At 68.0% G+C, this 56,791-nt stretch carries 52 protein-coding genes, 1 tRNA gene and 1 riboswitch (2 of these 54 cut by a window edge); of the genes, 22 read left to right on the forward strand and 31 right to left on the reverse strand.

Features of this window, described 5'->3' with window-relative positions; all coding sequences use genetic code 11:
- Positions 1–491, forward strand: partial view of an inorganic diphosphatase gene (locus OO71_RS27890; protein WP_033292895.1) — the 3' portion only. Its footprint begins 28 nt before the window's first position; the window shows 491 of its 519 coding nt (coding positions 29–519); the start codon falls outside the window, past its left edge; its stop codon occupies positions 489–491.
- A 56-nt stretch (positions 492–547) separates the two neighbouring features.
- On the opposite strand, the gene OO71_RS27895 is transcribed toward OO71_RS27890, so the two are convergent.
- Complete coding sequence (locus tag OO71_RS27895; RefSeq protein WP_033292896.1) at positions 548–2,191, reverse strand: MDR family MFS transporter; 1,644 nt, start codon at positions 2,189–2,191, stop codon at positions 548–550.
- A gap of 205 nt (positions 2,192–2,396) precedes the next feature.
- Between OO71_RS27895 and OO71_RS27900 the strand changes: the two genes are divergently transcribed.
- Positions 2,397–2,804: a YciI family protein gene (locus tag OO71_RS27900; RefSeq protein ID WP_033292897.1), complete on the forward strand. Its 408-nt coding sequence runs from the start codon at positions 2,397–2,399 to the stop codon at positions 2,802–2,804.
- Positions 2,801–3,979: an RNA polymerase sigma factor gene (locus OO71_RS27905; RefSeq protein ID WP_033292898.1), complete on the forward strand. Its 1,179-nt coding sequence runs from the start codon at positions 2,801–2,803 to the stop codon at positions 3,977–3,979. The genes OO71_RS27900 and OO71_RS27905 overlap by 4 nt, the downstream gene beginning before the upstream one ends.
- Here OO71_RS27905 and OO71_RS27910 read toward each other — a convergent pair.
- The 3 genes from OO71_RS27910 to OO71_RS27920 all read right to left on the reverse strand — a co-directional run bounded on the left by OO71_RS27910 (position 3,933) and on the right by OO71_RS27920 (position 6,477).
- A complete protein-coding gene (locus tag OO71_RS27910; RefSeq protein WP_033292899.1) occupies positions 3,933–5,201 on the reverse strand; it encodes a serine hydroxymethyltransferase in 1,269 nt (422 codons plus the stop codon). The two genes, OO71_RS27905 and OO71_RS27910, sit on opposite strands and share 47 nt — an antisense overlap.
- 22 nt (positions 5,202–5,223) lie before the next feature.
- Positions 5,224–5,311, reverse strand: a riboswitch (ZMP/ZTP riboswitch).
- Between the two features lie 37 nt (positions 5,312–5,348).
- On the reverse strand, positions 5,349–5,867 hold the full coding sequence (locus tag OO71_RS27915; RefSeq protein WP_033292900.1) for a gamma carbonic anhydrase family protein: 519 nt from the start codon (positions 5,865–5,867) through the stop codon (positions 5,349–5,351).
- A 19-nt stretch (positions 5,868–5,886) separates the two neighbouring features.
- On the reverse strand, positions 5,887–6,477 hold the full coding sequence (locus OO71_RS27920) for a TetR/AcrR family transcriptional regulator (RefSeq protein ID WP_033292901.1): 591 nt from the start codon (positions 6,475–6,477) through the stop codon (positions 5,887–5,889).
- 124 nt (positions 6,478–6,601) lie between these two features.
- On the opposite strand from OO71_RS27920, the gene OO71_RS27925 reads away from it, so the two are divergent.
- Positions 6,602–7,060 carry a GreA/GreB family elongation factor gene (locus OO71_RS27925; protein WP_033292902.1) on the forward strand — a complete coding sequence of 153 codons (459 nt, stop codon included), beginning with the start codon at positions 6,602–6,604 and terminating at the stop codon, positions 7,058–7,060.
- 55 nt (positions 7,061–7,115) lie between these two features.
- Here the strand turns inward: OO71_RS27925 and OO71_RS27930 are convergent, their stop codons facing one another.
- On the reverse strand, positions 7,116–7,550 hold the full coding sequence (locus OO71_RS27930; RefSeq protein ID WP_033292903.1) for a hypothetical protein: 435 nt from the start codon (positions 7,548–7,550) through the stop codon (positions 7,116–7,118).
- 193 nt (positions 7,551–7,743) lie between these two features.
- Between OO71_RS27930 and OO71_RS27935 the strand changes: the two genes are divergently transcribed.
- Positions 7,744–7,953: a hypothetical protein gene (locus OO71_RS27935; protein ID WP_033292904.1), complete on the forward strand. Its 210-nt coding sequence runs from the start codon at positions 7,744–7,746 to the stop codon at positions 7,951–7,953.
- Positions 7,954–7,977: 24 nt separating this feature from the next.
- Here the strand turns inward: OO71_RS27935 and OO71_RS27940 are convergent, their stop codons facing one another.
- Both OO71_RS27940 and OO71_RS27945 read right to left on the reverse strand, forming a co-directional pair.
- Positions 7,978–8,325, reverse strand: coding sequence for an ArsR/SmtB family transcription factor (locus tag OO71_RS27940; protein ID WP_033292905.1), 348 nt, complete (start codon positions 8,323–8,325; stop codon positions 7,978–7,980).
- Positions 8,315–8,746 (reverse strand): SRPBCC domain-containing protein, encoded by a 432-nt coding sequence (locus tag OO71_RS27945; protein ID WP_033292906.1) that lies wholly within the window; start codon positions 8,744–8,746, stop codon positions 8,315–8,317. Before OO71_RS27945 ends, OO71_RS27940 begins: the two co-directional genes overlap by 11 nt.
- A 100-nt stretch (positions 8,747–8,846) precedes the next feature.
- Between OO71_RS27945 and OO71_RS27950 the strand changes: the two genes are divergently transcribed.
- Complete coding sequence (locus tag OO71_RS27950) at positions 8,847–9,284, forward strand: SRPBCC family protein (RefSeq protein ID WP_033292907.1); 438 nt, start codon at positions 8,847–8,849, stop codon at positions 9,282–9,284.
- A gap of 65 nt (positions 9,285–9,349) precedes the next feature.
- On the opposite strand, the gene OO71_RS27955 is transcribed toward OO71_RS27950, so the two are convergent.
- Complete coding sequence (locus OO71_RS27955) at positions 9,350–9,694, reverse strand: hypothetical protein (RefSeq protein WP_156096567.1); 345 nt, start codon at positions 9,692–9,694, stop codon at positions 9,350–9,352.
- A 917-nt stretch (positions 9,695–10,611) separates the two neighbouring features.
- On the opposite strand from OO71_RS27955, the gene OO71_RS49235 reads away from it, so the two are divergent.
- The 3 genes from OO71_RS49235 (at position 10,612) to OO71_RS27975 (ending at position 12,627) form a co-directional block, all read left to right on the forward strand.
- Positions 10,612–11,499, forward strand: coding sequence for a PIN domain-containing protein (locus tag OO71_RS49235; RefSeq protein ID WP_084145344.1), 888 nt, complete (start codon positions 10,612–10,614; stop codon positions 11,497–11,499).
- A 30-nt stretch (positions 11,500–11,529) separates the two neighbouring features.
- Positions 11,530–12,051 carry a hypothetical protein gene (locus OO71_RS27970; RefSeq protein ID WP_033292910.1) on the forward strand — a complete coding sequence of 174 codons (522 nt, stop codon included), beginning with the start codon at positions 11,530–11,532 and terminating at the stop codon, positions 12,049–12,051.
- Between the two features lie 66 nt (positions 12,052–12,117).
- Positions 12,118–12,627: a nucleoside-diphosphate kinase gene (locus tag OO71_RS27975; protein WP_033292911.1), complete on the forward strand. Its 510-nt coding sequence runs from the start codon at positions 12,118–12,120 to the stop codon at positions 12,625–12,627.
- Between the two features lie 353 nt (positions 12,628–12,980).
- On the opposite strand, the gene OO71_RS27980 is transcribed toward OO71_RS27975, so the two are convergent.
- From OO71_RS27980 to OO71_RS27990, 3 genes are all read right to left on the reverse strand, one after another.
- Positions 12,981–13,397, reverse strand: coding sequence for an NUDIX hydrolase (locus OO71_RS27980; protein ID WP_033292912.1), 417 nt, complete (start codon positions 13,395–13,397; stop codon positions 12,981–12,983).
- The gene (locus OO71_RS27985; protein WP_211260620.1) at positions 13,394–14,002 is read right to left on the reverse strand and encodes an NUDIX hydrolase; all 609 of its coding nucleotides are present in this window, start codon (positions 14,000–14,002) and stop codon (positions 13,394–13,396) included. The genes OO71_RS27980 and OO71_RS27985 overlap by 4 nt, the downstream gene beginning before the upstream one ends.
- 194 nt (positions 14,003–14,196) lie before the next feature.
- Positions 14,197–14,625, reverse strand: coding sequence for a hypothetical protein (locus OO71_RS27990; protein WP_033292914.1), 429 nt, complete (start codon positions 14,623–14,625; stop codon positions 14,197–14,199).
- Positions 14,626–14,789: 164 nt separating this feature from the next.
- On the opposite strand from OO71_RS27990, the gene OO71_RS27995 reads away from it, so the two are divergent.
- The 5 genes from OO71_RS27995 to OO71_RS28015 are packed head-to-tail and all read left to right on the forward strand — an operon-like array spanning position 14,790 to position 18,808.
- Positions 14,790–15,065, forward strand: coding sequence for a helix-turn-helix domain-containing protein (locus OO71_RS27995; RefSeq protein ID WP_033292915.1), 276 nt, complete (start codon positions 14,790–14,792; stop codon positions 15,063–15,065).
- Positions 15,059–15,406, forward strand: coding sequence for a WhiB family transcriptional regulator (locus OO71_RS28000; protein ID WP_033292916.1), 348 nt, complete (start codon positions 15,059–15,061; stop codon positions 15,404–15,406). Before OO71_RS27995 ends, OO71_RS28000 begins: the two co-directional genes overlap by 7 nt.
- Positions 15,403–15,735 carry a hypothetical protein gene (locus OO71_RS28005; RefSeq protein WP_033292917.1) on the forward strand — a complete coding sequence of 111 codons (333 nt, stop codon included), beginning with the start codon at positions 15,403–15,405 and terminating at the stop codon, positions 15,733–15,735. Before OO71_RS28000 ends, OO71_RS28005 begins: the two co-directional genes overlap by 4 nt.
- Positions 15,732–16,637, forward strand: a complete 906-nt coding sequence (locus tag OO71_RS28010) for a hypothetical protein (RefSeq protein WP_051792395.1) — start codon at positions 15,732–15,734, stop codon at positions 16,635–16,637. Before OO71_RS28005 ends, OO71_RS28010 begins: the two co-directional genes overlap by 4 nt.
- A complete protein-coding gene (locus OO71_RS28015; protein ID WP_033292918.1) occupies positions 16,634–18,808 on the forward strand; it encodes an FtsK/SpoIIIE domain-containing protein in 2,175 nt (724 codons plus the stop codon). The genes OO71_RS28010 and OO71_RS28015 overlap by 4 nt, the downstream gene beginning before the upstream one ends.
- 107 nt (positions 18,809–18,915) lie before the next feature.
- Here OO71_RS28015 and OO71_RS49245 read toward each other — a convergent pair whose 3' ends face one another.
- The gene (locus OO71_RS49245) at positions 18,916–19,749 is read right to left on the reverse strand and encodes a helix-turn-helix domain-containing protein (RefSeq protein WP_084145346.1); all 834 of its coding nucleotides are present in this window, start codon (positions 19,747–19,749) and stop codon (positions 18,916–18,918) included.
- 485 nt (positions 19,750–20,234) lie between these two features.
- On the opposite strand from OO71_RS49245, the gene OO71_RS49250 reads away from it, so the two are divergent.
- Positions 20,235–20,927: an NUDIX domain-containing protein gene (locus OO71_RS49250; RefSeq protein WP_084145347.1), complete on the forward strand. Its 693-nt coding sequence runs from the start codon at positions 20,235–20,237 to the stop codon at positions 20,925–20,927.
- A gap of 1 nt (position 20,928) precedes the next feature.
- Here the strand turns inward: OO71_RS49250 and OO71_RS28030 are convergent, their stop codons facing one another.
- A complete protein-coding gene (locus tag OO71_RS28030; RefSeq protein ID WP_245633795.1) occupies positions 20,929–22,500 on the reverse strand; it encodes a tyrosine-type recombinase/integrase in 1,572 nt (523 codons plus the stop codon).
- Between the two features lie 92 nt (positions 22,501–22,592).
- Positions 22,593–22,669, reverse strand: a tRNA-Thr gene (locus OO71_RS28035).
- A gap of 126 nt (positions 22,670–22,795) precedes the next feature.
- Between OO71_RS28035 and OO71_RS28040 the strand changes: the two genes are divergently transcribed.
- The gene (locus tag OO71_RS28040; RefSeq protein ID WP_084145348.1) at positions 22,796–24,466 is read left to right on the forward strand and encodes a hypothetical protein; all 1,671 of its coding nucleotides are present in this window, start codon (positions 22,796–22,798) and stop codon (positions 24,464–24,466) included.
- A 57-nt stretch (positions 24,467–24,523) separates the two neighbouring features.
- On the opposite strand, the gene OO71_RS28045 is transcribed toward OO71_RS28040, so the two are convergent.
- The 6 genes from OO71_RS28045 to topA all read right to left on the reverse strand — a co-directional run bounded on the left by OO71_RS28045 (position 24,524) and on the right by topA (position 34,629).
- Positions 24,524–25,723 carry a DNA polymerase III subunit delta' gene (locus tag OO71_RS28045; RefSeq protein WP_033292920.1) on the reverse strand — a complete coding sequence of 400 codons (1,200 nt, stop codon included), beginning with the start codon at positions 25,721–25,723 and terminating at the stop codon, positions 24,524–24,526.
- Between the two features lie 175 nt (positions 25,724–25,898).
- Positions 25,899–28,019, reverse strand: coding sequence for a bifunctional MFS transporter/dTMP kinase (locus OO71_RS28050; protein ID WP_051792399.1), 2,121 nt, complete (start codon positions 28,017–28,019; stop codon positions 25,899–25,901).
- A gap of 147 nt (positions 28,020–28,166) precedes the next feature.
- Complete coding sequence (locus tag OO71_RS28055; protein WP_245633796.1) at positions 28,167–28,733, reverse strand: hypothetical protein; 567 nt, start codon at positions 28,731–28,733, stop codon at positions 28,167–28,169.
- Between the two features lie 959 nt (positions 28,734–29,692).
- A complete protein-coding gene (locus OO71_RS28060; RefSeq protein WP_033292922.1) occupies positions 29,693–30,529 on the reverse strand; it encodes a hypothetical protein in 837 nt (278 codons plus the stop codon).
- 62 nt (positions 30,530–30,591) lie between these two features.
- Positions 30,592–31,740 carry an MFS transporter gene (locus OO71_RS28065; protein WP_033292923.1) on the reverse strand — a complete coding sequence of 383 codons (1,149 nt, stop codon included), beginning with the start codon at positions 31,738–31,740 and terminating at the stop codon, positions 30,592–30,594.
- Positions 31,741–31,803: 63 nt separating this feature from the next.
- The gene (gene topA, locus OO71_RS28070; protein WP_211260621.1) at positions 31,804–34,629 is read right to left on the reverse strand and encodes a type I DNA topoisomerase; all 2,826 of its coding nucleotides are present in this window, start codon (positions 34,627–34,629) and stop codon (positions 31,804–31,806) included.
- A gap of 303 nt (positions 34,630–34,932) precedes the next feature.
- Between topA and OO71_RS28075 the strand changes: the two genes are divergently transcribed.
- Positions 34,933–35,748 (forward strand): S1 family peptidase, encoded by an 816-nt coding sequence (locus tag OO71_RS28075; RefSeq protein WP_033292925.1) that lies wholly within the window; start codon positions 34,933–34,935, stop codon positions 35,746–35,748.
- A 651-nt stretch (positions 35,749–36,399) separates the two neighbouring features.
- Here the strand turns inward: OO71_RS28075 and OO71_RS28080 are convergent.
- The 3 genes from OO71_RS28080 to OO71_RS28090 all read right to left on the reverse strand — a co-directional run bounded on the left by OO71_RS28080 (position 36,400) and on the right by OO71_RS28090 (position 40,179).
- Entirely contained in the window at positions 36,400–37,110 is a 711-nt protein-coding gene (locus OO71_RS28080) for a hypothetical protein (protein ID WP_033292926.1), read from the reverse strand.
- A 65-nt stretch (positions 37,111–37,175) separates the two neighbouring features.
- A complete protein-coding gene (locus OO71_RS28085) occupies positions 37,176–37,763 on the reverse strand; it encodes a hypothetical protein (RefSeq protein ID WP_245633797.1) in 588 nt (195 codons plus the stop codon).
- Between the two features lie 130 nt (positions 37,764–37,893).
- Positions 37,894–40,179 (reverse strand): sodium-translocating pyrophosphatase, encoded by a 2,286-nt coding sequence (locus OO71_RS28090; protein ID WP_033292927.1) that lies wholly within the window; start codon positions 40,177–40,179, stop codon positions 37,894–37,896.
- A gap of 277 nt (positions 40,180–40,456) precedes the next feature.
- Here OO71_RS28090 and OO71_RS28095 point away from each other — a divergent pair, with 277 nt between their 5' ends.
- Positions 40,457–43,444: a DEAD/DEAH box helicase gene (locus OO71_RS28095; RefSeq protein ID WP_033293061.1), complete on the forward strand. Its 2,988-nt coding sequence runs from the start codon at positions 40,457–40,459 to the stop codon at positions 43,442–43,444.
- 46 nt (positions 43,445–43,490) lie between these two features.
- Here the strand turns inward: OO71_RS28095 and OO71_RS28100 are convergent, their stop codons facing one another.
- The 8 genes from OO71_RS28100 to ssd form a co-directional block, all read right to left on the reverse strand.
- Positions 43,491–44,111 (reverse strand): bifunctional DNA primase/polymerase, encoded by a 621-nt coding sequence (locus OO71_RS28100; RefSeq protein ID WP_033292928.1) that lies wholly within the window; start codon positions 44,109–44,111, stop codon positions 43,491–43,493.
- Between the two features lie 904 nt (positions 44,112–45,015).
- Positions 45,016–45,381, reverse strand: a complete 366-nt coding sequence (locus OO71_RS28105; protein ID WP_033292929.1) for an Rv3654c family TadE-like protein — start codon at positions 45,379–45,381, stop codon at positions 45,016–45,018.
- Positions 45,378–45,707, reverse strand: coding sequence for a TadE family type IV pilus minor pilin (locus OO71_RS28110; RefSeq protein ID WP_033292930.1), 330 nt, complete (start codon positions 45,705–45,707; stop codon positions 45,378–45,380). Before OO71_RS28110 ends, OO71_RS28105 begins: the two co-directional genes overlap by 4 nt.
- A complete protein-coding gene (locus OO71_RS49255; RefSeq protein ID WP_084145350.1) occupies positions 45,707–45,871 on the reverse strand; it encodes a DUF4244 domain-containing protein in 165 nt (54 codons plus the stop codon). The genes OO71_RS28110 and OO71_RS49255 overlap by 1 nt, the downstream gene beginning before the upstream one ends.
- Positions 45,872–45,901: 30 nt before the next feature.
- Entirely contained in the window at positions 45,902–46,591 is a 690-nt protein-coding gene (locus OO71_RS28115) for a type II secretion system F family protein (RefSeq protein WP_033292931.1), read from the reverse strand.
- Positions 46,588–47,337: a type II secretion system F family protein gene (locus OO71_RS28120; RefSeq protein WP_033292932.1), complete on the reverse strand. Its 750-nt coding sequence runs from the start codon at positions 47,335–47,337 to the stop codon at positions 46,588–46,590. The genes OO71_RS28115 and OO71_RS28120 overlap by 4 nt, the downstream gene beginning before the upstream one ends.
- Positions 47,338–47,557: 220 nt before the next feature.
- Complete coding sequence (locus OO71_RS28125) at positions 47,558–48,706, reverse strand: TadA family conjugal transfer-associated ATPase (protein ID WP_033292933.1); 1,149 nt, start codon at positions 48,704–48,706, stop codon at positions 47,558–47,560.
- A 412-nt stretch (positions 48,707–49,118) separates the two neighbouring features.
- Positions 49,119–50,177 carry a septum site-determining protein Ssd gene (gene ssd, locus OO71_RS28130; RefSeq protein ID WP_033292934.1) on the reverse strand — a complete coding sequence of 353 codons (1,059 nt, stop codon included), beginning with the start codon at positions 50,175–50,177 and terminating at the stop codon, positions 49,119–49,121.
- Between the two features lie 660 nt (positions 50,178–50,837).
- On the opposite strand from ssd, the gene OO71_RS28135 reads away from it, so the two are divergent.
- From OO71_RS28135 to OO71_RS28150, 4 genes are all read left to right on the forward strand, one after another.
- The gene (locus OO71_RS28135) at positions 50,838–51,656 is read left to right on the forward strand and encodes an HAD family hydrolase (protein ID WP_033292935.1); all 819 of its coding nucleotides are present in this window, start codon (positions 50,838–50,840) and stop codon (positions 51,654–51,656) included.
- Between the two features lie 586 nt (positions 51,657–52,242).
- Positions 52,243–54,039, forward strand: coding sequence for a glycoside hydrolase family 3 protein (locus OO71_RS28140; protein ID WP_051792402.1), 1,797 nt, complete (start codon positions 52,243–52,245; stop codon positions 54,037–54,039).
- On the forward strand, positions 54,036–55,268 hold the full coding sequence (locus tag OO71_RS28145) for an exo-beta-N-acetylmuramidase NamZ family protein (RefSeq protein WP_033292936.1): 1,233 nt from the start codon (positions 54,036–54,038) through the stop codon (positions 55,266–55,268). Before OO71_RS28140 ends, OO71_RS28145 begins: the two co-directional genes overlap by 4 nt.
- An 11-nt stretch (positions 55,269–55,279) precedes the next feature.
- Positions 55,280–56,791 carry the 5' portion of a serine hydrolase domain-containing protein gene (locus OO71_RS28150; RefSeq protein ID WP_033292937.1) on the forward strand. 234 nt of this gene lie beyond the right edge of the window, so 1,512 of the gene's 1,746 nt are visible here — the first part of the coding sequence; the start codon lies at positions 55,280–55,282; its stop codon lies beyond the right edge, outside the window.

Genomic DNA, 56,791 nt, shown 5'->3' on the forward strand with positions numbered 1-56,791 from the left:
CCAAGGGGGAGCGCAACAAGTACGAGGTCGACCACAAGACCGGTCGGATCAAGCTCGACCGGACCCTGTTCACCGCGACCCAGTACCCGGCCGACTACGGCTTCATCGACGACACGCTCGGCCAGGACGGCGACCCGCTCGACGTGCTCGTCCTCGTCCAGGAGCCGACGTTCCCGGGCTGTCTCATCCGCTGCCGCGCGATCGGCATGTTCCGGATGACCGACGAGAAGGGCCCGGACGACAAGGTTCTCGCCCTCCCGACCAACGACCCGCGCCAGGAGCACCTGCGGGACATCCACCACCTGAACGAGTTCCACAAGCTCGAGATCCAGCACTTCTTCGAGGTCTACAAGGACCTCGAGCCGGGCAAGAGCGTCGAGGGTTCCAGCTGGGTGGGCCGCACCGAGGCCGAGGCCGAGATCACCCGCTCATTCGAGCGCGAGAAGGACCGCCTCGCCAAGGAAGAGATCGACGGCGAAGCCCACCACTAAGGGCATGCAAAAAGGGGCCGCCCACCGCGAAGGTGGACGGCCCCTTTTCGCTGTACTCAGCCGGCGAGGGCGAGGTCAGCTTCCTGCTCGGCGCGCTGCTCCATCGCCGACTTGTCCGACAGCGGCTTCTCCCGCAGCAGCCAGACCAGTGCGAACCCGATGGTCAGCACCACGCCGCCGATCACGAACACCGTGCTCATCGAGCTCGAGAACCCTTCGAGGATCGGCCGGGCGAGCACCGGGTCGAGCGAGCTCAGGAACGACGTGTCGTTCACGTCCAGCCCGCCCGACATCCGCTGCGCGAACTCCGGGTGCTGCGCCAGCGCCGCGACGTAGGCAGGCGAGGCCATTGCCGAGCGCACCGCCGCCGCGATCCGGTCGCCGACCGTGCTGAACAGGATCGACAGGAACACCGCGGTCCCCGCCGTGCCGCCGATCTGCCGGAAGAACGTCACCGACGAGGTCGCGACCCCGATGTCGGTGGGCGACACGTCGTTGGTGGCGGCCAGGGTCAGCGTCTGCATGGTCGACCCGAGACCCAGCCCGAGCACGAACGCGATGGCCATCACCACGCCGAGCGAGGTGTCGACGCCGATCGCCGAGAACCCGAACACCGCGGCAGCCATGAGCCCGAGCCCGGCGACCGCGAAGGCCTTGTACCGGCCGGTCCGCGCGATGATCCGGCCGCTGCCGAGGCTCGCGATCATGATCCCGAGGGTGAGCGGCAGCATCTGCAGCCCGGCCTGCGTCGGCGTCGCGCCCTTGACGATCTGCAGGTACAGCGGCAGCGACATCATCGCGCCGAACATCCCGATCCCCTGGATCACGGTGACCATCGTCGACACGCGGAACACCGAGCTGCGGAACAGCCGCAGCGGCAGCAGTGCCGCGTCGCCCATCCGGCGTTCCTGCAGGATGAACAGGACCACGCCGACGGCGCCGACCAGGTACATCGCGAGCGACGCGGGCGAGCCCCAGCCCCATTCCCGGCCCTGCTCGGCGACGAGCAGCAGCGGCACGAGACCCAGCGTCAGCGCACCGGCGCCGAGGAAGTCGACCTTCTGGTTCACCTTGGTGTGCGGGAGGTTCAGCACCTTGCTCACCACGACCAGCGCGGCGAGCGCGATCGGGACGTTCACCATGAACACCCAGCGCCAGCCGGTGAGCCCGGCGAACGAGTCGAGACCGGCGAAGAACCCGCCGACGACCGGCCCGGCCACGCTCGAAACCCCGAACACGGCCATGAAGTAACCCTGGTACTTGCTGCGTTCCCGCGGCGACGTGATGTCGGTGATGATCGCCAGCGCGAGCGACATCAGACCGCCTGCGCCAAGGCCCTGGAACGCGCGGAACGCGGCCAGTTCGTACATCGAACTCGCCATCCCGCTGGCCAGTGAACCGGCGAGGAACAGCGAGATCGCCGTCAGGTACATCGGTTTGCGGCCGAACAAATCGGACAGTTTGCCGTACAGCGGCGTCGACAGCGTCGCGGTGATCAGGTAGGCGGTGGTGGCCCAGGCCTGCAGGCTCTGCCCGTGCAGCTCGTCGGCGATGGTCTTCATCGCCGACGACACGATGGTCTGGTCGAGGGCCGCCAGGAACATGCCGAGCATCAGTCCGGACAGAACGGTGAGGATCTGCCGGTGTGAAAGCCGTCCGTTCGTGGTGGCGCCCCCTTCCGCAGTGGTGGTGTCGCTCATGGTGTCTCCCTCAGTGCCTCAGTTACTTGCTTGCAGGTATCAACTACTTGCCTTGCACAACTGTTCCCGAAAAGCTTGCATTCATCAAGCAAATAGTCTGTGACCCTCGTCGCAGGCCAGGCGATGTCGAGAATCCGAAACCGGCTCCGTCCCTGGCTCGAATGCGGCGACAATGGGTCGCCACCAGCAACGAGGGAGCATCACGATGGCCAAGTACCTGCTGCTCAAGCACTACCGCGGCGCGCCGGCTTCGGTGAACGACGTCCCGATGGACCAGTGGACCCCCGACGAGGTCACGGCCCACCTGCAGTACATGCGGGACTTCGCGACCCGGCTCGAGGAGACCGGCGAGTACGTCAGCGGGCAGGCGTTGTCACCCGAGGGGACGTTCGTCCGTTACGACGGCGAGGGCCGCCCGCCGGTCACCGACGGTCCGTTCGCGGAGACCAAGGACCTCATCGCGGGCTGGATGATCATCGACGTCGACACCTACGAGCGCGCGATCGAGCTGGCCGGCGAGCTGTCCGCCGCCCCCGGCGCGGGTGGGAAGCCGATCCACGAATGGCTCGAACTGCGTCCCTTCTACGGGGTGACGCCAACGGTGACCGAGTGAACGAGGAACTGCTGCGGGAGCTCGTCCCCGCGGTGATCGGCATCCTCGTCCGGCGCGGCGCGGACTTCGCGTCGGCCGAGGATGCCGTCCAGGAAGCGCTGATCCGCGCGCTCGACGCGTGGCGGGACGATCCGCCGCGCGACCCGAAGGCGTGGCTCATCGCGGCCGCGTGGCGCCGGTTCCTCGACGCCACGCGGTCCGAATCCTCCCGCCGCGGCCGGGAGCTGGCGGTGGAAATCGAGCCGCCGCCCGGTCCGGCGACCTCGGCGGACGACTCGCTCCAGCTGTATTTCCTCTGCGCACACCCATCGTTGACACCGTCGTCGGCCGTCGCGCTCACCCTGCGCGCGGTCGGCGGGCTGACCACGAAGCAGATCGCGCAGGCGTACCTGGTCCCGGAAGCCACGATGGCGCAACGCATCAGCCGCGCGAAGCGCACAGTGTCCGACGTGCGCTTCGACGCCCCCGGCCACGTCGCGACGGTGTTACGCGTGCTGTACCTGGTGTTCAACGAGGGCTACTCCGGAGACGTCGACCTCGCCGCCGAAGCCATCCGGTTGACCCGGCAGCTCGCGGCCGGCTTCGACCATCCGGAGGTCGCCGGGCTCCTCGCGCTGATGCTGCTGCACCACGCCCGCCGCTCCGCGCGGACCAAGCCGGACGGCAGCCTGGTACCGCTCGCCGACCAGGATCGGAGCGCATGGGATACCCGGCTGATCGCCGAGGGCGTCGACATCCTGCAGGCGGCATTGGTCCGCGACCAGCTCGGCGAGTACCAGGCCCAAGCCGCCATCGCCGCCCTGCACGCGGACGCCCAGACCGCCGGGGAAACCGACTGGGTGCAGATCGTCGAGTGGTACGACGAACTCGCCGAACTCACCGACAGCCCGGTCGTCCGGCTCAACCGCGCGGTTGCGGTCGGCGAGGCGGACGGACCGCGCGCCGGGCTCAAGGCCCTTGCCGCAGTGGACGAATCCCTGCCACGGCACCGCGCGGTCGCCGCCTACCTGCACGAACGCGACGGCGACCTGACCGCCGCGGCCCGGCTGTATGCCGAAGCCGCGGCGGCTGCGTCGAACGTCGCCGAGCGCGACCACCTGACCAGGCAGGCCGCGCGGCTCAACCACCTCAGGCGCGGTAACCCGGAATCGGGAACGGCTGCAGGAACTCCGTGATTTCCGCGGCGATCCCGGCCAGCGCGTCCTCCTGCTGGGCGGCCGCGGCGGTGATCGTGCGGTCGATCCAGCCGGCGACCTGTACCTGGTGCTCCGGCTTGAGCCCGCGCGTGGTGATCGCCGAGGTGCCCAGCCGGATGCCCGACGGGTCGAACGGCTTGCGCGGGTCGAACGGCACGGTGTTGTAGTTCAGCTCGATCCCGGCGCGGTCCAGCGCCTGCGCGGCGGGCTTGCCGGGTACGGCCTTGTTGGTGAGATCGATCAGCAGCAGGTGGTTGTCGGTGCCGCCGGACACGAGGTCGTAACCCCGCTCGATGAGCGCCTCGGCCAGCGCTTTCGCGTTCGCGACGATCATGTGCGCGTACTCGGAGAACGACGGCTGCAGCGCCTCCCCTAGCGCGACCGCGATCCCCGCCGTCGTGTGGTTGTGCGGACCGCCCTGCAGACCAGGGAACACCGCCTTGTCGACGGCCTTGGCGTGCTCGGCGTCGGACAGGATCATCGCGCCGCGCGGGCCGCGCAGGGTTTTGTGCGTGGTCGTGGTGATCACCTGCGCGTGGCCGACCGGCGACGGATGCGCGCCGCCCGCGATCAGCCCGGCGATGTGCGCGATGTCGGCGACCAGCACGGCGTCGACCTCGCGGGCGATCTCCGCGAACGCCGGGAAGTCGATGGTGCGCGGAATCGCCGTGCCACCGGCAAAGATCAGCTTCGGCCGGTGCTGGCGGGCGAGGTCGCGGACCTGGTCGAGGTCGACGCGGCCGGTCTCCTTGCGCACGCCGTAGCGGACCGGGGTGAACCACTTGCCGGTGGCGGACACGCTCCAGCCGTGCGTGAGATGCCCGCCGTCGGGCAGCGCCATGCCGAGCACGGTGTCGCCCGGCTGCGCGAACGCCAGGTACGCCGCGAGGTTGGCGGGCGAGCCGGAGTACGGCTGGACGTTCGCGTGGTCCGCGCCGAACACCGCCTTCGCGCGTTCGATGGCCAGCAGCTCGACCTGGTCGATGTATTGCTGGCCCTCGTAGTCACGCTTGCCGGCGTAACCCTCGGAGTATTTGTTGGTGAGTACCGTGCCGGTCGCTTCGAGCACGGCTTGCGAAACGTAGTTCTCGGACGCGATCAGGCGGATCTTGTCGTGCTGGCGCTTGGCCTCGTCCTCGACGAGACCGGCGATCTGCGGATCCGCCGCGGAGAGTGCGGACAGGGCGGGCTGGTGGGTCATGGCGTACTCCGGCTCCTGCAGTGGCCCTCACCCAGGCGCGCGGTGCCGGCCTCGTCGTCGCTCCCTGGTGGTGCTCCACCTGTAGATCAGCGCCAGTCGCGGCTACGGAGCGAAGTTTAGTGCACGCCCCGAGCCGCGGGACGCCGGTCAGACCGGCTCGCTGCCTGCCCGGTGCCGGCGCGCGAGGTCCTGGTAGATCGCCGCGTTGTGGTCCACCCACATCCGCGCGGAATCGGTGAGCGGTACGAACTTCTTCGCCGGGCTGCCCATGGCGATGGTCTCCGGCGGGACCTCGGTGCCGGGCGTGACGGTCGAACCGGCGGCCACCAGCGCGCGGGCGCCGATCACCGCGCGGTCCAGCACCGTCGACCCGTTGCCGATCAGCGCCTGCTCGCCGACCGTGCAGTCGTGCACGAGGCATTGGTGGCCCACGGTCACGTTGCGGCCCACCTCGCACAGCTCGGCGTTGGAGTGGATCACCGAGTTGTCCTGGATGTTCGCGCCCTCGCGGATGATGATCGGGCCGAAGTCGCCGCGGATCACCGCGCCGTACCAGATCGAGGCGTCCTTTTCGACGGTCACGTTGCCGATCAGGGTGGCGGTGGGGGCGATCCAGGCGTCCGGGTGGACCTGCGGGCTGACGCCCTCGAAGGAGAACAGTGGCATGTCCGGAGCCTAAGCGGCGTCAGCGGTATCCGGCGAAACAGAGGGCTTCGACGTCCACGCGAAGGCTGTCGGACGGCCGTGGCCGTACCCGTTGCTGCACCACCGCGCCGAGGAGGTAGTTCAGCAGTGCACGGGCGCGGGCGCGCGGGTCGTCGACGTCGAGCGGGGCGAGCAGTTCGCCGAACAGCTCCGTGATGGACGTGAGCATGGCGTCGATCGCCTGCGGATGCTGTGCGCGACCGGCCGCGATCCAGTACTCGAACCACAGGAACGCGCCGCCGGGGTGGTCGGCGAACTCGGCGAGGTACGCCTCAGCCACCGCGAAGAGCCGTTCGCGCGGATCGTCGTACTTGTCGGCTACGGTACGCAGCTGCGCGGCGAAGGTGTTGATGTGCGCGGCCATCGCGCGGTCGATGAGGACATCGATGTCGGCGAAGTAGTAGTGGATCGCGCTCTTCGTGAGTGGCCCGGCGTCCGCGATGGCGCGTACCGTGCAGCCGGCGAGCCCGTCGCGGGCCAGCACCGCACGGGCTGCCTCCACGATCTGTTCCTGCTTCTGCAGCTGGTTCGGCGACAGCTGGGTGCTGCGGCCGGGTACGGCGACGCTCACGGTGATCCTCGTTACGTTGTCCAGGACGGCAGCCCTGAATCCTAGGCCAGCCGTCCCAGGCCGGGCAGGCGCGGGTGAAAAACCGGATTGGCCACCCCGGTCCGCGCAGCGGACAATGCCCCGCATGGTGATCTCAGGGGACAAGGGGCTCAGCGAGGCGGCGCGCCGTCAGCTGGAGAAGGAAATCGCGGACCTGCGCGCGCAACGAGCGGCGCTGGCGCCGCAACCAGGTGAGCAGGAACGCACCGGGGACGCCGCCGACCAGGCGGACGTGATCGATCGCGCGGAGGCGGCGGCGCGGCTCGACCGGCAGATCGCCGACGTCACCGCGAAGCTGGAACACGGCGCGTACGACAGCTCGCTGCTTCCCGACGGCACGCGCGTCTCGCTGCGCTTCGCCGACGGGGACGAGGAAGCGTTCACCGTGGTGACGTTGCCGGGCGAAGACGCCGACGCGATCACGTCGGACAGCCCGCTCGGCCTCGCGCTGGCGGGGGCGAAGGCCGGCGACGAGATCACGTACCGCACTCCGCGCGGGGAAGCCAGCGCGACGGTACTGAAACTGACCCCGCCCACCGACTGACCACAAAGGACAGACGAGGAGGAGTCCTCGTCTGTCCTTTGCTGGGTACTGGGTCTTATTGGGTGCTGGTCAATGACTCGGCCCGATACGCGTACACCGCGTCGGATTCGACGGCGACGTGCCAGCCGTCGCACACCTTGTCCGTACGCCGATGCTCGCCGGACGGCCACCATTCCGCACTGAGCGTCGGCGGTTTTGCTTCTGCCACACCGGATTTGCAGGTTTCCGGCAGACCGGTCGCGCCCGGCTGGTACCGCAGGATCCGCTCCGACCCGGTGGTGCGGATGAGTTCCTTGACCGCCTGTGCGTCGTCGGGCACCCAGGGCGGGAGCCGCGCGTCGGTGTCGGCCTTGCCCTTGCGGCCGGTGTCGTAGGCCACCGCCTTGACGTGTCCGTTCGAGCTTTCCTTGAGCCCTTGCCCGAGACCGCAAGCCGAGACCGAGCCGACGGCCAGCACCGCGACGATCACCTTGTTCCACCCGCTGTTCATGCCGTCCAGTCAAGCCAGCCGGGTACGCGTTGCCATCGTTCTTCCGGTCCGTGCACCTCGGCCACTCGGCCGACCCACACCGGGTGGACATTCGGGCATACCTCTCAGCCGACGTGCTCAACCGCCTTCGCCAATCGATAACCTTCTTTCGTCCTATTTCGTCCTTATGTAACCTCCGCGAAGGGGTCGCACGATGCGCAAGGCTTTCCTCGGTGCTTCCTTGGCCGTCCTGATGATTTCCCTGGCCGGCCCGGCAATGGCCGCCGACTGGCGTTACCAGACGTCGAGCAACGACCGCCATTACCTGGAAGCCGAGTGCCACAGCGGAACAGCGTTCGGCGCGTGGAACGAATGCGACATCCGGTCGCGCAATGACGGTGGCTACGACCTGTTTGTGCGGTAACCGGGGCGAAGACAGCCCTGCCCCTCACTCGGACGGGTGAAATCCCTGTTCGAGATGAGTCTTCAACGCGGCGAGCGGACCGTCCCAGTCGCGGGCCAGCGCGGCGAGGAACTGCTGCGCGACCCGCATCGGCGCGGAGTCCAGCCGGTAGCGGACCCGGCGGCGTTCGCCCGGCTCCGCAATGACCAGCCCGGCGTCGGACAGCAGGCCGAGGTGCTTGGCGATGGCCTGCCGCGAGATCGGCAGCCGGGCGGCCAGGTCGGTGGCAGTGGCCGGACCGCGCGCGGCGAGGTCGGCGAGGATCGCGCGCCGCGTCGGGTCGGCCAGCGAGGCGAAGACCTGCTCGGCGACCGCTTCGGGGTCAGCCGGCATCGAGCCAGGCCGCCAGCTCGCCCAGCTCACGGGGCCAGCCTTCGAGGTGGGACTGGAACGTGGCGTCGTACTGCTCGTCCGGCAGCTGCGCGAAGCCGGATTCGACCACGGTGAGCCGGGTCCCGCCGCCGTGCGGCTGCAGGGTGAACTCGACGTAGGTGCGCCGCGGATCGTCCTCGGGAACCCCGTCGACCTGCCAGGTGAACCCGAAAACCGCCGGCTCCTCGACACGCTCGACCCGCAGCTCGGCACTGCGATCCCCGGTCCACGCCACCCGAGCCGCCCCGCCCGGCCGCAGGTCGATGACGGCCTCGTCGCCGAACCAGCCCCGCAGCCCGTCGGCTGTGGTCAACGCCGTCCAGACGGTGGCAGGCGGATGCGCCAGCTCGACCGTGCGCTCGATGCGGTCCGGAAATCCCATGTCTGTTCCTCCCGGGGGCTGAGCCTACCGCATTGACGCAACCGTTCAGTTGCCATATAGTCGCAACCAGATGGTTGCTATAACTACCCGAGAGGAAATCATGAACTCCTTCACCACCGAGATCACCGTCGACCGCACGCCCGAGGAGGTCTTCACCGCGATCACCGACGTCCGCGCCTGGTTCAGCAAGACGATCACCGGCAACGCCACCAAGCCCGGCGACGAGTTCTCCTTTGTGGACAAGGGCATCCCGTCAAGCCGCATCCAGGTCACCGCCGCCGTGCCAGGCCGCCGGATCGACTGGCACGTCGAAGAGGCGTACCTGGCCTTCGTCGACGAACACGACGAATGGACCGGCACCTCGATGACGTTCGACCTGACCCCGACCGAGGGCGGGACCAGGCTGCGGTTCACCCACCATGGACTTACGCCGGATCAGTCCTGTTATGGGGAATGCTCACAGTGCTGGACGGGCTGCGTGAACACGAGCTTGTACGAATTGCTCACCACCGGGGTCGGGCAGCCGATTCCCGTCTGAGATGATTCTCGATATGCGCAAAACAGCCAGGTTGTGCTTTGTTGCCGCGCAACCTGGCCGTTTGCTCAGGAATAGAACGTAATCATGGAGCCACCCGGGATGTCCCGACACGTGAAACGAACGCCCGGCTTGACGCGGACGTAGTTCATCGCTTCCGAACAGGGATAATGGGTGTAGATCGCGTCGTAACCACGGCCTTGCACCGACGGCGAAGCCTGTGCCGTGGCCATTCCACCGACGGAAGCAACGGCACTGAACGCGACGACCCCAAGCAGCTGAAAAACGCGACGCTTCATCTGGTAATACCCCCTAATACTAGTTACATTCTCTTCTTCGAGACAAATATTCTCGGAGAAGACAAAGATCCACAAGATGACCGATGGGAACTTGCCCGAATTGTCAGCCGCCATGCCTCGGCAGCGGGAACTCACCCGTTCGGGCGCTACTGGGTGCCGTCGCCGCGGTGGAGCCGCCTGAGGGAATTCGCCGAGAAGTTCGCTCGGCGCCGTTCGCCCTGCCACGGCCCGTCTCTTCGGAGCACATTTTCGTACTGAGCACCGATGAGCTGCTTGCGCCGATGGTGCCTGCAACTTCACCCTGGACAGCTCCGGACCTCGGGTTCCATGCTTTCAACCCAGCGCGTTCCGCACACTGCTCCGGCGGCCCAAGCGCCGCAGACGCGCAGCGAGGTCTGGCGGGATCTCGACCGGGGAATGCTCGTGTGGCTCGCGTTCATCACGGGTGCACGCCGAGGTGAGCTGTGCGCCCTCGCCTGGGATTGGCCGAATGTGATTCCGGACCAGAGATTCATAGCCCGTACGGGTGGTTTGGTTGATCTTCGTCAGCTCGAAGTACCGGCCGGTCAGCTGCGCGACGGTCACACGGGTTCGCGAGCTGCTACCCGGATGGCTACCCAAAACGCAGCCAGGGACCCTCCGGATTCCGGAAAGTCCCTGGTCATTGGTGGAGCCGCCTGGGGGAATCGAACCCCCGACCTATTCATTACGAGTGTTCGTGACCTTCATCACAAGGACTTCTAGCTGGGGCTACGTGTTCTCGATGGGTAGCTACACGGGCCACAGAGACCCCAGTCGACCCCAGTTCGCAACACGCATGGCTACATGCCAAAGCTTCCCTGCGCAGTAGGCACAGCTCCATCGACTTCACTCCGACTGTTCACCGACCGTGATCAGGCGTCGTGGAGGAACAGTCCAGAGCATGCACACGATAGGACTGTTGCCAGTCGACATCGGGCTGGCAACGACGTAGCCGAAGTCCGCGCCCGGTCGCCGGTTAGCAGCGGATGCTTTGAGAGAGGACGAGTCTCATGCTGGTGACCTGCCTACCAGGCACAGACCGGACAAACCTCGGTTCAGCGCTCCGCGACATACATACGAAGGCGCTCAACCTGCGAAGCGGCGTCCATGCGGACGCGTTCGCTCTCCTGCTCTCCTATCTCAACTGGGCCAGCGATGCAGCGCGAGCGCTTAGCCATCTGATCAGCAACGCTGACGTGGACCACCTGATCCTGACTCAACGGTACCGACTCTTGATGTCATCGGTTGGCAGCCTTGCAGGCTCCGCCACTACAGGGGTTGTATACAACCTAGTGTCCTTAGAAATCGAACAGCGCACAGTCGCTCTGGAAGGCGCACTGACCGAACTAAATCAAGCAATTGAGCGCTGGTCGCGGCTGGGCATGTTCGTCATCCCTGACACGAACGTCTTCATCAATTCCGACAAGCTGGAGATTCTGGATGTCGCAGCCCTTTTAGGCTTACGCGCCGAGCCGATCCATCTCCTCGTGCCGATCGCGATCGTGGACGAATTGGATCGACTGAAGGAGAGCAGGGACAAGCACGTGCGGTGGCGTGCTGGACACACCCTTGGCGTCATCGATGCCGTGCTTAGTGATCCGACGCAACCCGCGCCCCTGCGCGCCGCCGACCACTCTGGTTTGAAGTCAAGCAACATCTCGCGTGGAGACGTCACCATCGAGCTTCTGCTCGATCCTCCTGGCCACGTCCGCCTCCCAATCGTCGACGACGAGGTAGTAGACCGAGCGGTGGCGCTCAAGCCCCTTGCCGCACGCGACATCACGCTGTTGACCTACGACACTGGCCAGTGCACCCGCGCGCGAGCTGCGGGGCTGCACGTGAGAAAGCTATCCAAGGCTCTCGGCAACGAACCACAACGGTCTAGCAACGAGCAGTAACACCGAACCGCGATCTCCGACTCCGACGGCATGCAGGTCGCAACTCTCGTTATCGCCATCCTCAGCTCAGTCGTAGCCGCGGCATCGCTTACCTGGAATATCGTGTCCTGGCAGCTAGCGGCTGGGCGCGGCACCGCTCATCTTGAGGTCGGCGTGGTTATGTCAGACGGGGTGTTCATGACGTTCGACGTCAGCCCAGACTGGCGCGCACATGCTCGCAAGACGATGGAGGACAACGATTTATCGGGCTCTCTGGTGTTCTTCGTCAGGGTCCGCAATATGGGCCGCGCTCCAATTACTGTGCAAAACTGCGGATTCGTTACCTCCACTGGCGAACGAGTAGGAACCATCGGTAGGCCACACTGGGGACCCAAGTTCTCGGCGCGCATCGAGGCACATGGTCAGGAGATTTTCGGGTACGACGCGGACGCGATCACCGAAATGATCAATAACTTCAAATCTTTACAGAAAGCGGCGCAAGTCTGCATCAACGCCCGTGTTGACTTAGGCACCGGTAAACATGTGGACAGCAAGACCGCGTTGAGACTGTAAGACTGGGCACCCACAGCTACCTGCAGTCGGTACGATCCGCACCGACCACGACGGAAGGAGCGCCCCATGGCTGACTCGTCGGACCTCGGCGTTGAGCGGTCCCTTGTCCTGCTCAAGCCTGACGCCCTCGTCCGCGGACTGGCGGGCCGCATCCTCACTCGCTTCGAGGAAGCTGCGCTCAAGATCGTCGGCGTCAAGATGAAGCACATGGACGCCGACTTCACGCGGAAGCACTACTTCGACCTCGAAGAGCGCGCCGGTTCAGCTGTTTACAACACCACGGCGGAGTTCATGCAGTCCGGCCCGGTCATCGCGCTCGCGCTCGAAGGTGTCGACGCAGTCGCGAAAATCCGGAAGATCATCGGTGGCACGTTCCCCAGCGACGCCGCGCCGGGCACGGTGCGCGGCGATTATGCACACCAGACCAAGGCATCGTCCGAGGTGAGTGGCAAAGCTGTGATGAACCTGGTGCATGCGTCCGGCAACTCGGAAGAGGCCAAGTACGAAATCGGAATTTGGTTCGACGCAACCGAACAGTTCGATTACGAGACATTGGCCGAAAAGCTCGCCTACTGACGGACGGGGCGCACCAATGGCGCGCGAGGGAGAGAGTCGACCTACACTGGCAGAACTGGCAGCAGCGTTCGACGCCGAGCGTGCCACTAACAAACGTGCAGCGGCTGAGACTGCTTATGCGCTCGCATTTCGGTATCGGAACGAGGACGTAGACGGGACTCGCCACTTCGACACCGCTGGCGAGTGGGCAAGGCAGGCTATCGATTTGCTGGACAGCCTGCCGTCTGGCTCCCCTTCGGACGTCGCGAGCACCCGGGAGAGCGTTGGTGGTGTTCCGATCCCCGGTCTGCTGCACTCCGGCGTGGTTCGTGACCGTCTCGGCGACGTCCTGTACTAGCCCGAGCGTCGTGCTGCTATTTGGACAACGATTTGTCCAAGTACTCCTGAACCGGACCGTAGAACGGGTACGGAACATAGTCGGTCAACTCCGCGCGACTTGACCACGCGACCTCGGCGAGTTCCTCATCATCGACAACGCTGGCCTCGCCGCCGACCGACTCGCACGCCACGTAGACCATTGTCCGGCCGGTGTTCGGGTGGACGCGCTCGCCGAGAACCGACGACGCAGTGACTTCCAAGCCGGTTTCCTCGCGCGTTTCTCGCACTGCCGCGGCACTGGCGCTTTCGCCGTCTTCGACCTCACCAGCGGGGAACTGCCACGACAAGCTGCCTTCTTTGACGCGTCGCCGGACGAGAAGCACACGGCCGTCGCGGACAATAATGGCCGCCGAGATCGACTTCTTCTCAGCTGCGGCCGAATCCTCGGTCATTCCGATACCTCCAAAGCTTCCAAAATCGGCGGAAAAATTCTGTCCGCTGGAATAAAACGCGTCAGTTCAGCCTTCTCAGCCCACGCCACGTTAACATTCTCCAGAACATCCATGTTCCGCGCCTCCCCGGTCAAGTACTCGCACAGCAGGTACTCAGCCTGAACACGCGTTATCGGATGCAGGCGGCTGCCCAGCTTACGCACGATCGCGCAGTGGATCCCGGTTTCGGCAAGGGTTTCCCTGATCGCAACCGCTTCCGCCGCAATGCCAGGCTTGACCATGCCCGCCGGAAACTGCCACGAGATGCCACCGCCGTCCTCACCGCGTCGGCAGACCATGAGCACTTGAGAACCGTTCACGACAACGGCTATCGCGACGCGAAGCGCTTGTGCGTGCTCGCCGCTTGCATCCAACGAGGCTGCATCATCACTTTGAGGCTCGACCAGCTGCCTGAACCGAGCCTTCGCCGAGCGGGACGCGCGGTCAAACGCCGTGTCTAGAAGGTCCTGCATCTCTTGCCGCGGCTTTACGCCCGGCTTCGCATGCCAAGAGGCAACGGTTCTGACTGCGACACCAAGATGCGCCGCAAACGCTTCATTGCTCATGCGCAAGGCCCCCTGCAGCGCGCACGCCGTTCGCCCTGTCCAAGCGCTCACGAAATCCACAGCTGGAGCCCTTCAAATTCGAGAAGTGCACTGCCGATGCACTGGAATTGCATCGGACCTGCACTGGTCATGCATCGTTTGCGTAAAGGATTCGGCGTTGACTGTGAGGCATGAACGAAAGCCACCCGAACCCCCTAACGACGACGCTGCTCGCGAACAGTCGAAACCTGGTCGAGCACCGTCGAAACGTTTTCCTGAATTTCGTCCAGCCGCTCGGTTACGCCGTTCATTTCGCGAAGCCGGTCGGTTATCTCCCGCAACTGGTGCTCGATGACGGCAAGTCGGCCCGGAATATCGTTGTCCCCTCGCGGCGCAGGCTCGCCCAACTCCGGCGGACGCCGTCCGGCCAGCACCGCCGCCAGGTGTCCCGCATGCAGCTCAAGGGCAAGCGACAGCGCCTCAAGCGTGCGCTCGCTGCGGCGTCGCTGCGCTCGGTTGTGCTGGATTTCTCGGACCGTCGCTTTGGAGACCTGCGACCTCGCGATGAGTTCGCGCTGACTGAGGCCAAGGTCAGCCATGCGCTGATTGATAGCTCTCGCGACTGCCGCCCAGTCTTCCGCCACGTATTCCTCCGCGCTCCGCCTCGAAGACGAGAGTAACGCGGACAGCGATTCCGCGGCTGACACTCCGCGCCTACTCGGGCGCATTCAGGCACCTTTTTGCCTACAAGGGATTAAATCATCCCAAAATTGAGACTTAAATAGTTCTTCTATCAAAGGACCTACCGATGGATACCAACGAGAACGCCGCTCTGACGTTCTATACCGTCGGGGAAGCGGCACGTGTGCTCCGCGTCAATCCGGTGACGCTCTATCGCGCCATCCGAGACGGCGCCTTCCCCGCGGTACGCATCCGCACTCGCTACGTCGTTCCCGCCGTTGCTCTCGCCGAACTGGTCGCTGAGGTCACCGCGTCCGGGGGCTGCGTCGATATCGCCGAACTGGTCGCCAAACGCCGAACGGCACAGGAGGCCAACCGGGCGAGCGGGGGTGCGTCGTGGTGAACCGAGATGGTTACGAGGAGATTGCCGCCCGGCTCGACCGATACGCCGACGTCCCGGCCGATGTGTTGGCCGAGGTCGTCACCCGGGACGGGCTGTGTTTCTGGGCGTTCGACCGATCCGAGTTCCCGGACCTGTCCGGGGAGGACACGCCAGACCGGGAGTTGGCAGCCCGGCTGTGCGCTGGATGCCCGGTGATTGACGAATGCCTTGAGCTCGAACTGCGGACGTCCGGTGCCGACACGATTGGAGTTTGGGGCGCGCTCGCCGACACCGACCGGCGCGAAGTGCACCGGGCATGGCTCACGCGTCGCAGCGGAGCCGAAGGCGGTGAGCAGGGATGACGCTCGACCTGACACCAACGCAGATCCTCGTAGGGATCAGTGCGCTATTTGCCTTGTTCATGGTTTGGCGCCTCGGGGCCCGCAAGGTGCGTCGCGCCGCCGACGCGGCCCGCGCGTCGGCCCGCGTGGTCTCGCTCGTCGGACGGGTTCTGCTTATGGGCGCAGCGTTCGTCGGCGTTCAGTGGCTGGTGATCACGCACCCGGGTAACCCGACATTGCTCGTCGTCGTCCTCGCGGTACCGGACATGATCGCGGCACACGTACTGACGCGGGCGCTCACTGTCACGTCGCTGGACACAACCAGCCACCGGGGCGGTGGTCGGCGATGAACGGGCCGATTCAACAGAACGGAGTGGAAGGGGTGGCCGCCGTCGGGCGGCCACCCGCCACCCCGCAGGACTCGGGACAGGTGCGGCCAAGCCAGGCGGAACGCCTCGCACGGGATGCCTCCGATGCAGCGGCGGTCCGACGCTGGCAAGACCACCCGGACGTCGTCGCCTTGCGAATCGAGCGGGTTCGGGCGCAAGTCGACCGGTTGTGCTGGGCGGGGATCGTGCTCGGGCTCGCGTTCACGATGACCAACGTTCAATGGTTCGCTGCGGCCGGATCGGTTCCATGGTCGCTGCCGTGGCTCGGCGCGTGGCTGCTCGACCCGACAGTGTCCCTGGTACTGCTCGCCATTCTGCGTGCTGAGCAAGTAACAGCGCGGTACCAAGTTCACACAGGCCGTTGGGTGCGGGCTGCGAAGTGGCTGACGCTCGGCGCCGCGTATGTGATGAACACGTGGGCCTCGTTCGCTGCCGGTTCACTGTCTGGGGTGGTGCTGCATTCCGTGCCGCCGTTGGTCGTGTTCGCGGCTGCCGAGGCAGTCACCGACCTACGCGACAAGCTCACCGAGGCCGTGGCAGTGGCGTTCACGAACGCGTCCAGAGGGAAGGAACCGTCAACACCGCCACGCGCGTTGAGCGGCGTTCACGAACCCACTTCGGTACGTACGGCTCGCAAAGCGCCGGCGGCTCCTCGGCGAGAGCCGGCGCGGCGGACGCTGTTCGGCGAATACCTCGATGAGGCAAGGCAAGCGTGGACGCCCGGCGTGGAGGTCAGTCCTGCGTGGGTTCGCAAGATGACCGGCTGCTCACGTGGGCTGTCGTCCCGGCTCGCCGCGACGCTCACGAACGAGCTTGCCGACAACCAGCGCACGACCCCTGCGGGCAAGGGGGCCGGGTCATGAACGGCAACGACAGCTCCGTGAACGCCGAGGTGTTGCCCGTGCGGGCAGGTTCACGAGACGTCGAGCCTGCGGGGCCGGTGCTGGATGCCGAGTTGGTCGATGACACCTTGCCCCGGCCGCGTCACCGGACTGCCCAGCATCGGTTTGCACGGTGGTGGCGGCAATCGCCCCGGGTACCGCTGTGGCTCAAGAGCAAGCCGCAAGCCATCCAGGCCGCCAAGGACGCCCTGGTGGCCGCGCTGAAATCACCGTGGCGGTACGTGGGTGCCGTCGTCCGCGGGCTCATCGTCGGCATCCGTTGGTGGCGTGGCTGGGTAACCGTGCTGGACTACCGCAAGGCGGCCGAGGAATCCGAGAAACTTGCCGACAAGTTCACGGAGATCCGCGAACTGACCTTGTTCCGTTGGAAGGTGACGGGCGCGCTCGTCGCGGCCCTGGCCCTCGTCGGCACAATCGTCGAGCTGGTTTACGGGTCCGATCCGTTGTGGATGGCGGGCGCCGCCGCGTCGGTCGCACTGGCGATCCTCGGACGCCGGAAGGACGGCAGTCCGGGCCGGAAACCCGCGCTTGCCGGCCCTCGGACTCTGACGTGGACGATGGACCCACAAGTCCTGGTCGACGCGTTCCGGGACGCCAAGCTCATCGGCAAGGATGAGTCCTTGCGGCTGGTCGAACGGGCCACGCGGGTCGGGGACGGCTGGGCTGTCACGGTCGATCTGCCTGCGACCCGCAAGGCGGCAGATGTCGTGAAGAATCGAGAAGCCCTCGCATCTGCGCTCGCTGTCGATGAGGTGCAGCTGATCGTGGAGCGTGTGCGCGGCAACGGAGGTCACGCAGGCCGCGTATCCATGTGGGTTGCCGACGAGGACCCGTACAGCTCACCTCCACTTCGGACGCCTCTGCTCGGAGTGTCCCAATGGGATGCGTGGCGGCCGGTCCCGTTCGGCCGGGACGCTCGCGACCGCCGGATCGACCTGCCGTTGGCGTGGACGTCGCTGCTCGTCGGGGCAATCCCCCGGCAAGGCAAGACATTCGCCGCGCGGCTCGCCGCGGCCGGGCTCATCTTGGACGCGTGGGTCCGGCTGTACGTCGCGGACTTCAAGGCAGGAAAGGACTGGGACGCCGCCGGTCAGGTCGCGCACCGGTTCATGTCCGGCGACGAACCCGAACACGTCCTGATCCTGGTCGACTGGCTGGCCGAACTCGTGGCCGAGGTCCAAGGCCGCTATCGGCGGATGCGTGATCTCGACGACTTGACCTGCCCGGAGTCGAAGATCACGCCGGAGATGTCCCGCGACGCCCCATTGGACATGCCGATTACCGCGATCTTCGTCGATGAAGTCCAAGTTCCGCTGGAGGACCGCACACCTGTTGTGGTGCAAGGAAAGAAGCTCACTGCAGGCGAGTACATCGGCGAGTTGCTGACTTGGCTGGCGAAGAAGGGGCCAGCCGCTGGGATCGTGCTTGTACTGGCGACACAACGGCCCGACTCGAAAACGATCCCGTCCGGGCTGCGGGCCGTACTCGGGTCCCGGTTCGCATTGCGGGTCATGGACTGGCGAGACAGCAACATCGTGCTGGGAGAGCAGATGAATACCCGGGGCTACGACTCCAGTCGTCTGTTGCCTTCGCACAAGGGCGTGGGCATCCTGCGGCCGGACGGCGAGACCCAAGCAGGCGCGGACGTGCTCGCGGTGACCGTGCGCACCTACTACATGCCCAATGAGGACTGGCAGGCGATTTGCGCGCAAGGTCGCGCACTTCGCGAAGCTACCGGCACGCTGACCGGGCACGCGGCTGGAGAAAACACGGCGCCGGTGCTCGATCACGCTTCGGTCGCTCGGGTCATCGGCACACAGGCGGAACCGGTCGCGGCTGTAGAACTGCCGGAACCGCTTGCGTCGGTGGTGGGCTACCTCGGCGACGACCTGGGCGAGGGTGGACGCGAGTTCGTCCCCACGGCCGAACTTGTCGAAGCGCTGGAAGTCGAGCCGACGACGTTCGGTCGGCAGATGGGCGAGTTCGGGTGCCGTCCAGAGCGGGTCCGCGTGCCGGGTGCGGATGGCAAGACTCGACAGGTTCGCGGCTACCTCACGACCGACATTCGGGCAGCCGCCGACGCGATAACGAGCGGCAGACGAATTGGGGGTGAGAGCAAGGACGATCCGTAGAGCCTGTCACGGGTGTCTCAACACATGTGACGGGTCCATATGCCCTCGACCAGGCAATAAGCAAGTTGTGACGGGTGAGACAGCTTCGGATGAAGCCGTCTCACTCGTCACAAAGTCCCGTTCCGAAGACGATCGGCCTCGGCACTGAGGCAGCCGGTTGTCTCGCCCGGCGACATCGCGTGTTCCTTCAGTTTGGCAATGACCGCCTCATAATGTGCCGCGTGCGCACCAACGAGGAAGGCGCCCATGCAGTGGTGCGGACAGTAGACAACCGGCGACGAGTCCTCCATTCGGTACCTGGTGAAGGCCCACGGGAGCATCACACAGCGCCTCGGCAGGAGGCGAACGGTGATCGTTCGAGAGCAGACCTCCAGGTCCACAATGGACTGCAGTTGCTGCGACATCACGTCGGCGCGGAGGTGGTTATAGATCGCGTCCTCTCCGATGAAGAAGTCCGCGGGGACTGCCGCGGCACCGAACAGCACGTCCCTGCGCCGCATCTGCGCTTCCAGGGTCGCAACGTCGAGAGGTCCAGCACCGCACGCCAAGCGCGCGTAGCCGTCGGTCTGCAAAAGATCCGGGAGCACGATCGGTGCCCAGACCGTCATGGAAAGCGCAGCGCGCTCATGCGCTTTCAACGTGGCGGAGTGCGTTGGGCTTGCCTGCGAGCCTGGAGTGAACCAATCAGGACCAACTACGCCACGCGCAAGGCGGGTGATCCATTCTTTCTCCTCGCCTGTCACGCCCAGGGCGCCAAGCACTCCGGCGACCTGTTCAACACCAGGTACCCGTTGCCCCAGCTCCCAACACGACAGCAGCGCAGGGTTGACGCCGATGCGTCGTGCCAGTTCCCGCACCCCGAAGCGAGCGGCAAGCCGGACGTCTCGCAAGGCAACGCCTAGAGCGCGTGCGCGTGGCGTCAGCATGTCCGTGCCGCGCATGGGTCACTTCCGGCAGAATCGTCGCGCACAGCTGCGACGCACGGCCTGGAGGATTCGCCCAAGTCCACGTTGCGCTTCAATCTGCGGCGGAGTCCGAACAGCGGACAGCATTCGCGCACAGCGTGAGCAGGCCGGACCCGGTTCCGAGCACATTGCCGCCGCCGGGAACCGGTCGCCGCACAGACCGACGAACCAACCTTCGGAGGAGAGTCCGTGTGTCATTTCAGCTTCAGACACCAGGTGATCCACCGCTTGCCCAGCGGAGGTCACCGAGGTCAGGTGTTGCCCAGCCATCACGACTCCGCTCCCGCCCAGGTCGATCACATTCCGGCCTGCCACCTCTCCCCGACTAGCTCAAAGAGCTAAATCAAGCCATGTGACAGAATGAAATGAGTCTCACGCGATAGCAGGGGCCTAACCACGACCTGAAGACGACTCGTGCACGACCTAGGGATGGCCCAGAACGGGCGGGGTAGGAGGAAGCAGTGCGATCCGCAGATCAGGACGTCAGCCCACCACCGCGCACCGTTCTCGAAGGGCGCATTCGTGAGCGGCGCGAAACACTCGAAGAGTTCGTGCGTTTCACCGAAGACTTCGCGCGGAAACACGATGAGCCGGGCACGCTGAGCGTGCGACATCTGCAGCGCCTGATTGCGGGCGCACGGCCGGATGGCAAACCTCTCGGTCCGGTTCGCCCAGCCACCGCGAGGCTTCTTGAACATATCTTCGGCGCGAGTATCCGCGACCTATTGGCACCGCCGGAGAAATCAAGCGGTGCATTGCAGCCCCTTCGGGTTGCGATTGCGGTAGTCGTCCGCGACACGGAGGTTTTACTCGTCTGTCGTCGGGACGACGCGAACACGTGGCAGTTCCCGGCTGGCATCGTCAAACCGGGCACCGATCCAGCGGTCGCGGCCGTCCGGGAAACCCTCGCCGAAACGGACGTACGCTGCGTCTTCGTCCGAATGCTCGGCACCCGGCCGCACCCGATGACAGGCGTCTTATGCGAATACGTGCTGTGCGATTACGTGACCGGGGAAGCGCGGAACGCCGACGTCGCAGAGAACTCCGACGTGATCTGGGTCCGCGCAGCAGATCTGACCCGGTTCATCCCGGCCGGGCGAATCTACGGCCCGGTGCTGCAGGCTCTCGACCTGGAAATACCCGCTACGTCCTGAATCACTTCGAGCGACGCGAGTGCAGGCCGACCACCTTCGCGGGCTCAGCGTTGGCGGCGGCGGCCGGATCGACGACCACGGCGCGCTTGCCCCGGCTTACGCTGACCAGCCCAGCTGCCCTGAGCTGGGCTATGGCGCGCTGAGCCGTCCCGAATGACACCTTGTACCGCTTCGCCAGATCGGCGACCGCAGGAAGCTGCTGACCGGGCGCGAGCACTCCGGACACGATCGCTCCCTGAAGGTCCTTCGCGATCCGCTTGTACGGGCTCTCGTCGTCGGCCGAGACAACTGGCGCGACCGGCGCGAGTTTGCCTTCCTCGCTGAGCGCGACGGGCAAATCGGGCAGCCGCCCGGCAAGGGCGCCGGAGGCGCGGTCGTCCGCCTCCGCAACCCATGCGCTGTAGACGCGCAGCGTCGTCGAACCGCCCCCGCCGTGGCCGAGGCGCCCGGCTACCGTCCGAATGTCCGTACCCGCTGCGATCAACTCGGTTGCCGAGTAGTGCCTGAGCTGGTGAATGTTCATGTCCCAGCCGAGACGAGCGCACATGCGCGCGTACCGCTGACTCACCGAGTCGGGCTTGAGCCACGTGCTGCCATCCGGCACCAGCGAGAAGATTCGCGCATCCGCCTTCAACGTCTTCAAACCGGCACGCTCTGCGCAATGGTCGCGGTACGACCGCAGCAGCGCCACAGTCCGGTCGTCGAGAGTGATTCGGCGCTGCTGGTGCGTCTTTGTGGGCTTCTCCCACGTCTTGCGGCCCGATTGGGCAATGCTGCTCCGGATGGTCAAGACCCGCGTACGGAAGTTCAGCCGATCCCACGCGAGAGCACACAACTCGCCTCGACGTGCGCCCGTGATGAACGCGAGCCACACGAGCATTCCCCAGTCGAGATCTCGCCACGCCTCCGTCGCGATACGGGCTGCCTGCTCGACTGTCGGCGGCTTCGGGTCCGGCTGAGGCACCGGAAGCGGTTCGGCGAGATCGAACGGGTTGACACCAATCCACCCCCAGCGGACAGCCCGTTTCCCAGCGCCGGACAGAATTGCCTGAATCTTACGAATCGAGCTGTCCGCGAGCGGCTTGCACTTGTGCCGACCGCACCGACCATCACACTTGTGCGGCCGTTCCGTACGGTGCTCGACGAAGACACGCCCCCGGCAGTGAGCACGGCACGTCCTTAGCTGTTTGTAGAACGAGTCAAGGATTTCGCCGTCGAGATGACCGAGCGCGGACTTTCCGAGCAGCGGGCGGATGTGGATTCGGACCAGAGATTCGTAGCCCGTTCGGGTGGTTTCTTCGATCTTGACCAGTTCGAAGTACCGGTCAAGCAACTGGTTCACCGTCGCCCGGGTCCGAGAGCTGCGCTTTTCGTCGACCTGGTTGAGAAACTTCGTCCGCAGCTTCTCCGCCTCGGCCGCCGCTCCTGGGCCAGCGGAAATGACCTCATCCAGGTAGTAGCGCTTCTTGGTCACCGGGTCGATGCCCGCGTAGACCTTCACCCTGAGTGACCCACTCGGGAGCTTCACGATCTCGCCGCGAGTGCGCTTCCGAGGGCCGTTTGCGCTGGTCATATAGCCAGCGTAACCCCGGGTTGGCTACACAGATAGCTACACAGAAAGCAATCAGGGACCCTCCGGATTCCGGAAAGTCCCTGGTCAGCTGGTGGAGCCGCCTGGGGGAATCGAACCCCCGACCTATTCATTACGAGTGAATCGCTCTGGCCGACTGAGCTAAGGCGGCATGTCGCTCGGCGACGGGGTCAAGTGTAGCGGAGGCCGGTGCGTCACCTTGCGGGGGCCGCGTCGTTAGGCTCCTATGACTTCGGTCTCAGTCCCCGGCCCGGCGACCACCTGGAGGACCCGGCACATGCAGCGAAGACTGCCCCGTGCACTGGCGGTGCCCGCCACTGCTGCGTTGTTGCTGCTCATGGCCGGTCCGGCCGGTGCGCAGGAGATTCCGACCACGCCGATCCCGCAGCCGAACGACCCGAACCAGCCGCCGGCGTCGGCTCCCGTCGGGCCGCAGCCGCTCGGGCATGCGGTCGGCGACGCGGGTACGGCGCTCGGGGTGCTGCGGCTGCTGCCGAACGCGGTCAGCACCAGCACGATCATTCCGGGCTTCGGGCAGACGCTGCCGAAGCAGTCGGCGCTCGAGGCGGGCATGGGCCTGTCGAGTGCGTCGGCGAACTCCGAGGCGTACCTGAGCTATGAGAAGGCGATCGCGCAGTCGGCGCCGTTCGGGCTGGCGGTCGGGGGCCAGGCGCCGCAGACGCCGGGCAGTCTCGTGCAGACTGCCTTGCCGGACAACCCCAAGGGGATCAGCGGCGGCCTGAATGCGCCGTCGAATCCGCTGCTGAACGTCGGGCTGCTCAACGGCACCGCGCACGCGCGCTGGAGCGACACGCTCGGCCCGTGCGTCGACACGATCGCCGACTCCAGCACGTCGGTCGCCAGCCTGTCGCTGCTCAACGTGATCCCGACGCTGCCGCAGGTCCCGCTGCTCGGCGGCGGCGGGCTGAACGTGCCGAAGGACACGCTGGCCAAGGGCTTCGACCCGGCGACCGGCCTGCAGAGCCTCGGCGGCCTGCTGTCCGGCGGCCAGACGCCCGCCGCGGGCACCGGGTCGCTGCTGAGCTTGCCGAACACGCTCTCGTCGCGGTCGCAGGTGAAGCTCGTCGACCTGCCGGGGTCGAAGAACAAAGCCGTGCAGTCGACGTCGACGCTGCAGGCCGCGGACATCAACATCCTCAAGGGCACCCCGCTCGAGCTGAACCTGAAGGTCGCCAGCCAGCCGACGCTCACCGTCACCTCCACCGGCGACGCGAAAACGTCCAAAGTGGACTATCAGGCGCCGGTGATCACGATCGCCGCCGGTGGCAAGACGCTGTACACGCTCGACGCGGCGCACCCCACCAAGGACATCCCGATCGGCCTGCCGCTCTCGCAGCTGAGCGACCAGTTCGGTGCGCTGGACAACGTGCCGGTGGTCGGCGGCCTGGTCGCCACTGCAACGCAAGGGCTCAAGCAGGTCGGCGACACCACCGGGAAGGTGCTCGACCTCGGCGTGCTGCGGCTGAGCATCGCCAACCTCGACCAGAAGCAGGCCGAGGCGACCACGCCGTTCAAGGGGTACCAGCTCGGCGCTTCGGCGCGGCTGCTCGACCTGCAGGTGCTGCCCACGCAGCAACTGAAGAAGCTGCTGCCGCAGCAGGCAGGCGACAATCTGCCGTCGTCGCTCGCGCAGCTGTCGCTGGGCGAGCAGGTGGCGCGTGCGTACGCGCCGACCGGTGGCGTGGTGTGTGGCACCGCCGCGCCCGCAGCTCCGCCGAAGGGTGGCAGCGCACCACAGGGTCCGGCGAAGCAGTTGGCGTACACCAGCGGCGCGTACAACACGGTGCCGCTGTTCTGGACCGGCACGGCAATGCTGCTGCTCGGCGTGGTGATGGTCGCGGCGTTCCCGAACCGGCGCCGTCCGACGGTGGTGCTCAACCGGCCGGTAAACGAGCCGTTCAAGCCCTCGCCGCATCCGCGCGACTGACCAACTCCACCTGAAACGGCCCCCTTTGTCCTTCGGCGAGGGGGCCGTTTCGCTTGGTCAGCCTTGGCGGAGCGTGGTGACCATGGCCTCCACGGCGATCCGCGGCTTCACGTTCAGCTCGATCGCCTCGCGGCACTCCAGCACCGCTTCGAGGCGGCGCAACGTCGATTCCGGCGTCCAGGCCGCCGCAGCCGACGCGATCTGCTCGGCGTGGTCGGGATGCGTGAGCGTGGCGCCCGAGCGCGTGCCGGTGACGAACACGTCGCGGTAGAACCCGGCGAGGTCGACCAGCGCGAGGTCGAGCGTGTCGCGCTGGGTTCGCGTCGCACGGGATTTCTGGCGTTTCTCCAGCTGTTTCACCGCGGCTTCGGCAGCCCGCTTGGCACCCCCGACGCCCTTGCCGGTGCCGTCGCCGCCCATTGCGGTGCGGAGTTCGGAGCGTTCCTGCTCGTCGCGGACCTTGCTTTCCTCACCCGCGTCCGCCTCGGCGGCGCTGATCAGCTGGTCGGCGCTGGTGAAAACGTCACCGGGGCGGCGCAGGCCCAGCGGAATCCGCAGCACAGTGGCGCGGCGCTGGCGGGCGGCCTCGTCGGTGGCGAGCCGCCGCGCACGGCCGACGTGCCCGTTGCACACCGCGGCGGCCCAGCGGGCGCGTTCGGGATCGATGCCGTCACGGGACACGAGCACCTGCGCGATCGCGTCCGCGGGCGGCGTCCGCAGCGGAACGAGGCGGCACCGGGAACGGATGGTGACCGACACGTCGTCCGGATGATCCGACGGCGCGCACAGCAGGAAAACCGTGCGCTCCGGCGGTTCCTCGACCGCCTTCAGCAACGCATTCGACGCGCCTTCGGTGAGCCGGTCGGCATCCTCGATGATCACGACCTGCCAGTGGCCGGTGGTCGGCCGGCGCGCGGCGGCTTGCACGAGCGCGCGCATCTCGGCAACCGAGATGGACAGCCCTTCCGGGACCACGAGCCGCACGTCCGCGTGGGTGCCGTGCATCGTGGTGCGGCAGCCGGGACACGCGCCGCAGCCGGTGCCGGTGCTGCACTGCAGAGCCGCGGCGAACGTGCGCGCGGCGACCGAACGGCCGGACCCCGGCGGGCCGGTGAGCAACCACGCGTGCGTCATGGCGGCCGGTGCAACCGGTTCTCCGGCAACGATTTTCGCCGCCGCGGCCGCTGCCGTGGACAGGGTCTCCACCGCGGGCTCCTGGCCGACGAGATCGGTCCAGACGCCGATGGGAGCGGTCACCGATCCTCCACTTCGGACAGTGCGGTCCCTGAAGTCACTGCGGCCACTTCGTGTCCACTTTGGACGCTGCGGGCTGCCGCGGTCATTACGGTCACCTTGCGTCCACTTCGGACGCCGCATGCTGCTGCGGTCACTGCGGTCACTTCACGTCCACTTTGGACACTGCGGGCTGCGGTCACTTCGCGTCCGCTTCGGCGGTCGACTCCTTGTGCACCGCTTCGGCGGCAGCTGCCTCGGCGATGTCCGCGGCGGCGGCGTCCGCGGGCTGTTCCGGCGCCGGTTCCGCGGGCGCGAGCCCGGAAAGCCTGCCGACGAACACCGCCTGGACGGCCATGCGAACGCGGCCCGCGACGTCGTCGTCAGTACCTTCGGCGTCGACGACCACGTAGCGATCCGGGTCGGCCGCGGCCATTTCGCCGAGCAATTTCTGCACCCACAGCTGCTCGTTGACCGGCGGGTGGGCGTGGTCGGGATGTTCGGCGTCGAGCAGGACGGTGAGGTCCGGACGGAGCCGTCCGGTCGCCCAGTCGACCAGCCCCTCGAGCTCGTCGCGGTCCAGCTCGCCCGCCGCGGACAGCGACGCGAGCGGCGAGTCGACGAACCGCTCCATGACCACCACGGACCCCGCGTCGAGCGCGGGCTGGATCTGTCGTTCGACCAGGTCGGCCCGCACCGCAGCGGCGACGAGCGCCTGTGCGCGCACGCCGGTGAGCGCGGCGTCGGAGACCAGGGTGCGGAAGCGTTGCTCGCCGAGCGCCGGGTCGGCGCTGAGCACCACGGGCCGGGTCCCGGTGCCGAGCCAGCGCGCGAGCCGGGCGGCCTGCTCGGCGGTGTTGATGGCGGTGGTGCCCTCGATGGCGATCAGGAAGCCGTTGACCCGGCGCGGGTTGCGGCGCAGCGCGTTGCGCAGGTCGGTGAAGATCTTCTCGGTGCGCCGCTCGTCCATCTGCCGGTACGCGATCACGCCGAGCAGCGCGGCGAGCAGGCCGCCGCCGAGGATCACCGGACGCGTGCCGTCGACGGTGATCGGGCTGCCGAACAGGTCGATCACGCGCGGCCGGACCAGGCCGACCAGCACCGGCGTGGCGACGGTGGCGCCGAACAGCACGATCTTGAGCATCGACTGGTAGATCGCGTTGATGCGGCCACGGATCGCGTCGTCGACCCGGGACCCGATGATCGTGACGCCGGTCAGGAACGCGATCCCCGCGCACATCCCGACGAAGGCGACCGCGATCACCGAGATCGTGAGGTGCGGCGACAGCGCGACGACCATGAGCGTGAGCCCGGCGGACACGATCGAGATGCCGAACAGCCGGTCGTGCGGCAGCCGGTGCGCGAGTTTCGGCGCGAACGCCATGCCGGTGGCGAGGCCGATGAAGACGGCAAGCAGGAGGAGGTTGAACGCCGCGTCGCCACCGAGCAGCGAGGACGAGTACGGCTTGGCCGCGCCGATCACGGCACCACCGGCGGCAAACGCCCCGAACGCGCCGATGAGCAGGCCGCGGATGAGCGGGGTGCTGCGGACGAAGCGGAGGCCGTCGCGCGCCATCTCGCCTAGGCCGAACTTCTCCTCGTCGGCCTTCTTGACCTTCTGGTCCGGCAGCGAGTGGACGTTGCGCAGCGACAACTCGGGAATGCGCGTGGCGACGATGATGCCGCTCAGCAGGTACAGCAGGCCGGTGATGACCACGACGACCTTGGCGATGTACAGGTCGACGCCGGGGCCCTGGAACAGGTGGAACGTGGAGTTCGCGCCGAGAATGAGGGCGTTGGCGCCGGCGGCGGTGATGACGGCAAGGCCGTAGGTCATCACCATGCCGAGCTGGTTCGCGGTCTCGACCTGGTCGGGGCGGCGCAGGAGGTTGGGTACCGCCGCGTCCTTGGACGGGATCCACATGATCGAACAGCTGCCGACCAGGAAGTTCGCCACGAAGAGCCACCACGGCGCGCCGATGATCGCGATGGAGAGCAGCAGGCCGCAGCGGAGCAGGTCGCAGATGACCATGATCCGGCGCCGGTCGAAGCGGTCGGCGAGGAGACCGCCGAGCGGCGCGAAGAGCAGGCCGGGCAGCAGCGCGGTGACCACGACGCCGACGAACGCGAAGTTCTGCGCGGAGTAGTTGTCGAGGAGTTTGGTGCTGAGGCTGGTGAGGTTGAGCAGGTTCAGCCAGTCGGCGACGCTGCACAGGTAGGTGACGCCCCACAGCCGACGGAACGGTTTGATCGCCAGCACGCGGCGGGCCCGGTGGATCGTGGACGTGTTGCCCGATCCGCCCGGGCCGGTGCCGGGCACCGACCGTACGCCCTCGCTGATACGCCCACCCCACTCGTCACGGCGGCGTCGGATGACCCCTGCGGATCCCCCGACCGTGTTCGCCAGGGTAGCCCCGCCGTGGAGGTGGGTACGGCACGCCCCGGTGGTAGGCGTGCCAGGGCGGCATCAGCTGAAGAGCCCCTTCACACTGCTCACCAGGCTCGCCACCAGCTCGATCGCGACAATCCCGAACACGATGAGCAGCACGATCGCCAGCACGACGCCCGCGGTGCTCGAGGACGGGCGCCCGAAACTGGGCATGCTGATCGAGGGCAGCCCACGCCGCCGGATCTGCCGCTCGGCAAGCTCCTCCTCGATGTCGTCGTCGGCAACCTCGACGACACGCTTGGGCCGCGGGACCTTCTTGAGCAGCTGAGGCGCACGAGTAGGCCAAGTCCGCTGCCGCGGCAACAACCCAAGCGGCACCCGATCAGGTCGCGGTTCGGCGGGCACCGCCGCGGGCGGCTTGCGAGCCTCCTCCGCCAACGCCGCGTCGACCATGCGCTTCACCGCTTCGGGATCATGCTCGACCGGCTTGGCAGTGGGCAACGGCCGCGCCGAGGGCTGGTCACCCGTGGTGACCAGGCCGGAAAGCGGGTCGCCAAACCGCTCGCCCCCGACGTCCCCGGCCAAGGTCCCATCCCGCTCGGGCTCGGGCGGGCGGAAGAAAGGAGTCCCGTCGCTCGTGCTCATGGTGACCACCTCACTACGGAATGTCCGCCGAGTCCAGTGTCAGCGAGAGTACCGGTTGCCACATCCACCCAATGGCCGCAGAACGACTGGTACCCGCGACCGTGGTGAAGTACGCCCATCGGTGGAACGGCGACCGCTGGGGTTCGGTCGGGTTGGGGTTCGGTCGGGTTGGGGTTCGGTCGGGTTGGGGTTCGGTCGGGTTGGGGTTCGGTCGGGTTGGGGTTCGGTCGGGTTGGGGTTCGGTGATGGTTTGGGCGCTGTCGGTGTCTGGACACGGTTGGGGTTTGGGCGCGGTTGGGGTTTGGGCGCGGTTGGGGTTTGGGCGCGGTTGGGGTTCGCGCGCCGTCGGGATTGAGCGCGGTCGGGGTTGGGGGTTCGGTGGGGTTTGGGCACGGTCGGGATCGGCTGCGGCGCGGCTCGGCCCATGCCGTCCTGGTCGGGCCAAGTCCGACCGAACCACCAGCCCAAACCTGGATCTCTCCGACCGGGAGAGGTTGGGGTGAGCCGGGAATGGCTTGGCCGGGTCCGAGCGGTGGTTGGGCGGGGCGAGCCGAGCAGGATGAGCCTGGCCGGACGAGTCTGGCCGGATGAGGCGAGCCGGGTTGGTGGTTGGGCTGAGTGGGGCGCGGCCACATCAGCCCGGCCGTGCAGCGAGTGGGCTCGGGTGAACCCGGGCCCACCGTCGACCTAGGCCCGGCCCAACTCAACCCAGGCCGCCCAGCCCGGCCCGACCAACCTGACGCAGCCCGGCTCAATCCACGCCACCCGGCCCAACCGACCCAGCCCAGCCCAATCCACCCCACCCAGCCCAACCGACCCAGCCCAGCCCAATCCAAAGCAGCCCGACCCGGGCTCAATCCCAGCCCAGCCCGACCGACCCCCGGCCCAACCCGCTCAACCCCGGCTCAACCCCGGCCCAGCCCGACCGACCCGGCTCAACCCGACGAAACCCAACCCCCTCAAGCGTGGCTTCTCACCGCCTCCACGATCCATGCCTCCGCGGTCCCCCGCGTTGCCGGTTTCCACGTCACCACCCAGCCTCCATCTGCCCGTGGCGCTGCCCTGAACTGGTACCTCCCCTGGTCGTTGTCCACCAATCCGAACGCGCCATGCGGGTACTCCGCCAGCACCGCGTCCCGCACTGCCAGATCCACCAGCACCGTTCCCAGCCGGGGGCGGGCCACTGCCGAGCGGATGACGTCCAGGTCTCCCCACGCCGCGGGTGGGATCAGGCCGCTGTCGTCCGTCTCGATGCGGACTGCCGGGCCTGGGCCGGGCGCGCGGTCGGGCAGGCCGTCGAACACCCAGCCCGGCAGGGCGCTCAGCAGCCCCGACCGCAGGCGCGCGCGGCGGCCCAGCTTGCTCATCACCGTGGTGTAGTCCGCGTCGCCGAAAAAGCGCACCTCCCACGGTTCGTCGTTCGCCGGGAACAGGCCGGTGACCACGCCCCTGATGAAGCCGCCGCGCAGCACGCGGTACAGCCCGAGTTCCTCGGCCGTGACCTCGCCGTCGGCGGCCAGCCCCAGCGCGGCCATCCCGGCCACGAACCGCGTGTACTGCTCCACCTCCTCGGCCAGCCCGGCGCCGAGCATCGGCCCGAACGACTGCCTGACCTCGTCGGCCAGGCTCAATTCCACGGGCTCCTCCTCGGCCAGTACGGGCGGGATCTCGAAATGCGGGTCGTAGAACTCCATCACCGAAGGCCGCTGCGGCACCTCGGCGCGCAGCGGTCCGATGACCTCGTCGATGACGTCGAAGACGACGGGTGCTGAACTGCTCACCCCCTCATTGAACACCCTGGTACCGACAATTTCTCGAACTTTTGTTCGAATCACCCGTCGGTGCGCCGAGCGGTCGGTCAGCGGTGCCCGGCCGGGGCCGCCGCGCGCATCGTCGGTGCCAGGAACGACACGGTCACCACCAGCGCGCCGACCACGGCGAGCGTCCAATGCAGCCCGATTCCGCCGGCCAGCGCGCCGATCAGCACCGGCCCGGTGAGAAACCCCAGGTAGCCGCACGCCGCCACGGCTGCGATCGCCCGGCCCGGCGCGTCCGGCTGCTTCCGCCCGGCCGCGCTCCACGCGAGGGGAACCATCCCGGACAGCCCGAGCCCGACCACGGCGAACCCGATCACCGCGACGACCGGCACCGGAACAGCCACGATCAGCGCAAACCCGGCGACGGTGATCCCCGTCGCCACGTGCATGAAGGGGACCACGCCGACGCGCGCCACCACTCGGTCCGCCACCGTGCGCACCGCGATCATCGTGATCGAGAATGCGAAGTAGCCCAACGAAGCCACCGCGGGCGTCGCGGTCGTGACGTCGCGAAGGTAGACCGCGCTCCAGTCGTTGACCGTGCCTTCCGCGACGAAACCGCAGAACGCGATCACGCCCAACGGGATCAATGCCTTACCCGGCAAGGCAAACGCAGCCGAGCCCTGTCCACGATCGGCGCCCGGCAGGAACCTCGACGCCGCGAAAACCGCGACGACCAGCAACGCCGCACCCGCAACCGGGAAGTGCACCTCGATCGGCACCCGCCACGTCTCCATCAACGCCGCGACCCCGGACCCGGCGAGCCCGCCGATGTTCCAAAACGCATGGAAGCCGGCGAAAATCGGCCGCTCGTACACCTGCTCGACGCGCGCCGCATGGGCGTTCATCGACACGTCCAGCAGGCTGTTCCCCACCCCGAGCACCACCAGCGCGGCGACGAACAACGGCAGGTCCGGCGCCAACGCGGCCAGCGGCAGTCCGGCGCACAACACTGTGGCCCCGAAAAGCACTCCGCGACGGCTGCCGATCTTCGTGATCAACGGTCCCGCGGCCAGCAGCGCAACCACCGAACCGGCGGCGAGACCGAACAACCCGAGCGCCAGCTCCCCCGCGCTCAGGCCGAGTTTCGTTTGCGCCGCAGGCACTCGCGCCGCCCACGACGCGAACGCCGCACCGCACACCGCGAAGACGACCGACACCGCTACGCGCGCACGTCGTGCTTCGTCCATCCGTCCCCCAGGCGTGAAAAGGGGCCACCCGCGCGTGCTTCGGGTGGCCCCTGTGGTGCTTCGTTACTTCGTCTTCGTCGCGGTACCCGTCTTCTTGGCAGGCGCCTTCTTCGCCGCAGGCTTCCGAGCAGGCGCCTTACGCTTCGGCGCCGGGCCCTTCGCCCGCTTCTCCGCCAACAGCTCGGCCCCACGCTCCGCAGTGAGCTCCTCGATGCTGTCGGACTTCCGCAGTGTTGCGTTGTACTCGCCGTCGGTCACGTACGGGCCGAAGCGACCGTCCTTGACCACCATCGGCTTGCCGGACACCGGGTCGTCGCCAAGCTCCTTCAGCGGCGGACGCGCAGTGGCTGCCCGACCACGCTGCTTCGGCTCCGAGTAGATCTTCAGCGCCTCTTCGAGCGTGATCGAGAACAGCTGGTCCTCGGTCTGGATCGACCGCGAGTCCGTGCCCTTCTTCAGGTACGGCCCGTACCGTCCGTTCTGCGCAGTGATCTCGTCGCCCGACTCCGGGTCCTTACCCACCACGCGCGGCAGCGACAGCAGCTTCAGCGCGTCGTCGAGCGTGATCGTCTCGATTGACATCGACTTGAACAGCGAGCCTGTACGCGGCTTCGGCAGCTTCGCCTTCGCGGCCTTCTTCTGCGCCGCAGTAGCGTCTTCGGGCAGCTCGGGCTCGGGAAGCAGCTCCGTGACGTACGGGCCGAAGCGGCCTTCCTTCGCCACGATCTCGTGCCCGCTGACCGGGTCGGTGCCCAGTACGCGGCCTTCCTGCGGCGTCGCGAAGAGCTTCTCCGCGATCTCCGGCGACAGCTCGTCCGGCGGCAGGTCCTCGGGCAGGTTCGCGCGCTGCGACTCCCCGTTGACCTCGCGCTCCAGGTACGGCCCGTACCGGCCGACGCGCACCACGACCTGGTGCCCCTCGGCGTCGCTGAACATCGGGATCGAGTTGATCTCGCGCGCGTCGATGCCCTCGACACTGCCGTCGACCAGCTTCTTCAGCCCGCCCAGCCGGCCGACCGACCCCTCGACGCCGAAGTCGCCACCGAAATAGAACTTCGACAGCCACTCGACGCGGTGCTCGTCGCCGTTGGCGATCCGGTCCAGCTCGTCCTCGAGACCGGCGGTGAAGTTGTAGTCCACCAGCCGTTCGAAGTGCCGTTCCATCAGGCCGACCACCGCGAACGCGACCCACGAGGGCACCAGCGCGGAGCCCTTCTTCCAGACGTAGCCGCGGTCCTGAATCGTCTTGATGATCGACGCGTACGTGGACGGGCGGCCGATGCCCAGCTCTTCCAGCTTGCTGACCAGGCTCGGCTCGGAGTACCGCGCGGGCGGCGACGTGGAGTGGCCGTCGGCGGACAGGTCGCTCGCAGTCAGCTCCTGGTCCTTGGCCAGCACCGGAAGACGGCTCTGCTTGTCGTCGGCCTCGCCACCGGCTTCGGTGTCGACCGCTTCGACGTACGCCTTCAAGAAGCCCGCGAAGGTGATCGTGCGGCCCGAAGCGGCGAAGGTGCACTCCTCGCCGGTGGCAGCGGTACCGACGATGCGTACGGACATCGTGGTGCCCTTCGCGTCCGCCATCTGCGACGCGATGGTGCGCTGCCAGATCATCTCGTAGAGCCGGAACTCGTCGGTGTCCAGCTCTTTCGCGACCTGACCCGGCGTACGGAAGACCTCGCCCGACGGCCGGATCGCCTCGTGCGCCTCCTGCGCGTTCTTCACCTTGCGCGTGTACTGACGCGGCGAAGGCGACACGTACTCCTTGCCGTACAGCTGCGTCGCCTGACTGCGCGCGGCGGAGATCGCGGACGCCGACAGCGTCGTGGAGTCCGTACGCATATAAGTGATGTAGCCGTTCTCGTACAGCTTCTGCGCGACCCGCATCGTGCGCTCCGAGGTGAACCGCAGCTTGCGGCCCGCCTCCTGCTGAAGCGTGGACGTCATGAAGGGCGCGTACGGCTTACGCGTGTACGGCTTCTCCTCGACGCTCGCGACCTTGAAGTCCCGCTCGCCGAGCGCCTGCGCCAGGGTGCGTGCGTCGGACTCGCCGAGCACCCGGATGTCCGCAGCGTTGCCCTTGAGCTGACCGTTGGAGTCGAAGTCGCGACCCGTCGCGAGGCGCGCACCGTCGACCGCCACGAGGCGCGCGGGGAACGTACGCGGCGAAGCGTCGGCGCCCGCGCCAGTGTCCATGGTCGCCGAGATGTCCCAGTACGACGCCGACGTGAAGCGCATGCGCTCACGCTCACGCTCCACGACAATGCGCGTCGCGACAGACTGGACGCGGCCTGCCGACAGCTTCGGCATGACCTTCTTCCACAGCACCGGCGAGACCTCGTAGCCGTACAGCCGGTCGAGGATGCGGCGGGTCTCCTGCGCGTCGACGAGGTCGGCGTCCAGCTCGCGGGTGGCCGCGGCGGCCGCTTGGATGGCCTGCTCGGTGACCTCGTGGAACACCATCCGGCGCACCGGCACCTTGGGCTTCAGCGTCTCGAGCAGGTGCCACGCGATGGCCTCGCCCTCGCGGTCGGGGTCCGTGGCGAGGTAGAGCTCGTCGACGTCCTTCAGCAGCCCCTTCAGCTCGGTGACCTTGGACTTCTTGTCCGGCGTGACGATGTACAGCGGCTTGAAGTCGTTGTCGATGTCGACGCCGAGACGGGCCCAGGACTCACCTTTGTACTGCGCGGGCACGTCGGCGGCACCGCGGGGCAGGTCCCGGATGTGCCCGACGGAGGACTCGACGACGTAGTTGCCGCCGAGGTAAGGGGCGATCTTGCGGGCCTTGGTGGGCGACTCGACGATCACCAGCCGCCGCCGACCGGCACCGTTGCCCCCGGTACCGCTCTTTTTGGTCCGTGCTCCTGCCACGCTGCCCTGCTCTCCACTCATCTCCGCGCCGCCACGGCGGCGCTATCCCCCCGGTCCGGGGGTACTTGCGCCCGCGTCTTGACCTGTCAGTGTGCACGTCCCGGGCGGCCGCGCAGCGCCGAGGTGCCCTGACGAGCCGCCGGGCCCCTGCCCGTCGGATCGCCGCTGACCTCGGCGATGTTTCCACTCCACACCTAGCACGTGATGTCGGACACGTGCCGTGCAGGGTAACCGGTCGGGCTATCGATACCCTCCGTTCGACGGTGGCGGGTCCCCGCGGGCAAGGGTTCACTTACTGCTCACCCCAGCCGAAAGGAACCCACCGTGATCCGCCGACTGGTCGGCACCGCAGTCGCCGTCGCAGCCACGTTTGCGCTGGTCACGGCCCCCGAGGCGAGTGCGGCGAGCACGTCGTTCTCCGGTGCCGTAGCCCTGTCCAACTGCTCCGGATCGGTCGTGAAACCGGCCGGTACGCCGCTGGACGCGCCCGCACTGGTGCTGTCGAACGGGCATTGTCTCGAATCCGGGTTTCCGCAACCCGGGCAGGTGATCGTTGACCAGAGTTCGAGCCGCTCGTTCCAGCTGCTGTCGCCGGACGGGCAGAGCTCGGTGGGCACGGTACGGGCGAAGAAGATCGTCTACGCGACGATGACCGACACGGACGTGTCGCTTTATCAGCTCACCGACACGTACGCGGGCATCCAGCAGAAATACGGTGTCGCGCCGCTCGAGCTGGTGGGCAGCCACCCACAGGCAGGCACGGCGATCGACGTGGTGTCGGGGTACTGGAAGCAGATCTACTCCTGCTCGATCGACGGCTTCGTCCACGAACTGCACGAGGGCAACTGGGTATGGAAGGACTCGATCCGCTACACGCCGGGTTGCGCAACGATCGGCGGCACGTCGGGATCGCCGATCGTCGACCGCGGCACCGGCAAGGTGATCGGCGTGAACAACACGGCCAACGAGAACGGAGAGCGCTGCACGGACAACAACCCGTGCGAGGTCGACGAGTCGGGCACGGTAACGGTGCGCAAGGACGCGAGGTACGGCGAGGAGACGTACGGCATTCCGGCCTGCCTGACTCCGGCCAGCGAGGTGAAGCTCGACCAGCAGGGCTGCGCATTGCCGAAACCGTAGCCGTCCGGGGAGGTTTCACCTCGCCTTGACCGCGTGGTCCCCCGGCCGGGTCCCATCGGCACCGCGACCGCGGCCATCCCGACGGCGCCCAGCCGGGTCCCATCGGCTCCGCGACCATGGCCATCCAGGCGCCGTCCCGCCATGTCCCGACCGCGCTGCGACCGCAGCCATCTCGATGGCATCCAGCCAGATCCCACCGCAGCGAGACCGACGGCATCCAGCCAGGGTCCCATTGCACCGCGACCGAAGCCGTCCTGACGTCGTCAAACCGGCCGGTCCCTACCGGCACCGCGACCGAAGCCGTCACGACGTCGTCCAGCCGGACCCACCGGCACCACGACCGAAGCCGTCCCGACACCGTCCGGCCAAACCTCACTGCACCGCGACCGTGGCCGTCACGTCGCCGTCCGGCGGGCCCCCACCGGCACCACGACCGAAGCCGTCCCGACACCGTCCGGCCAAGTCTCACCGGCACCGTGACCGCACGCATCGACGGCATCCAGCCGGGTCCCACTGCGCCACGGTGGCGGGACCTTTCCCTCCGATTTCTCCCCTGATTCTTCTCCGATCCGCCCGTTCGTTGCCCGAAATACCCCTCCCCGGCCTCGAACGGGCAAGCAGCTACCCCACGGCCTCCAGCACATCAACCAGCTACCCCACCGCCTCCAGCAAGTACTGAAGCGGACTCTCCGCCTGCCCGCCCCGCGGCGACTCCCGCCGCTCACCGCCAGCCAACGCAGGCACCGGCGGCGCCGGTGGCACCTCCGGCCAGGCCCGTTCCGCTCCGGCTGGCGGGTCTCCGATCAGCTCCAGCAGCCCGTCCAGCCTCCGTCGCCCGTTGACGCGCACCGCGGGCACCTCCGCCCGTGGCCCGAGCAGCCGTGCCTGCACCCCCAGCGGTACCAGCGCCGCCAGCAGTTCCTCGTGCGTTCCCGGCGCCAGCGGATCGACCCCCAGCAGGTACCCGCCTGCTTCGGGCCGCCCGGCTGCCAGCGCCCACATCCGCAGCATCGCGCCACTCAGCCGGAACCCGGTGGGTACCGCCTTGCCCGAATCGTCCTCCGCCGGACCGGTGTGCCCTGGCCGGAGCCACGAATCGGCCAGCCCGAGCAGGTCGACCCGGAACGACGTGCGCACCTGCGGACGGCCGCACTCGGCCACGCCCACCTGCGCGTCCGCACCACGGCTCCGGCATTCGCGCGCCAGCACCCGCGCCCGCCACGGCTCGTCGACCACCAGTGACAGCCGCGCCGCCGTGCGGCCGAATCCGGTGATGTGCCCTTGGCAGCACAGCAACCCGGCCAGGTCGGCAAGCCCCGGCCCGGTCGCCTCCGCCGAGAACAGCGAGATCGTCCGATCCACATCCGCAATAATAGAACACAAGTTCGATTGGACGCGAGGGCTACGCGGAGGTTTTTTCCGGACACTCAGCGTGGCGCAGGCGGGACCACCAGCTGCTGGCACCCCGTCGCCCGCTTCCCGGCGGCAGACAGGTCCGGGGTCGCGTCGAGACCCTTGAGGACGTCGAGGCGGGAAACCGCGTCGATGGCCGTCCTGGCGTCGCCGAGCGCGGTCTGTGTGGCGTCCGGGCCGTTGGCTACGTCGAGCTGGTGGCGTACGTCGTCGGCGCGCTTGCGCACGGACGCGAACTGCCCCAGCAGATCCGCCCGCGCCTTCTCCCCGCCGGGCAACGGCGCCGGGCCAACGCGGTCCAGTCCGGAAACGGTCTCGTCGATCCCGTCGACCACGGACGACAGCAGTCTGCTCGACGTGCGGGTGGCCTGTGCCGTGGAACTGGGGTCGATCGCAGGCAGGTTCGCCAATGCGCGAACCAGATGCGTGACGGCACCGCAGTATCCGTCGGCCCATCTCGCAGCCGGATCGGCTTGACCTGCGGCGTCCGCGTGCCCGCCGGAGCGAACCTCCGCGGGCGGCTGGTGCCCGCACCCCGCGAGGCTGATCCCGATTCCCGTTGCCAGCACGGCTAAACCGGTCCACCGCGGCCGCACCCGCACCCCTCCTCCTCGTCGAAGCCCGTGCCTTCCGCACCGTACCGATACCGCTCCCGCCCGCAACTCGCCCCATGCCGTGACATGGACGGGCCCGGTACGCACAAGGCGTACCGGGCCCGAATGGAGCAACGACTCAGGCGTTGGCTTCCGCCGGAGTGTCGGCGATGACACTGCCGCGCCGCTTGGACACGACGATCGCCGCGACGATCACCGCGACCGCGACGACCGCGATCACGATCCGCCACGTGGTGTTCGCGCCGCCGCCGAGCGTCAGCGTGACCACCGCGGGGGCGATCAGCACCGAGACCAGGTTCATCACCTTGATCAGCGGGTTGATCGCCGGACCGGCGGTGTCCTTGAACGGGTCGCCGACGGTGTCCCCGATGATGGTGGCCTCGTGCGCGTCGGAGCCCTTGCCGCCGTGGTTGCCGTCCTCGACCAGCTTCTTCGCGTTGTCCCAGGCACCACCGGAGTTGGCGAGGAAGATCGCCATCAGGGTGCCGGTCGCGATCGCACCGGCCAGGTACCCGGCGAGCGCTCCGGTGCCGAGGCCGAAGCCGACGGCGATCGGGGCGAACACCGCGAGCAGACCCGGCGTGGCCAGCTCCCGCAGGGAGTCGCGGGTGACGATGTCGACGACCCGGCCGTACTCGGGCCGCGTGGTGCCCTCCATGATCCCGGCGATCTCCCGGAACTGGCGGCGCACCTCGTACACCACCGCACCGGCCGCGCGCGAAACCGCGTTGACGGCCAGACCGGAGAACAGGAACACCACTGCCGCGCCGATGATCACGCCGACCAGCGTGTTCGGGCTGACCACCTGGTTCACGAACGAGCTCATCGCGTTGACCGCGCTGCCCCCGCGCTCGGCGAGGGTCTTCGCGATCGCGTCCGAGTAGGACCCGAACAGCGCCGTGGCCGCCAGCACCGCGGTGGCGATGGCGATGCCCTTGGTGATGGCCTTGGTGGTGTTGCCGACCGCGTCGAGCTCGGTGAGGATCTGCGCGGCCTTCTCGTCGACGTCACCGGACATCTCGGCGATGCCCTGCGCGTTGTCCGAAACCGGCCCGAAGGTGTCCATCGCGACGATGACGCCGACGGTGGTCAGCAGACCGGTACCGGCCAGCGCCACGGCGAAGAGCGCAACGCCGCCGCCCAGGAGGTACGCGCCGAACACAGCGGCGCCGATCACCAGCGCGGTGTACACCGCGGACTCGAAACCGACCGAGATACCGGACAGGATCACTGTCGCCGCACCGGTTTCCGACGTCTTGCCGACGTCCTTGACCGGCTTGTGCTCGGTGCCCGTGTAGTACCCGGTGATGCGCAGGATCAGCGCGGCGAGCACGATGCCGATGATCACCGAGACGGTGGCGATCACGGCCGGGTTGCCGGTGTTGTGCGCGTAGCTGTCGCCGAATTCGGCGAAGCTGCCCGGCAGGTACACGAACGCGGCGATGGCCGACAGCACCGCGGAAATCACCGCGGAGATGTAGAACGAGCGGTTGATCGTGACCAGACCGCCTTCGCCCGCGCGTGCCTTCGTGATGTACACGCCGATCACCGCGGTGATCACGCCGATGGCAGGCACGATCAGCGGGAAGATCAAACCGGACGAACCGAAGGCGGAGCTGCCGAGAATCAGCGCGGCCACCAGCATCACGGCGTAGGACTCGAAGAGGTCCGCGGCCATGCCGGCGCAGTCGCCGACGTTGTCGCCGACGTTGTCGGCAATCGTGGCGGCGTTGCGCGGGTCGTCCTCGGGAATGCCCTGCTCCACCTTGCCGACGAGGTCGGCGCCGACGTCCGCGGCCTTGGTGAAGATACCGCCGCCGACACGCATGAACATGGCGATCAGTGCGGCGCCGAACCCGAAGCCCTCCAACACCTTCGGGGCCTGGCCGGTGTAGACGAGCACCACGACCGCGGCACCGAAGAGGCCGAGACCGACGGTGATCATGCCGACCACGCCACCGGTGCGGAACGCGACGCGCATGGCCTTCTCGCGCCCGCCTTCCTCCCGCGAGGCGGCCGCGACGCGCAGGTTCGCCTGCGTGGCAAGCCACATGCCGAGGTAGCCGATGGTGAACGAGAACACCGCGCCGACGAGGAAGAAGATCGACCGGCCGATCCGTTCGTTCCAGTCGTCCGCGGGAAGTGCGAAGAGCAGCAAGAACACGATCACGCCGAAAACGGCGAGAGTGTTGCGCTGTCGCTTCAGGTAAGCGGCCGCACCTTCCTGCACTGCCTTTGCGATGTCCTGCATCTTGGCGGTGCCCTGGCCTGCGGCCAGCACCTCCTTGAGCAGGACGTAGCCGATGGCCAGTGCGGCAAGGGCGACCACGGCGACCACACCGACAATGGTGTAGCCACCCCCGGAGAGCGTGATACCGCCCTCCGCGAGGAACTGCCGGGACATTCGTCCTCCTGGAAACGCCGTTTGGCCAGCGCGGGCCCGTCGTACCCCGGCGTGCCTGCGCTGGCGTGGATCTGTGCCGGTCGACACGCTAGCCGTGCAGGCAATGCACGTCTCACATGACTCTCGCCACAGAGGGTGTGGATTGCGGGAGTGTATTGGTAGTGATCCGGCGACCCGCAACGCGTCCCGCTGAGAGCACGGTCGGTGACCTTGTGTGATTGGTCACTGGATCGATCTCGCCCCGGTTTTGTCGGTGCCCTGTGCCAAGCTTCGGCACGTGGTTGGCGAGAGAGGACGGAGGCTGCTGGACCGGGTCACGGCAGGGATCCCGGCGCACGAGAACCCGGTCACGCACGTGGCCAGGCTGCCCGCGCGCACGGCCAGTTTCGCGCCGTGGCCGGAGTGGGCTGCGCCGGAAGTGGTGGCTGCGTTCGGTGCGGCCGGGGTCGGAAAACCGTGGCGGCACCAGGTCGAGGCCGCTTCGCTGGCGCATGCCGGTGCGCACGTGGTGGTGTCCACGGGGACGGCGTCCGGGAAATCGCTGGCGTATCAGCTGCCGGTGCTGTCGGCGCTTTGTGCGGACAGCCGGTCGACGGCGCTGTACCTCTCGCCCACCAAGGCGCTCGGGGCGGATCAGCTGCGTTCGGTGTCCTCTTTGGACGTCAAGGGCGTACGCGCGGCAGCGTTCGACGGCGACACCCCGATGACAGAGCGCGACTGGGTCCGCGCGCATGCGAACTGGGTGTTCAGCAATCCCGACATGCTCCATCGCGGCATCCTGTCGGCGCACTCGCGGTGGACGCAGTTCTTCCGGCGGCTGCGTTATGTTGTGGTCGACGAATGCCACAGCTATCGCGGTGTGTTCGGGTCGCATGTCGCGTTACTGCTGCGGCGGTTGCGCCGGGTTGCCGCCCACTACGGGGCTTCGCCGGTGTTCGTGCTGGCGTCGGCAACGACGGCGGCGCCCGCTGCTTTCGCGACGCGCCTCACCGGCGTGCCGTGCGAAGCAGTCACGGAAGACGCGTCGCCACGCGGGGCGCGCACGGTCGCGTTGTGGGAGCCGCCGCTGCTCGACGAGCTCACCGGCGAAAACGGCGCGCCTGTGCGGCGTCCGGCTGGCGTCGAGACGGCGCGGATTCTCACCGAGCTGGTGGTGGAGGGCGCGCGGTCGCTGGCGTTCGTCCGCTCGCGGCGCGGGGCCGAGCTCACCGCGCTGGGCGCACGTCGGCTGCTGTCCGAAGTGGACCCTTCGCTGGCGAAAACCGTTGCGGCGTATCGGTCCGGGTTCTTGCCGGAGGAGCGGCGGGAACTGGAACAGGCGCTGTTGTCGGGTCGGTTGCTGGGAGTCGCGACCACGAACGCGCTGGAGCTCGGGGTCGACATCGCGGGTCTCGATGCGGTGGTGCTGGCCGGATACCCGGGCACGCTCGCGTCGTTCTGGCAGCAGTCCGGCCGCGCGGGCCGGTCGGGCGACGAGGCGCTGGTGGTGTTCGTGGCACGGGACGACCCGCTCGACACGTACTTGGTGCACCATCCGGCGGCGTTGCTGGAGCGCCCGGTGGAGACGGCGGTGCTGGACCCGGCGAATCCGTACGTACTGGGTCCACAGCTGGCGTGCGCGGTCGCGGAACTGCCGCTCACCGAACCGGAACTGCCGACCTTCGGCGGCGACGCGGCACGGACGGTGCTGGCGGATCTGACCGCGGAGAAGCTGGTCCGCCGCCGGTCGAGCGGCTGGTACTGGACGTCGCGCGACCGTCCGCACGCAGACGTCGGCATCCGCGGCTCGGGCGGCGACCAGATAGCGGTGATGGAAGCGGACTCGGGCCGCATGCTCGGCACGGTCGACCCGGGCTCGGCCTGCTACGCCGTCCATCCGGGGGCGGTGTATTTGCACCAGGGTTCGTCGTATGTGGTCGATGAGCTGGAGCTGGAGACGGGTCTGGCGCTGGTGCACGCGGAGGACCCGGACTGGACGACGTCGCCGCGCGAGATCGTGGACATCTCGGTGCTGTCCACGGAGGAGCAATGCCGCCATGGCGAGGTGACGGTGTGTCTTGGCGAGGTGGCGGTGACGTCGCAGGTGGTGGGGTATCTGCGCCGCCGCCCGTCGGGTGAGGTGCTGGACCACACGCCGCTCGACCTGCCCGAGCAAAGCCTCCACACGAGAGCGGTGTGGTACACGGTGACGGGGGAATTGCTTGAGATGCCACCGTTTGCCGGGGAGGGTGCGCCTTCTGGTGGGAACCCTGTTGCGGCTGGTTCGCCGGTGGGGGCCGGGGGTGGGTCAGCGATCGCGGTCGACGAGGGCGACCTGCCGCGTGGACCAGTGGGGGCCGGGGGTGCTGGGTATTCCGATGAGAACCCGGCGGAATCAGCCGCAGATAAGCCGGTGGTGACCGGGAATGCTGCGTCCTCCGACGGAAACCCGGCAGAATCAGCCGCAGGTGAGCCGGTAGGGACCGGCGTTGCTGCGCCTGTTGCTGCTGATGTGCGGGCCGGGGCCCTGGGTGCTGCCTCAGCCGTCGCGGTCGGCGGCTGGGCCCAAGGGGGCGACCCGCCTGGTGAGCCGGTGGGGACCGGGGGTGCCTCGCCGGTTGTCGGGGGAACCGGCGAAGTCTCTGGGGGCTCCGCGGACGGACGGGGGTCCGGGGCCGCGGTGAGGGGTGGTGCTGCGTCGGCGGGTGTCGACGCTGCGGCCACGGTCAGAGCTGCTGCGGTGGGGACCGAAGCTCCGCTCGTCGTATCCGGAGCCGAACCGGTGGGGACCGAAGCCGGTTCGGTGGGGACCGAGTTGTCGCAGGTGGGGACGGCTGTGGCAGCGGTGGGGACCGGGGGTGCCGGCAGAACACCGGGGGGTGCCGGATTGGTTCCGGCACGCGTCCCCGGTGCTCTGCATGCCGCCGAGCACGCTGCGATCGGCCTGCTACCGCTTTTCGCTACGTGCGACCGCTGGGACATCGGCGGGGTGTCTACCGCGTGGCACGAGGACACCGGGGAGGCGACGGTGTTCGTGCACGATGGGCATCCCGGGGGTGCGGGGTTTGCCGACCGCGGTTATGCCGCGATTGTCCCGTGGCTGGCCGCTACGCGGGAGGCGATCGTCTCCTGCGAGTGCCCGACGGGCTGCCCGTCCTGCGTCCAGTCGCCGAAGTGCGGGAACGGCAACGATCCGCTGGACAAGGCGGGGGCGGTGGCCGTACTGGGAGCCGTGCTCGGGGCGTTGCGTCAGCACGGGGAACAGTGCGGCCACGGTGGTACGTGAAGACTTTCTTCGGTTGTCGCGCGCTGTCTGCCGGGATGGGACCGGGTCAGGCTGCGGTGGTCTGGACCAGCATGGGGGCGTGCTCGTCGGCAAGGGCGCGCACGAGCACGTCCTGCACCTCGGTGGCGTCGGGCAGGTGCCAACCGCAGACGTCCGGCTTCACGCGCCAGTGCACGAGTCCGTGCTGGAACGGCGACGGGGGCAACGGGATGTAGCTACCCGCACCGTGCCACTGCACCGACACGCGCTCGGCGAGTTCGGCCGGAATCCGCTCGGCGGGCGTGGTGAGAAAGAGCCACCGCCCGTTCGGCATCGCGACGATCGGCGCCGGGTGCCCGAGGGCACGCAGCAGCCGCGCGGCGCGCTTGCCGAGCTCTTGGTCTACCTCGACCGCGTCGAGCACGGTGCCGGTTGCCACGAGCAGGCTGTGCGTACGGTCGGTGAACCAGCTGGCGACCTCGTGGGCGTGCGAGCCGACGAGCTCGCGCCAGTCGTCGCGCACCGGCAGCGGCCGCCGCCAGGTCAGGTCGTCCCCCTCACCGGTGATCGGAGCCGGGGTCGCCCCCGGGAGCACCGGCCAGCCACGCCATGCGAGGCCGATCGCCTCCGCACGCAGTTCGATGCGGAAGGCGTTCCGCCAGCTGTCCGGCCAATTCGCGTCCAACATTGCTTTCCTGCCTTCAAGTTCCGGTTTTCACGCCGCCCCGGGGTCGGGGCCCGTGGTGGCGCACGTCTCACTAAACGGCAAGTTGCACATTGCGGGGAAGACCTGCGCGACAACCGGCCGTTACCGCGCGATGAACGCCCGGTAGTCCACCGCCCGGCCGATAACGGCGCACCGATCACCGGCCGCTGACCCCGCCGTTCCCCCCGCCGGACGGTGCCGACCACGGCTTTCGACACTTTCTCGCGCCTCCGCAGCGGTCGTGGCGCAGGTGCTGGATTGGGCCGTTGACCAGCACTTTCAACCGCTCGCCGTACGCCAGCGACCGCTGCTCGCGCCCTCCGGCCACTCGCCGAGCCCCATGATCGGCACGAGCGGACGGGGATTCCGGCGACCGGTCACCACTCCGCGCCCGGGCTGCCGACGAGCGGTTTCCGGCGGACGGCGAGGGTTGGGGTGGGTTGCGCAGGGTGACGGCTCGGGCTGGTTCGGCGGGCGAGTCGAGGCCTCCGGGCCCGGGCTGCTCGGGTCCGGGCTGCTCGAGTCCGCTGCTCGGGTCCGGGCTGCTCGAGTCCGCTGCTCGGGTCCGGGCTGCTCGAGTCCTGCCGAAGCGGTAGGCCGACCGGTCAGGACCCCGGCGCGGCTCGGGACACAGTCCGCCCGGACCGAACACTCCGGGTGCGACGAACGCTGGGGGCACTCCCGGACGAGACCAAGAGCAGCCCGACCGATCGGCAGATCAGCGGACCGGCGCGGCCCGTCGACGACAGTCTGGCGCCTGGTCCGTCGGACCTGCGCCCACTCAGGTCAGCGGAAGCAGAACCATTGACCGTCGTGACCCCTCAATCGGCGCGCACCGCAAATCCGCTGGCCCGTGCTGCCCGGCCTGGTTGCCGCGCAACTTGGGTCAAGGTGGCAGTTCTACCGGACCCGCGCGGGCCTTGGCTGTCGGTGCGGGGAGGCCAGGCATCGGGGCGACGGCGGCGCGGACCTCGACGAAAGCGTCTCGGTTGTGCCAGCGGCAACTGGTCACGACCGCTTTTTCGTGGTCTGCCACCTCGGCCGCTCGGGCGCAGGCTGTGGTCGGCCCGTCGGCGGCGTGAGCGGCGGCGGCCAACGCGCCCAGGTCTGCGGCCGCCTCGACTCGGTGTCTCGCGGAGATCGCCACTGCTATCCACCAGACCAAGACCGTCACGCCGATCAGGGTTGTTGCGGCCAAGGCCGTCCAGACGGTGGCGACGCCGGCGTCGTTCGGGGGTTGCCGACTGATCATGACGGTTCCGTTATTGCGTACGCGGTTGCGCTGAGGTGCAAGGCAGACAGGGCATCCGTGGTGACTTCGGCGGTGAGGCCGTCGCCGGCGTGCTGGATCGTCAGGCGGGCGCCACGTGGGGCGATTGCCTGGACTACTGCGTCGGCGGCACCGGGCTGGCCGGCCGCGGTGAGGCGGGCGGCTTCGCGGGCGGCGTCGAGACAGCGGAGGTGTCCGGCGATCGCGCTGGTTCCGGTGAGCAGCACAGCCAGCACGGCGGTCAACGCTCCCAGCGAAAGAGCGGCTTCCACCGTGACGAAGCCACCGTCCCGGCGACGGCCCGCCATCAGGTGGCCACCGTCAGGGCTCTTTGGACCAGCCCGGACAACGCCGTGGAAATCGAGTCTCCGGTGAGCAGAACGTAAAGCGCGACGGCGAACGCTGCCGCGGCCACTGTGCCGATGGCGTATTCGGCCGTGGTGGTGCCTTCGTCGCCGGGTAAGAACAGCATGTTCGGATTCCTTTTCTGTCGTGGATGTATTCACAGCAGGCCACCGATCCGCCCGGCGAGGCCGAGCACCACCGGCAGCACGCCGAGAACGAAGAACGCGGGCAGGAAACACAGCCCCACCGGCAGAGCCAAGGCGACCCCGGCCCGTTCGGCGCGTTCCTCGGCCTCGACGCCCAGTCCGTCGCGCAGGCGGCGGGCCAGGTCGTCCGCGGTCGAGGCGAGCGCCGCGCCCGACCGCGCGGTACGGGTGGCCGCGACCGCCAGTTCGGCAAATCCCGGCCTTGCCCGGACGGGTGCCCAGGCCGGTGCTGGATCCGCACCGAGTGCGAGCAGATTTGCCGTTTCGCGCAAGGCTTTCGCGGTTTCGGCTGGCGCGCCGGTCGCGACTGTTTCCAACGCCACCGGGACTGGCATTCCGGTGCGCAGGCAGGCGGCCAGGACGTCCAGGACGGCGGCTGAGCGCAGGCGTTCGGAGACGTCATCAGGACCTCTGACCCGGCTGGACCTGCGGAGCAGCCACCAGCCGCCGACTCCGGCGGCCACGCCGACCGGTATTCCGGCGACGACGGCAATCGAGAGTCCGGCGACGACGGCGCAGGCGGCGTGCCGAATCTCTGGTCGCAGGGTGCGCCGGGGTCGGCGTGCCAGGTGTCGGGGTGGCGCAGTTCCTGGCCAGAGCAGAAGTGCGATGGCTGAGAGGGCGAAGCCGATGGTGATCATGCGCGCCCCTTTCGGTTGGTCAGCGCGCGAGACCATGCGGTGCCTGCCCACAGCAGCGCGGCGCCGGCTACCAGGAATGCTTGCCCGATCAGGGTTTCGGTGAGGACGGTGAGCGGGCCGGCGCCGATGAGCTGGCCCAGCGCCAGACAGCCGACCGGCAGGATCGTGAGGACGACGGCGCTCATCCGCGGACCGGCCATTTTCGCGTGGAGCCGACGGGTGAAGGCGGTTTCGGCGTCGACGTCGCGGCGGGTTGCCTCCAGGGCGTCGGCGATCGGGAGACCGTGGCGGCGAGCGAGGTTCCAGGCGTGGGCGACGCTGGGGAGTACGGGGGATTCGAGGGTGCCGTCGAGGCGTGCGGCGGTGGAGAGGTTGCGGAGTTCACCGGCGAGTTGCGGGACGGCGTCGGCGGCAGCTTCGGCCGCGGTGACCGGGTGAGCACCGGCGCGGAGTTCGGCGACCATCGTGCGGAGAACGGCCGACGTCTGCTCGGCGCGGGCCAGGGCTTCGGTGGTTTCCTTTCTGCTGCGCCATTCCTGGCGGATGGCGAGGGTGAGAAGGGCGGTGGCAACGGAGGCGCCGATCCCGCCGACGAGCAGCGCGACGACGGCCGGTGCCAGCCAGAGGAGTTGGCGCGGCGGGACGGGCAGGCGCAGGACAAGGCGCGCGGGTTGGAGGCGGCTGGGGAGGGTGGGCCAGCAGAGGATTCCGGTTCCCAGGAAGAGGAACGACCAGGGGGAGATCATGCGGGGACCTCACGGTGGGGGTGGTCGGTGTGGGTGAGCGGGTGGTGAGGGGTGGTTATGGCACGGGCGAGGGGCGGCAGGGTCGTGGTCATGGAACGGGCGTGCGGATGCGGGGTGGCGGGCACGGCACCGGCAGGCGAGAGGACGGCGGCAGTCACGAAACGGGCCAACGGCAGCAGGGTCGCGGGCACGGAACGGGTGGCTGGACGGAGGGTGGTGGTCACTTGGGGGCTCCGTCGCGGGTGAGGTCCGTGAAGAGGGATCTTCGGGTGGTCCAGTGGCCGTCTCGCCAGACTGGGTGGGTTCGGACTTCTCCGTGGTATCGCTGGAGTACTGCCACTTCCGCGAGGTGGCGGCCGGTGGGGGTTCGGCGCATGTGGAGGATTACGCGGACTGCTGCGGAGAGCTGGCTGTGCAGGGCGTCGCGGGGGAGGCCGCCCAGTGCGGCCAGCGCTTCCATGCGGGCGGGGACTTCCGACGGGGAGTTGGCGTGGAGCGTGCAGGCTCCGCCTTCGTGGCCGGTGTTCAAGGCGTTCAGCAGCGAGCACACTTCCGCGCCGCGGACCTCGCCTACGATCAGGCGGTCCGGGCGCATTCGCAGGGCTTCCCGGACCAGCTCCGGGAGTTCGACGGCTCCTGCGCCTTCGACGTTTGCCGGGCGGGCTACCAGGCTGACGAATTGCGGGTGGGACGGGCGTAGTTCGCCGGCGTCTTCGACGCAGACGATTCGCTCGGCTGGCGGCACTGTGCCCAGCAGGGCGCTCAGTAGCGTGGTTTTGCCTGCGCCGGTGCCGCCCGTGACGAGAAAAGCCAGGCGGTGGCTGATGACCGTGCGGAGGATTTCTGCGCCGGCGTCGTCGAATGCGCCGCGGTCGCGGAGGGTGGCTAGGTCGTGGGTGGCCGGGCGGAGGACGCGTAGCGACAGGCAGGTCCCGTTGGCCGCGATGGGTGGCAGGACGGCGTGGACGCGGACTCGGCCTTGCTGGGCGGGGAGCCAGCCGTCGACGTAGGGCTGGGCGTCGTCGAGCCGGCGGCCCGCGGCGAGGGCCAGTCGCTGCGCCAGGCGGCGGACTGCGTCCTCGTCGGCGAAACGGACTGGGGTGCGGGAAAGTCCTTCGGGACCGTCGGTCCAGACCTGATCCGGTGCGGTGACGAGGACGTCGGTGACGGATTCGTTGTCCAGCAAGGGTGCCAGAGGTCCGGCGCCGAGGAATTCGTCGCGGGCCTGCCGGACGGCGGCCAGTACTGCATCGTGGCTGAGGGCACCGCCGGCTTCCTCTCGAACGGCCTCGACGACGGCGATCGGGTCCGTGCCACGGGACTCACCCGCTAGGCGGTGGCGGACCCGCTCGACGAAATCTGCAGTCATGATGGGCTTTCCGGATCGGATTCGGTGGGCATGGGGTGGAGTTCGGTGGTGGGGAATGGCTCGTGGGGAGCGTGGGAGGGGGACATGGTCGGCTCCTTGGGGGGTTGGGGTGGGTTGGCGAGGGCGGTGACCACGATCGGCACCGCGGAATCGGGCTGAGGACTGGCGACGGGTTAGCGAGGGCCGTGACCACGACCGGCACCGCGGGTCGAACTTCAGCGACCTGCCTGTGCGACCGGTCGGGAGCGTCGACGGTTCTGAGGAGTCGGCTGCGATGACCGGGTTCGGTTTCCGCAGGTGGTAATGGCTGCCGGAATCGGTCGTGGCAGCCATCTCCGGATCACGAACCGGCCATCACCACCGAACCCAACCTCGGCAAGGGTGTGCCTCCGCAGGAGCGAAGGCCCGAACCTCAGGCGGCTTGCGCGACGGAAGGGGCACGCAACGCAGCCAGCACTGCGCGAGCAGCCGTGGCCAACGCCCCCTTAGGTGGCAGGTCGAACTCCCCCGACTCCAAGGTCGCTGCTACCCGGCGTTCCGGCGGCAGCGTGGCGATCAGCGGTGGGCCCAGCAGGGCCGCCGTGCGGGCGGGGGTGGCGCCGTCCACGGAGTGTCCACTTGCGACTACCGCGAAGCGGTCCGTGTGGGGGCGTAGGTGGTGCAGGAGTTGTTTCGCGGCCATGCAGGCGCGAAATTCGACAGGTACCACCAAGACCACCAAATCCGCGGCTGCGGTGACGGCCAAGGCGCCCTCGGCGGGGTGGCGCGGTAGGTCGCACACCACGGTGCGGCCTGCGCGGCGGCCGGCGGCTACTACGGCGGTCAGGGCGCGTGCGGTTGGTCCAGTGCCGGAGCGGCCGCACGACAGCACCGGGAGCGTGCCGCGAGTGGGCAGGGACGCGATCAGCGACGGGACGGACACCCGGCCAGATAAGCGGACTTCGGGCCACCGTAAGCCTTTTGTCTCTTCCAAGCCCAGTGGAAGGTCCAGGCCGCCGCCTAGTGGATCGCAGTCCACCAGCAGGGCCGGACCCGATCGGTCGGCTTCGACGGCGACTGCGGCGGCCAGTACGGAGGCACCGGCGCCACCGCGGCCGCCGACGAAAGCCACTACTGGGCCTGGGGATTCGGCGGGTGCGTCGGCTACGTCGGCGAATGCGACGGTGAGGTCGGACTCGTCGTCGGGCAGGCTGAGGACTCGGCGGGCGCCTACGGCGGCTGCGCGTTGCCAGGTCTCCAAGCCGGCTGCGCCCTTGCATACCAGCACTACGCTGTCTCGTCTTGGCAAAGAAGGGCTGTCGGAGGCTGCGTCCTCGTCGATCACGACCAGCGGGGCGCGCGTCCAGCGGCCTCGGGCTGCGGCTAGGTCTGCTGCGTGGTCGAAGGTGCAGCCGACGACGGCGGCGACGCGGCGGATCTCTTCGAACATCGCGCCGTCGGTTGCGACGACTAGTGGTTGTGCGGTGGCCATGTGCCCCTCCCCTGGGTCTCGGACTTCCACCGTCGCCCCTCCCCGGCCCGTCCGGCAATGCCCGATTCGCCTTCCTGTGGACAACCGGGGGGTTGTGGACAACTCGTCGGCGAAATCGATCAAGAGCCGCCGAGGCTTGTGTCAACTGCAGGACAATGCATCGCCACGCAGTTTCGGCCGGGAAAACGATTGCTACGGAGAAAATCCGGAGAATCCGTCGAAGAAAAGGAAATCTGCCACCCCCGGTCCGTTTTGCGTCGACCCGGCAGGAGAAAGCACCGGGACAGTTTTCGATCTTGTCCGGACGCCACCCGCGGAGCGAACGAAGATCCAGGTCAGAGCCGGAAACTCAAGCCACGCAACAATTCTCGGGCCGGACCCGAAATTCGTTCACGCCACCAGGAAAGAGGAGAATAGAAGGCGGCCCTCGCCAGGGGGGAGGGACGAGGGCCGCCAGGGGTTCAGCCCCGGGGGGTCGGACTGAACCAGCCCGGTTCAGGACCGGGTCTGCACACTGTAACTCCGGTCGGTACTAGTTGGCTCTCTGTGTGACACATACGATTCGATAACGGCACCCGGAGCCCTAAGTACGCAGATGTCATGGATTTTCCGGCCGCCACCGCATTACGTGTGTCCCCAACGAGCGCCTATCCTGATCACGTGGCCGAATCCCGCAGCGAAGCAACCCGGCGCGTTGCCGCCTTCTTCGATCTCGACAAGACGATCATCGCGTCGTCCAGTGCTCTCGCGTTCAGCAAGCCGTTGTTGCGTGAAGGGTTGATCAACCGTCGCGCGGCGCTGAGAAGTGCTTACGCGCAACTGGTTTTCTCCCTCGCCGGCGCGGACGCGGACAAGACCGAGCGGATGCGCGCCGAGGTGTCCGCGCTCTGCGCGGGCTGGGACGTCGCGCAGGTTTCCGCGATCGTGCGCGAAACCTTGCACGACGTCGTCGACCCGCTCGTGTACGCCGAGGCGACCGACCTCATCGCGCAGCACCTTGCCGACGGCCACGACGTCGTGATCCTCTCCGCGACCGGCGAGGAGGTCGCCGCTCCCGTCGCGGAGATGCTCGGCGCGACCCGGTGCGTCGCCACGCGGATGGAGATCGTCGACGGCCGGTACTCCGGCGAGGTGGATTTCTACTGCTACGGCGAGAACAAGGCGGTCGCCGCGAAACAGCAAGCCGCCACGTACGGTTACGACCTCGCCGCGTGCTTCGCCTACACCGACTCCAGCACCGACATCCCGTTGCTCGAGACGGTCGGCCACCCGCATGCGGTGAACCCGGACAAGCTCCTGCGCCGGACCGCGGGCGAGCACGACTGGCCGATTCTGACGTTCGAACGGCCGATGTCACTCCGCACCCGGATTCCGGCGCGCTCGGCGGGCGTGGTGGCGCTCGGCGTCGGCGCGGTGGCGGCCGGCGCGACGTGGTACAGCCTGAGCCGTCGCCGACGGTCCCGAAGCTCGGACTCCTGAGCACCCACACGGCGGTACCGGACCTCCGATTTCCGCAGCGCAACCACGGATTGTCCGTCGCGATGGGTGGTGCTGTCACCGGATCGAGCCTCTGTAACGGTGCACCCGTCCGCGCACTTGAAGTGACCGGGCTCACGGCGTAGAAAGTAGGTGCGGACGTTGAGCCGGCCAGGGCAGAGGTAGAAGAGAAGCCTCTACCACCCCGGGCAACCTCCGTGCGCGGACTCCGGGTACCCACGCGCAGCACGCCGCGGGAGGCTCGTCGTCTAGGGACTGCGTACCGGGACGCCGGACGCCGAGTCCATGAAGGTACGACCAGAGTTGCACGCTTGGTCGCCCGAGATGTTCGCGCTAGCAGGCGGCGCCCGTCGGCCCTTGGCTGACGGGCGCCGCCAGTGTTATGCGCAGCGCCGGACAGCCGGACAAGCTGCCGCACATCCTCCCAGGTGAACCCTGCCGTTCCAACGCTCGGCCGATGGACAACCCAGCGTCGTGGTGAGTAGCTTCCCGATACCGGTGCCGCCCGGTGGACACTTCACGGGCAGCACTCGACACTGGGAGGAAGATCGTGACGCGCAGGCGGAGGATGAAGGTGTTCGCACTGTCCCTCACGGGGGTGCTCGCCGTCGGGGGGCTCGGGGCCACGTCAGAGGCGAACGCACAGCCGGCACCGAACGCGCAACCGTCGGAAGCAGCGCAGCTCGACGCGGCCGCCACGCAGGCCCTGCGCGGGATGACCCTCGAGCAGAAGGTCGGACAGCTGTTCGTCACCTGGGTCAACGGCAAGTCCGCCGACGAGGTCAACCCCAAGAACCGCGCGGACTTCGGCGTCGACACCGCGGCCGAGGTCGTGCGGAAGTACCACCTCGGCGGGGTCATCTACTTCAACAACAGCAGCCGCGACAACTTCGACACCCCGGTCCAGGTCGCCAAGCTCTCCAACGGCCTCCAGCGCGCCGCGCTCTCCAGCGGGGCGCACGTCCCGCTGCAGATCGGCACCGACCAGGAGGGCGGCACCGTCACGCGGATGGGCGCACCGGCCACCGAGTTCCCCAACTCGATGGCCATCGCCGCCGGACGCGACCAGGGCAGCGCCACCGACGCCGCCACCGTTCTCGGCCACGAGCTGCGCGCCGTCGGCATCAACCAGGACTACGCGCCCGACGCGGACGTCAACTCCAATCCGGCCAACCCCGTCATCGGCGTGCGCTCGTTCTCCGGACGGCCCGACCTCGCGAGCAGCTTCGTGACCGCCGAGGTCAAGGGTTACCAGGAGTCCGGCCCGGTCAGCCAGACCGTCGCCGCGACCGCCAAGCACTTCCCCGGCCACGGCGACGCCGCCACCGACAGCCACACCGGGTTACCCCGCATCGACCGCACCGAGGCGCAGTGGCGCGCGATCGACGTGCCCCCGTTCAAGGCCGCGATCGCCGCGGGCATCGACTCGATCATGAGCGCGCACATCCAGTTCCCGAGCCTCGACCCGTCGGGCGAACCGGCGACGCTGTCGAAGCCGATCATCACCGGCAAACTGCGCGGCGAGCTCGGGTACGACGGCGTGGTGATCACCGATTCGCTGCAGATGCAGGGCGTCCGTGAGCTGCACAGCGACGCCGAGATCCCGGTCCTCGCCCTGAAAGCCGGCGTCGACCAGCTGCTCATGCCGATGCACCTGGACGTCGCGATCAAGGCAGTGCTCGCCGCGGTGAAGTCCGGTGACCTGCCGATGGAGCGGATCGACCAGAGCGTCAAGCGAGTGCTGAAACTGAAGCTCAAGCGCGGCATCATGCAGTCGCCGTTCACCAATCCGGCGCTCGTCTCGCGCACGGTCGGCACGCCGGAACACCTGGCCACGGCGCAGGGGATCGCCGACCGGTCGATCACCGCGATCGCCAACGGGGTGATGCCGCTCAAGCAGAAGCCGTCGACCGCGTTGGTCACTGGCTGGGGCGAGACCGCCACGCAAACGCTTGCCGACCGGCTGAGTGCGCATGGCACCAAGGCGACCGCACTGACCACTGGGCAAACGCCGACCGACGCGCAGATCGCCCAGGCCGCCGACGCCGCGAAGAAGACCGACCTCGTCGTGGTGCTCACCAACAATCTCGGCGGTTTTCCCTTGCAGAACAAGCTTTTGCAGGCGTTGATGGATACCGGCAAGCCCGTGGTCGCGGTCGCCGCGCAGATCCCGTACGACGCTGGGTACGCCAATCCCGTGCCCACCTGGCTTGCCACCTATGGCTACATCACGCCGTCGCTCGAGGCGCTGGCCAAGGTCGTGCTCGGCGAGACGAAACCGACCGGGAAGCTGCCCGTCGACGTGCCCGACGGCGTCGACGTGCACACCGTCAAATACCCCTTCGGACACGGGCTGACCTGGTGACGCTCAACCGCCGGAACTTCCTGGCCGTCCCTGCGCTCGCGGTTCCGGTCCTCACCAGCAGCGCAACTCCGGCCCAAGCCCAGCCACGGCAAGTACTCACCGGCGCCGAACAACTCGCCGCGCAAGGCTGGCGTCCGCTGGCCGGACGCAAGCTGGGTGTGCTGTCCAACCCGACAGGCGTACTCGCCAACGGTGACCACGTTGTCGACTCGATGGTCGCTGCTGGCGTACGCCCTGTCGCAGCTTTCGGTCCGGAGCACGGCTTTCGCGGCAGCGCGCAAGCCGGTGGTTCCGAAGGCGACTACGCCGACCCGCGGACCGGCGTACCCGTGTACGACGCGTACGGCGCCGACGCCGCGAAGCTCGCTTCGCTCTTCAAAAAAGCCGCGCTTGACACCGTTGTCTTTGACATCGCTGACGTAGGCGCGCGCTTCTACACGTACATCTGGTCCCTGTACACAGCGATGGCCGCCGCAGCGAAGGTCAACGCGTCCTTCGTGGTGCTGGACCGCCCCAACCCCATCAGCGGGAGACTGTCGGGCCCAGTGCTCGACCCTAAGTTCGCGTCCGGCGTAGGACTGAAGCCGATCGCGCAGCAACACGGGATGACTGTCGGCGAGCTAGCGCGCTTCTTCGCTTCGGAGTACCTGCCACCTCTACAGCTCGAAGTAGTCCAGGTACGCGGCTGGCAGCGCGAAACCTTTTTCGCCGACACCGGTCTTCGCTGGGTGATGCCCAGTCCGAACATGCCCACTCCGGACACCGCGCTCGTGTACCCCGGCACGGGCCTGTTCGAAGGCACTGTGTTCTCCGAAGGACGCGGTACGACACGGCCGTTCGAGATCATCGGCGCGCCCGGTCTCGACTGGCACTGGCGCGAAGAACTCGAGAAGCTCCACCTGCCGGGCGCAGCGTTCCGCGAGACCTACTTCGTCCCCACGTTCGGCAAATTCGCGAACGAGCCCTGCGGCGGCGTACAGGTCAGCGTCACCGACCCGCGCGCGTTCGACGCGATCACCACGGCCGTCGCGATGATCACCACCGCCAAACGGATCGCGCCTGACAAGTTCGGCTGGCGGCCGGACCACATGATTGACAAGCTGTCCGGGTCCGCACGGCTGCGCACCATGGTCGACGCCGGTGCCGGGGTCGACGAGATCACCGGCGCCTGGCGGGCAGAACTCGCCGACTTCGCGCGCAGACGCCGTTCACACCTGATCTATCGCTGAGGAGAGCGGTCATGCGTGCTAGGAAAGTGCTCGTCGCGACGCTGGCCGTTCTGCTCGCGGCCACCTCGACCGCGGGAGCAGCCACGACCAGCAGCCACGACACCGGCCGGTTCGACCGGCCGCAGCACGGATTCGCCCCGGCGAGCACCACGTTGCGTGACGGCAGCCCAGGCGACGTCGGCCTCGACCCGCAGCCGATCCGCGACGCCGAGCAGTTCCTCAAGAGCTGGACACAACCGGACGTCAGCGGGCATCCGCACTTCTCCGGTGCCGTCGGCCTCCTCGCTCATGAGGGCGTGATCGTGGACCGTTACGCCGTCGGCGGCGCACTCCGGTACGCGGACGCGAAGGGCACTGAACTGCCGCCGCAGCAACAAGTGCCGATGCGTAACGACACCATCTTCGACCTGGCGTCGATCTCCAAGCTCTTCACCTCGATCGCCGCGCTGCAGCTGACCGAGCAGGGCAAGCTGGACGTCAACGCGCCGGTAACGAGCTACCTGCCCGAGTTCGCGGCAAACGGCAAGCAGGACGTCACCGTGGAGCAGCTGCTCACACACACGTCCGGCTTCGACGCCGACCCGTCGCCGTCGCTGTGGGCGGGCTACCCGGATATCCCGGCGCGCCGCAAAGCCATCCTCGACAGCCCGCTCAAGAACCCGCCGGGCAGCACGTATCTCTACTCCGACCTCAACCTGCTCACCCTCGGCCTGCTCATCGAGAAGCTGTCCGGCAAGCCGCTGGACCAGGTGGTGCACGACCGGATCACCGCGCCGCTCGGCATGACCGACACCGGATACAACCCGCCTGCCGCGAAGCTCGACCGGATCGCCGCGACCGAGTACGAGACAACGCCGCCACGCGGGCTCGTGCGCGGACAGGTGCACGACGAAAACGCCTGGGCTCTCGGCGGCGTCGCCGGGCACGCGGGGGTGTTCTCGACGGCCGGCGACCTGGCCGTGCTCTGCCAGGCGATCCTCAACGGCGGCAGCTACCGCGGGCATCGCATCCTGCAGCCGGGCACCGTCGAGAAGATGCTGACCAACTACAACCAGCGCTTCCCCGGCGACGAGCACGGGCTCGGCTTCGAACTCGACCAGCCCTGGTACATGGGCGCGCTGTCCTCGCCGGTCAGCGCGGGGCACACCGGCTTCACCGGGACGACGCTCGTGATCGACCCCGAGTCGCGCTCGTTCGCGTTACTGCTCACCAACCGCGTGCACCCCACGCGCACCTGGGGTTCCATCAACCCGGCCCGCCAGGTCTGGGCGACGTCACTCGCGAAGGCGATGGCGGTCCGTCCGGTCAAGGGGCCGGACGCGTGGTACGCCAGTCTCGACAACGATGGCACGGCTACGCTGAGTACCCGATTGCTGCCGTCCAGTGGGCCGTTACGCGTTTCCTTCCACGCTTTCGTGGACACCGCGGGACCGGGCGACCCGCTCCGGCTGGAATCCAGCACCGACGGCGTGAATTGGCAACCGGTTTCGCTCGTGGCGCGTGGCCGGGGTGCACCCGCCGGG

Origin of the sequence: Amycolatopsis jejuensis (genome assembly GCF_000717335.1) — a bacterium.
Lineage (GTDB): Bacteria > Actinomycetota > Actinomycetes > Mycobacteriales > Pseudonocardiaceae > Amycolatopsis > Amycolatopsis jejuensis.

What these genes read in the sequence shown, in the direction of transcription:
- OO71_RS27985 (WP_211260620.1), bottom strand. Translation starts at nt 14,002, where the DNA reads ATGAGCAATGAAGCGTTTGCGGCGCATCTTGGTGTCGCAGTCAGAACC.
- OO71_RS27975 (WP_033292911.1), top strand. Translation starts at nt 12,118, where the DNA reads ATGGCTGACTCGTCGGACCTCGGCGTTGAGCGGTCCCTTGTCCTGCTC.
- OO71_RS27935 (WP_033292904.1), top strand. Translation starts at nt 7,744, where the DNA reads ATGCGCAAGGCTTTCCTCGGTGCTTCCTTGGCCGTCCTGATGATTTCC.
- OO71_RS28005 (WP_033292917.1), top strand. Translation starts at nt 15,403, where the DNA reads ATGACGCTCGACCTGACACCAACGCAGATCCTCGTAGGGATCAGTGCG.
- OO71_RS27940 (WP_033292905.1), bottom strand. Translation starts at nt 8,325, where the DNA reads ATGCCGGCTGACCCCGAAGCGGTCGCCGAGCAGGTCTTCGCCTCGCTG.
- OO71_RS27910 (WP_033292899.1), bottom strand. Translation starts at nt 5,201, where the DNA reads ATGACCCACCAGCCCGCCCTGTCCGCACTCTCCGCGGCGGATCCGCAG.
- OO71_RS27980 (WP_033292912.1), bottom strand. Translation starts at nt 13,397, where the DNA reads ATGACCGAGGATTCGGCCGCAGCTGAGAAGAAGTCGATCTCGGCGGCC.
- OO71_RS28100 (WP_033292928.1), bottom strand. Translation starts at nt 44,111, where the DNA reads ATGTTGGACGCGAATTGGCCGGACAGCTGGCGGAACGCCTTCCGCATC.
- OO71_RS27895 (WP_033292896.1), bottom strand. Translation starts at nt 2,191, where the DNA reads ATGAGCGACACCACCACTGCGGAAGGGGGCGCCACCACGAACGGACGG.
- OO71_RS28055 (WP_245633796.1), bottom strand. Translation starts at nt 28,733, where the DNA reads ATGAGCACGAGCGACGGGACTCCTTTCTTCCGCCCGCCCGAGCCCGAG.
- OO71_RS27915 (WP_033292900.1), bottom strand. Translation starts at nt 5,867, where the DNA reads ATGCCACTGTTCTCCTTCGAGGGCGTCAGCCCGCAGGTCCACCCGGAC.
- topA (WP_211260621.1), bottom strand. Translation starts at nt 34,629, where the DNA reads ATGAGTGGAGAGCAGGGCAGCGTGGCAGGAGCACGGACCAAAAAGAGC.
- OO71_RS28120 (WP_033292932.1), bottom strand. Translation starts at nt 47,337, where the DNA reads ATGATCTCCCCCTGGTCGTTCCTCTTCCTGGGAACCGGAATCCTCTGC.
- OO71_RS49235 (WP_084145344.1), top strand. Translation starts at nt 10,612, where the DNA reads ATGCTGGTGACCTGCCTACCAGGCACAGACCGGACAAACCTCGGTTCA.
- OO71_RS49245 (WP_084145346.1), bottom strand. Translation starts at nt 19,749, where the DNA reads ATGCGCGGCACGGACATGCTGACGCCACGCGCACGCGCTCTAGGCGTT.
- OO71_RS28065 (WP_033292923.1), bottom strand. Translation starts at nt 31,740, where the DNA reads ATGGACGAAGCACGACGTGCGCGCGTAGCGGTGTCGGTCGTCTTCGCG.
- OO71_RS28090 (WP_033292927.1), bottom strand. Translation starts at nt 40,179, where the DNA reads ATGTCCCGGCAGTTCCTCGCGGAGGGCGGTATCACGCTCTCCGGGGGT.
- OO71_RS27945 (WP_033292906.1), bottom strand. Translation starts at nt 8,746, where the DNA reads ATGGGATTTCCGGACCGCATCGAGCGCACGGTCGAGCTGGCGCATCCG.
- OO71_RS28040 (WP_084145348.1), top strand. Translation starts at nt 22,796, where the DNA reads ATGCAGCGAAGACTGCCCCGTGCACTGGCGGTGCCCGCCACTGCTGCG.
- OO71_RS27900 (WP_033292897.1), top strand. Translation starts at nt 2,397, where the DNA reads ATGGCCAAGTACCTGCTGCTCAAGCACTACCGCGGCGCGCCGGCTTCG.
- OO71_RS27950 (WP_033292907.1), top strand. Translation starts at nt 8,847, where the DNA reads ATGAACTCCTTCACCACCGAGATCACCGTCGACCGCACGCCCGAGGAG.
- OO71_RS28015 (WP_033292918.1), top strand. Translation starts at nt 16,634, where the DNA reads ATGAACGGCAACGACAGCTCCGTGAACGCCGAGGTGTTGCCCGTGCGG.
- OO71_RS27925 (WP_033292902.1), top strand. Translation starts at nt 6,602, where the DNA reads ATGGTGATCTCAGGGGACAAGGGGCTCAGCGAGGCGGCGCGCCGTCAG.
- OO71_RS28010 (WP_051792395.1), top strand. Translation starts at nt 15,732, where the DNA reads ATGAACGGGCCGATTCAACAGAACGGAGTGGAAGGGGTGGCCGCCGTC.
- OO71_RS27955 (WP_156096567.1), bottom strand. Translation starts at nt 9,694, where the DNA reads ATGGCGGCTGACAATTCGGGCAAGTTCCCATCGGTCATCTTGTGGATC.
- OO71_RS28115 (WP_033292931.1), bottom strand. Translation starts at nt 46,591, where the DNA reads ATGATCACCATCGGCTTCGCCCTCTCAGCCATCGCACTTCTGCTCTGG.
- ssd (WP_033292934.1), bottom strand. Translation starts at nt 50,177, where the DNA reads ATGGCCACCGCACAACCACTAGTCGTCGCAACCGACGGCGCGATGTTC.
- OO71_RS28030 (WP_245633795.1), bottom strand. Translation starts at nt 22,500, where the DNA reads ATGACCAGCGCAAACGGCCCTCGGAAGCGCACTCGCGGCGAGATCGTG.
- OO71_RS27930 (WP_033292903.1), bottom strand. Translation starts at nt 7,550, where the DNA reads ATGAACAGCGGGTGGAACAAGGTGATCGTCGCGGTGCTGGCCGTCGGC.
- OO71_RS28110 (WP_033292930.1), bottom strand. Translation starts at nt 45,707, where the DNA reads ATGGCGGGCCGTCGCCGGGACGGTGGCTTCGTCACGGTGGAAGCCGCT.
- OO71_RS27995 (WP_033292915.1), top strand. Translation starts at nt 14,790, where the DNA reads ATGGATACCAACGAGAACGCCGCTCTGACGTTCTATACCGTCGGGGAA.
- OO71_RS28125 (WP_033292933.1), bottom strand. Translation starts at nt 48,706, where the DNA reads ATGACTGCAGATTTCGTCGAGCGGGTCCGCCACCGCCTAGCGGGTGAG.
- OO71_RS27970 (WP_033292910.1), top strand. Translation starts at nt 11,530, where the DNA reads ATGCAGGTCGCAACTCTCGTTATCGCCATCCTCAGCTCAGTCGTAGCC.
- OO71_RS28105 (WP_033292929.1), bottom strand. Translation starts at nt 45,381, where the DNA reads ATGATCAGTCGGCAACCCCCGAACGACGCCGGCGTCGCCACCGTCTGG.
- OO71_RS28140 (WP_051792402.1), top strand. Translation starts at nt 52,243, where the DNA reads ATGAAGGTGTTCGCACTGTCCCTCACGGGGGTGCTCGCCGTCGGGGGG.
- OO71_RS49255 (WP_084145350.1), bottom strand. Translation starts at nt 45,871, where the DNA reads ATGCTGTTCTTACCCGGCGACGAAGGCACCACCACGGCCGAATACGCC.